The 56,330-nt window shown below is 45.9% G+C and carries 49 protein-coding genes, 1 tRNA gene and 1 pseudogene; 20 read left to right on the top strand and 31 right to left on the bottom strand.

Going from position 1 to position 56,330, the window contains the following annotated elements:
- Positions 1-276: 276 nt before the first annotated feature.
- A tRNA-Ser gene (locus DW830_RS09270) sits at positions 277-365 on the top strand.
- Positions 366-455: 90 nt separating this feature from the next.
- Here DW830_RS09270 and trxB read toward each other — a convergent pair.
- From trxB to DW830_RS09255, 3 genes are all read right to left on the bottom strand, one after another.
- Entirely contained in the window at positions 456-1,388 is a 933-nt protein-coding gene (gene trxB / locus DW830_RS09265; protein WP_119249674.1) for a thioredoxin-disulfide reductase, read from the bottom strand.
- 38 nt (positions 1,389-1,426) lie between these two features.
- Positions 1,427-2,011: a 7-carboxy-7-deazaguanine synthase QueE gene (locus DW830_RS09260; protein ID WP_119249673.1), complete on the bottom strand. Its 585-nt coding sequence runs from the start codon at positions 2,009-2,011 to the stop codon at positions 1,427-1,429.
- Positions 2,012-2,184: 173 nt separating this feature from the next.
- Entirely contained in the window at positions 2,185-2,550 is a 366-nt protein-coding gene (locus DW830_RS09255) for a 6-pyruvoyl trahydropterin synthase family protein (protein ID WP_119249678.1), read from the bottom strand.
- A 214-nt stretch (positions 2,551-2,764) separates the two neighbouring features.
- Here DW830_RS09255 and DW830_RS09250 point away from each other — a divergent pair, with 214 nt between their 5' ends.
- The 10 genes from DW830_RS09250 (at position 2,765) to DW830_RS09205 (ending at position 18,211) form a co-directional block, all read left to right on the top strand.
- Positions 2,765-3,865: an AAA family ATPase gene (locus tag DW830_RS09250; protein ID WP_117664005.1), complete on the top strand. Its 1,101-nt coding sequence runs from the start codon at positions 2,765-2,767 to the stop codon at positions 3,863-3,865.
- A 14-nt stretch (positions 3,866-3,879) separates the two neighbouring features.
- Positions 3,880-4,623 (top strand): 3-deoxy-manno-octulosonate cytidylyltransferase, encoded by a 744-nt coding sequence (gene kdsB, locus DW830_RS09245; protein WP_119249672.1) that lies wholly within the window; start codon positions 3,880-3,882, stop codon positions 4,621-4,623.
- Between the two features lie 217 nt (positions 4,624-4,840).
- On the top strand, positions 4,841-6,232 hold the full coding sequence (tilS, locus tag DW830_RS09240) for a tRNA lysidine(34) synthetase TilS (protein WP_233544464.1): 1,392 nt from the start codon (positions 4,841-4,843) through the stop codon (positions 6,230-6,232).
- A gap of 78 nt (positions 6,233-6,310) precedes the next feature.
- Positions 6,311-8,029, top strand: a complete 1,719-nt coding sequence (locus DW830_RS09235; RefSeq protein ID WP_233544463.1) for a GH25 family lysozyme — start codon at positions 6,311-6,313, stop codon at positions 8,027-8,029.
- A gap of 113 nt (positions 8,030-8,142) precedes the next feature.
- Positions 8,143-9,015, top strand: coding sequence for an RNA polymerase sigma factor RpoD/SigA (locus tag DW830_RS09230; protein WP_089542470.1), 873 nt, complete (start codon positions 8,143-8,145; stop codon positions 9,013-9,015).
- A gap of 8 nt (positions 9,016-9,023) precedes the next feature.
- Entirely contained in the window at positions 9,024-10,478 is a 1,455-nt protein-coding gene (locus DW830_RS09225) for a DUF5686 family protein (protein ID WP_119249671.1), read from the top strand.
- Entirely contained in the window at positions 10,460-11,128 is a 669-nt protein-coding gene (locus DW830_RS09220) for a DUF5686 family protein (RefSeq protein WP_147487244.1), read from the top strand. Before DW830_RS09225 ends, DW830_RS09220 begins: the two co-directional genes overlap by 19 nt.
- Positions 11,129-11,179: 51 nt before the next feature.
- Positions 11,180-14,446 carry a UvrD-helicase domain-containing protein gene (locus DW830_RS09215; protein WP_119249669.1) on the top strand — a complete coding sequence of 1,089 codons (3,267 nt, stop codon included), beginning with the start codon at positions 11,180-11,182 and terminating at the stop codon, positions 14,444-14,446.
- A gap of 41 nt (positions 14,447-14,487) precedes the next feature.
- Positions 14,488-17,424: a PD-(D/E)XK nuclease family protein gene (locus DW830_RS09210; RefSeq protein WP_119249668.1), complete on the top strand. Its 2,937-nt coding sequence runs from the start codon at positions 14,488-14,490 to the stop codon at positions 17,422-17,424.
- Between the two features lie 169 nt (positions 17,425-17,593).
- Positions 17,594-18,211, top strand: coding sequence for a sigma-70 family RNA polymerase sigma factor (locus DW830_RS09205; RefSeq protein WP_119249667.1), 618 nt, complete (start codon positions 17,594-17,596; stop codon positions 18,209-18,211).
- A 126-nt stretch (positions 18,212-18,337) separates the two neighbouring features.
- Here DW830_RS09205 and DW830_RS09200 read toward each other — a convergent pair whose 3' ends face one another.
- Complete coding sequence (locus tag DW830_RS09200) at positions 18,338-18,757, bottom strand: helix-turn-helix domain-containing protein (protein ID WP_119249666.1); 420 nt, start codon at positions 18,755-18,757, stop codon at positions 18,338-18,340.
- Positions 18,758-18,942: 185 nt separating this feature from the next.
- Between DW830_RS09200 and DW830_RS09195 the strand changes: the two genes are divergently transcribed.
- From DW830_RS09195 to DW830_RS09175, 5 genes are all read left to right on the top strand, one after another.
- The gene (locus DW830_RS09195; RefSeq protein ID WP_119249665.1) at positions 18,943-20,850 is read left to right on the top strand and encodes an LTA synthase family protein; all 1,908 of its coding nucleotides are present in this window, start codon (positions 18,943-18,945) and stop codon (positions 20,848-20,850) included.
- A gap of 63 nt (positions 20,851-20,913) precedes the next feature.
- The gene (locus DW830_RS09190) at positions 20,914-21,603 is read left to right on the top strand and encodes a phosphatase PAP2 family protein (protein ID WP_119249664.1); all 690 of its coding nucleotides are present in this window, start codon (positions 20,914-20,916) and stop codon (positions 21,601-21,603) included.
- 45 nt (positions 21,604-21,648) lie between these two features.
- The gene (locus DW830_RS09185; RefSeq protein WP_119249663.1) at positions 21,649-22,041 is read left to right on the top strand and encodes a hypothetical protein; all 393 of its coding nucleotides are present in this window, start codon (positions 21,649-21,651) and stop codon (positions 22,039-22,041) included.
- A gap of 259 nt (positions 22,042-22,300) precedes the next feature.
- The gene (locus DW830_RS09180) at positions 22,301-24,019 is read left to right on the top strand and encodes a glutamine--tRNA ligase/YqeY domain fusion protein (RefSeq protein WP_119249662.1); all 1,719 of its coding nucleotides are present in this window, start codon (positions 22,301-22,303) and stop codon (positions 24,017-24,019) included.
- A gap of 14 nt (positions 24,020-24,033) precedes the next feature.
- Complete coding sequence (locus tag DW830_RS09175; RefSeq protein ID WP_301332274.1) at positions 24,034-24,675, top strand: DedA family protein; 642 nt, start codon at positions 24,034-24,036, stop codon at positions 24,673-24,675.
- A gap of 89 nt (positions 24,676-24,764) precedes the next feature.
- Here the strand turns inward: DW830_RS09175 and DW830_RS09170 are convergent, their stop codons facing one another.
- The 11 genes from DW830_RS09170 to galE all read right to left on the bottom strand — a co-directional run bounded on the left by DW830_RS09170 (position 24,765) and on the right by galE (position 35,418).
- Positions 24,765-25,835, bottom strand: a complete 1,071-nt coding sequence (locus DW830_RS09170) for a mannose-1-phosphate guanylyltransferase (RefSeq protein ID WP_119249660.1) — start codon at positions 25,833-25,835, stop codon at positions 24,765-24,767.
- Between the two features lie 141 nt (positions 25,836-25,976).
- Entirely contained in the window at positions 25,977-27,464 is a 1,488-nt protein-coding gene (locus tag DW830_RS09165) for a xylulokinase (RefSeq protein ID WP_119249659.1), read from the bottom strand.
- A gap of 369 nt (positions 27,465-27,833) precedes the next feature.
- The gene (locus tag DW830_RS09155) at positions 27,834-28,178 is read right to left on the bottom strand and encodes a hypothetical protein (protein WP_119249657.1); all 345 of its coding nucleotides are present in this window, start codon (positions 28,176-28,178) and stop codon (positions 27,834-27,836) included.
- Between the two features lie 189 nt (positions 28,179-28,367).
- Positions 28,368-28,682: a winged helix-turn-helix domain-containing protein gene (locus tag DW830_RS09150; RefSeq protein ID WP_117663552.1), complete on the bottom strand. Its 315-nt coding sequence runs from the start codon at positions 28,680-28,682 to the stop codon at positions 28,368-28,370.
- A 181-nt stretch (positions 28,683-28,863) separates the two neighbouring features.
- On the bottom strand, positions 28,864-30,621 hold the full coding sequence (aspS, locus tag DW830_RS09145; RefSeq protein ID WP_119249656.1) for an aspartate--tRNA ligase: 1,758 nt from the start codon (positions 30,619-30,621) through the stop codon (positions 28,864-28,866).
- 116 nt (positions 30,622-30,737) lie between these two features.
- Positions 30,738-31,241: a hypothetical protein gene (locus DW830_RS09140; protein WP_119249655.1), complete on the bottom strand. Its 504-nt coding sequence runs from the start codon at positions 31,239-31,241 to the stop codon at positions 30,738-30,740.
- A gap of 30 nt (positions 31,242-31,271) precedes the next feature.
- Positions 31,272-31,703, bottom strand: coding sequence for a hypothetical protein (locus tag DW830_RS09135; RefSeq protein ID WP_119249654.1), 432 nt, complete (start codon positions 31,701-31,703; stop codon positions 31,272-31,274).
- Between the two features lie 54 nt (positions 31,704-31,757).
- Entirely contained in the window at positions 31,758-32,303 is a 546-nt protein-coding gene (locus tag DW830_RS09130) for an RNA polymerase sigma factor (protein ID WP_119249653.1), read from the bottom strand.
- Between the two features lie 59 nt (positions 32,304-32,362).
- Positions 32,363-33,916 carry a L,D-transpeptidase family protein gene (locus DW830_RS09125; protein ID WP_233544462.1) on the bottom strand — a complete coding sequence of 518 codons (1,554 nt, stop codon included), beginning with the start codon at positions 33,914-33,916 and terminating at the stop codon, positions 32,363-32,365.
- Positions 33,917-33,950: 34 nt separating this feature from the next.
- A complete protein-coding gene (locus tag DW830_RS09120) occupies positions 33,951-34,268 on the bottom strand; it encodes a T9SS type A sorting domain-containing protein (RefSeq protein ID WP_119249652.1) in 318 nt (105 codons plus the stop codon).
- Between the two features lie 112 nt (positions 34,269-34,380).
- Positions 34,381-35,418, bottom strand: coding sequence for a UDP-glucose 4-epimerase GalE (galE, locus tag DW830_RS09115; protein WP_119249651.1), 1,038 nt, complete (start codon positions 35,416-35,418; stop codon positions 34,381-34,383).
- A gap of 300 nt (positions 35,419-35,718) precedes the next feature.
- Here galE and DW830_RS09110 point away from each other — a divergent pair, with 300 nt between their 5' ends.
- A complete protein-coding gene (locus DW830_RS09110; RefSeq protein WP_119249650.1) occupies positions 35,719-37,707 on the top strand; it encodes a fructose-1,6-bisphosphatase in 1,989 nt (662 codons plus the stop codon).
- A 112-nt stretch (positions 37,708-37,819) separates the two neighbouring features.
- Here DW830_RS09110 and DW830_RS09105 read toward each other — a convergent pair whose 3' ends face one another.
- On the bottom strand, positions 37,820-38,716 hold the full coding sequence (locus DW830_RS09105; RefSeq protein WP_119249649.1) for a YitT family protein: 897 nt from the start codon (positions 38,714-38,716) through the stop codon (positions 37,820-37,822).
- A 265-nt stretch (positions 38,717-38,981) separates the two neighbouring features.
- Here DW830_RS09105 and DW830_RS09100 point away from each other — a divergent pair, with 265 nt between their 5' ends.
- Entirely contained in the window at positions 38,982-39,608 is a 627-nt protein-coding gene (locus DW830_RS09100) for a phosphoribosyltransferase (RefSeq protein WP_119249648.1), read from the top strand.
- A gap of 6 nt (positions 39,609-39,614) precedes the next feature.
- Here the strand turns inward: DW830_RS09100 and DW830_RS16555 are convergent, their stop codons facing one another.
- From DW830_RS16555 to DW830_RS09030, 15 genes and pseudogenes are all read right to left on the bottom strand, one after another.
- Positions 39,615-40,715, bottom strand: coding sequence for a TonB-dependent receptor (locus tag DW830_RS16555; RefSeq protein WP_233544461.1), 1,101 nt, complete (start codon positions 40,713-40,715; stop codon positions 39,615-39,617).
- A gap of 8 nt (positions 40,716-40,723) precedes the next feature.
- Positions 40,724-42,028: a TonB-dependent receptor plug domain-containing protein gene (locus DW830_RS16550; RefSeq protein WP_233544460.1), complete on the bottom strand. Its 1,305-nt coding sequence runs from the start codon at positions 42,026-42,028 to the stop codon at positions 40,724-40,726.
- Between the two features lie 76 nt (positions 42,029-42,104).
- Entirely contained in the window at positions 42,105-43,034 is a 930-nt protein-coding gene (locus DW830_RS09090) for a zinc ribbon domain-containing protein (RefSeq protein WP_119249647.1), read from the bottom strand.
- A 34-nt stretch (positions 43,035-43,068) separates the two neighbouring features.
- Positions 43,069-45,063, bottom strand: a complete 1,995-nt coding sequence (locus DW830_RS09085) for a peptidase U32 family protein (protein WP_199656094.1) — start codon at positions 45,061-45,063, stop codon at positions 43,069-43,071.
- Between the two features lie 98 nt (positions 45,064-45,161).
- On the bottom strand, positions 45,162-46,079 hold the full coding sequence (gene metA, locus DW830_RS09080) for a homoserine O-succinyltransferase (protein WP_119249645.1): 918 nt from the start codon (positions 46,077-46,079) through the stop codon (positions 45,162-45,164).
- Positions 46,080-46,341: 262 nt separating this feature from the next.
- Positions 46,342-46,500 carry a DUF4295 domain-containing protein gene (locus DW830_RS09075; RefSeq protein WP_006849046.1) on the bottom strand — a complete coding sequence of 53 codons (159 nt, stop codon included), beginning with the start codon at positions 46,498-46,500 and terminating at the stop codon, positions 46,342-46,344.
- A 45-nt stretch (positions 46,501-46,545) separates the two neighbouring features.
- Complete coding sequence (gene rpmG, locus DW830_RS09070; RefSeq protein WP_006849045.1) at positions 46,546-46,734, bottom strand: 50S ribosomal protein L33; 189 nt, start codon at positions 46,732-46,734, stop codon at positions 46,546-46,548.
- Between the two features lie 4 nt (positions 46,735-46,738).
- A complete protein-coding gene (rpmB, locus tag DW830_RS09065; RefSeq protein ID WP_006849044.1) occupies positions 46,739-47,002 on the bottom strand; it encodes a 50S ribosomal protein L28 in 264 nt (87 codons plus the stop codon).
- Positions 47,003-47,149: 147 nt separating this feature from the next.
- Complete coding sequence (locus DW830_RS09060) at positions 47,150-47,662, bottom strand: CinA family protein (protein ID WP_119249644.1); 513 nt, start codon at positions 47,660-47,662, stop codon at positions 47,150-47,152.
- Between the two features lie 12 nt (positions 47,663-47,674).
- Positions 47,675-48,709, bottom strand: a complete 1,035-nt coding sequence (gene tsaD / locus DW830_RS09055; RefSeq protein ID WP_119249643.1) for a tRNA (adenosine(37)-N6)-threonylcarbamoyltransferase complex transferase subunit TsaD — start codon at positions 48,707-48,709, stop codon at positions 47,675-47,677.
- A gap of 26 nt (positions 48,710-48,735) precedes the next feature.
- Positions 48,736-49,599: a type I methionyl aminopeptidase gene (map, locus tag DW830_RS09050; protein WP_119249642.1), complete on the bottom strand. Its 864-nt coding sequence runs from the start codon at positions 49,597-49,599 to the stop codon at positions 48,736-48,738.
- 92 nt (positions 49,600-49,691) lie between these two features.
- Entirely contained in the window at positions 49,692-50,324 is a 633-nt protein-coding gene (locus tag DW830_RS09045; RefSeq protein ID WP_119249641.1) for an HAD family hydrolase, read from the bottom strand.
- A 73-nt stretch (positions 50,325-50,397) separates the two neighbouring features.
- Positions 50,398-53,180, bottom strand: a pseudogene (metH, locus tag DW830_RS09040) (methionine synthase).
- A 3-nt stretch (positions 53,181-53,183) separates the two neighbouring features.
- Entirely contained in the window at positions 53,184-53,663 is a 480-nt protein-coding gene (smpB, locus tag DW830_RS09035) for an SsrA-binding protein SmpB (RefSeq protein ID WP_119249640.1), read from the bottom strand.
- An 18-nt stretch (positions 53,664-53,681) separates the two neighbouring features.
- Complete coding sequence (locus tag DW830_RS09030) at positions 53,682-54,185, bottom strand: DMP19 family protein (protein WP_118311087.1); 504 nt, start codon at positions 54,183-54,185, stop codon at positions 53,682-53,684.
- A gap of 229 nt (positions 54,186-54,414) precedes the next feature.
- Here DW830_RS09030 and DW830_RS09025 point away from each other — a divergent pair, with 229 nt between their 5' ends.
- Positions 54,415-55,116 carry an iron-sulfur cluster assembly scaffold protein gene (locus DW830_RS09025; RefSeq protein ID WP_006849036.1) on the top strand — a complete coding sequence of 234 codons (702 nt, stop codon included), beginning with the start codon at positions 54,415-54,417 and terminating at the stop codon, positions 55,114-55,116.
- 15 nt (positions 55,117-55,131) lie between these two features.
- Positions 55,132-56,145, top strand: a complete 1,014-nt coding sequence (locus DW830_RS09020; protein ID WP_117663570.1) for a GGGtGRT protein — start codon at positions 55,132-55,134, stop codon at positions 56,143-56,145.
- Positions 56,146-56,330 lie beyond the last annotated feature (185 nt).

Here is a 56,330-nt window from a genome sequence, read left to right as displayed (position 1 = left end):
TGGGTATAGCATCAGGCAGCAATGCGCCTGTAGGGCAAAAGCTTATATCACTAGGTTTTGAAGCTTTCCTACAGGGCGTTTATTATAATGGCGTCATTACCCAGGGCGATGCCCTGGGCTAGGAGCTTCTGCCCTTTCAGGGCGTATGGCTGATTTAACAACAAATATTTACGTTAGAGGCTTGAGGGTTAATTTAGTTAAAATTTTCGTCCAATATTTTGTCGGTTCATCAAAAAGCAGTACTTTTGCATCGTCGTTGAAACAATATCAGACAAAGGAAGATTGGCAGAGTGACCGAATGCGCTGGACTCGAAATCCGGTATACCCTCTTCCGGGTATCGGGGGTTTGAATCCCTCATCTTCCGCGAAACTTTTCTCCATACAAAAAAATCCGCAGAGAGTTATTCTAAACTCCTGCGGATTTGTTTTTTATCTAACTTTTATAACTTCCGTGATTACAACTGCTGCAAATATCTGTCTGCCTCGATAGCAGCCTTGGCACCAGAGCCGGCTGCAACAATGCCCTGACGATAAACCGGGTCGGCAACATCGCCGGCAGCAAAGATGCCAGGAAGATTGGTGCTCGCAGTACCAGGAACCACCTTGATGAATCCCTGCTCATCCAAATCGATGAAATCCTTGAAGAGATCGGTGTTAGGCTTATGGCCGATAGCCAGGAAGAAACCATCGATGGCAATATCAAACTTCTCCTCGTTGGCCTCACCCATGTGGCGAACCAGATGAGCTCCCTCTACTCCATTCTCTCCAAACAAGCCGAGCGTATTGGTCTCGAAAAGAATTTCGATGTTCTCCTTCTCCTTTACACGCTTCTGCATAATCTCAGAAGCACGGAGATAAGGCTTGCGCACAATCATATACACCTTCTTGGCAAGACCGGAAAGATACATCGCCTCCTCGCAGGCAGTATCACCACCACCTACTACGGCAACCGTACGCTTGCGATAGAAGAAGCCATCGCAGGTAGCACAGGCAGAAACGCCCTGTCCACGATATTTCTCCTCATCAGCCAGACCAAGGTACTTGGCAGAAGCACCAGTAGCGATAATCACGGTATCAGCCTCGATCTCGTTGCCACTCTCATCGGTAAGATGATAAGGGCGGGAAGAGAAATCCACCTTTGAAATGCTTCCGTCACGCAGATCCGCACCGAAGCGGGCAGCCTGCTCCTTCATGTCCATCATCATCTGAGTGCCATCCACGCCATTAGGATAACCTGGGAAGTTCTCTACTTCCGTGGTGATGGTAAGCTGACCGCCTGGCTGCATACCAGAATACAATACAGGATTGAGACCAGCTCTACCTGCATAAATGGCAGCAGTATATCCCGCAGGACCGCTACCTATAATCAAAGTCTTTACTTTTTCCATTATATTATTATTGTTGTTTTATTATGATCTTATGAGATTTATCGGATACCCACAATCTTATGCATCTGGAGTGAAAGCTGCCATTCCGGATGCCGCTTCACATAGTCGATGCAGCCGGAGAGGATAAAGCGGTTGCGGGCATCATTGCCCACATCGCAAGGCTGCAGATACTGATAGGTGGCTTCCAATCCATAATTGCTTACTTCGTGGGCGCCATCAAAGACCAGTTTCAGCTCATCCACCTTCTTCAAGGCAAGTTCGCCGCCCTCCGTGAAGTCCAACTTAGGCGAACAGGTAATCCAGTCGATGCCCTCGGGAACCACGTGGGTGCCGTTGGTTTCCATCGAAAGATAATATCCCTGCTGATGCAGGAGACGGATGAGTTCCGCATCCACCTGCAGGGTTGGTTCGCCACCGGTAAGAACGATGAAGCGGCAATCGCCACCCTTTTCCAGGCACGCAGCCAGGATGTCCTCTGCGCTCATCTCCTTATATCCCTTGAAATCGGTATCACAGAAAGGACATTTCAGATTGCAGCCGCTCATACGAACAAACACGGCTGGCCTGCCCGACCATCTTCCTTCTCCCTGAAGGGAATAGAATATCTCGTTAACTTTATACATTTTTCCTTAATATTAAAAAGCTTTTGCCCTTACAGGGCGCATTGCTGATTGCGACTCTACCCAGGGCGATGCCCTGGGCTAGGAGCTTTTGGGCCTTCAGCCCGTTCTTGAACCACTTGGGGAACCACTTGCAAAAGCACTTGGGGATGTTCAACAAATTACCAGCTCCGATTTTAAGGAACCAGATGCTCGATTCCTCTGATTTTCTCCTCGTCAACCACCACGGCAGTATTGCCGAAGCTCTCCTGCACCGTAGCCTTATAGCACTCTGGGAAGAGATTCACGAGCCATCTTCCGATATTCTCGGCGGTAGGATTGAAATCAAACACCTCATTGAGATTGGCGTGATCCATCTTGCCATGCACCGCTTTCTTGACATGGGTAAAATCTATCACCATGCCATCCTGGTTCAACTCTCGGCCCACAAAAAAGAGTTCTATCTGCCAGTTGTGACCATGCAGACTGCTGCACTTACTCTCGTAACTGAGGGCAAGCGAATGGGCTGCTGATATTTCTAATTTCTTTGAAATGAAGTAAATCATCTGTTATTTCTTGTCTTATTTCTTGTCGTTTAACTTTGCAAAGATACATTAATTCATTTAGAATACAAAATAAAACCGAAAGTTTTTTTCTTTCTTAAAGAATTTATTGCTATCTTTGCACCCATAAAAGGAATGAGGGCGCTTGACGCATCCCATGACGCATCTGATAATAACAAAAAAGACGCATCTGATAATAACAAAAAATAAGATAATGAATACAATTAAGAAAATTGTACTTACAGGTGGTCCTTGCGCAGGTAAAACCACTGCGCTGGTAAAAATAATCGACCACTTCTCTGGCCTTGGATACAAGGTGTTTACGATTCCTGAGGTTCCTACCATGTTCACCCAGGCAGGTATGAACTATCTCACCAAAAACGAGAAGTTCTTCTTCGAGGGAGAAAAAGCTACCTTCCTGACTCAGATCGGACTGGAAGAAAGCTTCACCAAAATGGCGGAAACCATCGACAAGCCGGTCATCATCGTCTGCGACCGTGGCACGATGGATATCTCCACCTATCTGACAGAAGACTTTTGGAACCGCATTATCTCCGAGCAGGGATACACCAACACCCAGTTGCGTGAACGCTACGATGCCGTACTGCATCTGGTTTCTGCCGCAGATGGCGCTGAACAATTCTACACCACAGCCAACAATGCCCAGCGAGTGGAAAAGGCTGACGAAAAGGGATTGCAGATAGCCAGGGAACTGGACAAGAGAATCGTTTCCGCCTGGAAGGGCCATCCACATCTGAGAGTAATCAACAACCACGAGGACTTCAACAACAAGCTGAACCGTGTGCTCAAGGAGATCAGCAATGTGCTGGGTATTCCGCAACCTATCGAGGAGGAGAGAAAGTATATCGTGAAACTGACCGGCGAAGTGCCAAACGCCATCGACAGCGATATCGTTCAGACCTATCTTTCGGGAGAACCAGGCAGTGAGATCCGTCTCCGTCGCCGCGGATTCGAAGGTGGCAAATACGTATATGTTCACACCACCAAGAAGCGCGTAGCCGACAACGAACAGATTGAGACCGAGCGACAGATCAGCGCCAATCTCTACGAGAATATGCTCCAGCAGGCTGACCCTTACCGTGCTACCATCCGCAAGCACCGCAAGAGCTTTATCTGGAAAGGCCAGTACTTCGAGCTGGATTCATTCTCTGAGCCAGTAAAAGACCTGATGATCCTGGAAACCAAAGGCATCGCAAAACGCGAGAGCGTGAAGTTTCCTCCTTTCATCCAGGTGCTCGAAGACATCACCGGCAATACACATTATTACAATTACAACATCGCTCTGAAGCGATAATAAAAAAGAAGCTTATGAAATTTATCGGTATTATTCCAGCAAGATACGCTTCAACGCGTTTCCCTGGCAAGCCTCTTGCCATGCTTGGTGGCAAGCCTGTTATTCAGCATGTATATGAAAAGGTGGCTGCTGTTTTAGAAGAAGCATACGTGGCTACTGACGATGAGCGCATTTTCAATGCTGTGGAAGCTTTTGGCGGTAAGGCGGTAATGACCCGTACTGACCACAAGAGCGGAACCGACCGTATAGAGGAAGCCATCGAGAAGATAGGCGGCGACTGGGATGTCATCGTTAACGTACAGGGCGATGAACCTTTCGTGGCAAAGAGCCAGCTGGAAACCATCTGCCATTGCTTCGATGACCCAACCACCCAGATTGCGACCTTGGGCAAAGCGTTCACATCTATGGAGGCGGTAGAGAATCCAAATAGTCCGAAAATCGCAGTCAGCAACCAGGGCTTCGCTCTCTACTTCTCCCGCAGCGTCATCCCATACGTACGTGGCAAGGAGCGAGAGGAGTGGCTCCAGCATTTCCCTTACCTCAAGCATCTGGGCATCTACGCCTATCGCAAGGAAGTGCTCAGAGAGGTAACCCAGCTACCACAAAGTTCTCTCGAAATTGCAGAAAGCCTGGAACAGCTGCGCTGGTTGCAGAACGGATACAAGATCAAGGTGGGAACCACAGACGTTGAGACCGTGGGAATCGATACCCCGGAAGATCTCCAGCGCGCTGAGGAGTTTCTGAAAGAAGGACATTAAATAATTCTTCCCTTAAAGGAATTACTTTCTACCTTTAAAGGAAAATGTTTCTAGAGTTAGTAAAAATCTTCGTTCAGCGACGTTGAATCTCCATTCAGCGTCGTTGAATGCACGTTCAGCGACGTTGAATGTCGGTTCAACGATTTTGAACGGAACTTTCTTCTAGCCTTAAAAACAATTTCAACCGTACAGGTCGAAAAGATTCAGGAATATAGAAATGAACAAGATAGAAACGATTGTCAGAAACTATATCGTGCGCCACGGAATGGGAAAGCACGACGGCTCTTATATTGTTGCCCTCTCGGGAGGAGCAGACAGTGTGGCTCTGCTCCTGATTCTCAAGAACCTGGGGATGCCCATCCATGCAGCCCACTGCAACTTTCACCTGCGTGGCGAAGAAAGCGAGCGCGACGAACAATTCTGCGTAGATCTCTGCGAGCGTGAAGGCATCTGCCTGCATCGCATCCACTTCGATACCCTCACCTATGCCGAAAAGCACAAGGTGAGTATCGAGATGGCTGCCAGGGATTTGCGCTACCGCTATTTCGCTCAACTCGCCCGAGACATCGAAGCCGACGGCATCTGCGTGGCACATCACAGAGATGACAACGTGGAAACGCTCCTGCTCAATCTGCTGAGAGGTTCGGGGGTGGATGGGCTCGCTGCCATCGCTCCCAAAAACGGAAACATCCTGCGCCCCCTACTCTGCATCAGCCGTCAGGACATCCTGGACTATCTCGCAGAAAAGGGGCAAGACTACATGACCGACTCCACCAACCTGGAAGATGATGCCCTGCGCAACAAGATCCGCCATCACGTGATTCCGCTGTTGGAAACGCTGAACCCTGCTGCCAGGGAGAACATCGCCCAATCGGCTAGATACCTCAGACAGGCTAAGATGATGCTCGATGATGCTGTGGGCGTACCATCGCAGCCAGATGATTCCAGTACATCACAGCCCGATGATTCCGGCAATATCATAACCATCGGCAAGCAACTCGTGATGCAGGCGGCAAGTCCGGAGTTCATGCTCCATCAGCTCATCGGCTGCTATGGTTTTCATGGTGATACCATCGACGGCATCATAGAAAGTATGAACAGCCAGGACGGTGGAATAGGCAAGATTTGGAAAAGCAACGAATACATGCTTTGCATCGACCGCGAAAAGCTGCTCGTTACACCCCTGAAAGAAATGGATAACCTGCAGAAAGAAAGAGCTTTCCGCCTTCCGGAAGAAGGAAATTACAGTCTTGCAGGAAACACGAGAATCAGGATCCGACGCTACCCTCGCACAGCCGACTTTACGCCAAGCAAGGAAAGCCATCGCATCACCCTGGATGCCAATCAGGTAAGTTTCCCGCTCACCTATCGACTCTCCCAACAGGGCGACAGATTCAAACCTTTCGGCATGAAGGGAACGAAGCTGGTAAGCGACTATCTGACAGACCGCAAGCGAAACTATATGGAGAAAATGAGTCAACATGTACTGACCGACAAGACAGGCGAAATCATCTGGCTCATCGGAGAAAGAACATCAGACCACTGCAGAATCACCCCCGACACCCAATCCATCCTGAAGATAGAACTGGAGGTAAATCCAGAAGTCTAATAAAACAACAGATAAAACAAGAACTATAGATATATAGAAGATAAGGGAGAGAAAAGAAATATAGGAGGAATTGAAACAATGACAAACAACAGAAAGAAAGGCATCAGAATAGCTGGTGCCCTATTTATCATTTTACTTTGCGCCCTGGGATTTTGGACTTACCGCTGTCTGAATCCCACAAGAGAACAGGTGCAGGCAGCCAAAGCCAGAATAGAAGCCTACAGCTGCTATGAAATAAGAAGAAACGGCAAAACCATGCTGCGATTCGACGAAGATACCACCACACTGGCAGCAACCTTCATGAACCGCTGGGCACTCGTTCCTTCATGCCAGGGACGACTCGCTGCGTCCAACAATACCGACATCACCCGAAACCGCTATCAGGGACTCGATGCAGACAGTGTGCTGGTAGAGAAAGTGGATTCACTCGACAGTCTCTACAAGGATTCGAAATGGAAAGAAAGCGAGCTGGCATACTATATCCACTCCCACAGCGTAATGGATCTGGGATACAACAGAATCTGCGCCTTCGAAAACCGCGAGAAGGTGTTGAGAGATTCTGCCAAGAAGATGCTCGACTCGCTGCATCATATCCAGGGAAAAACGCCTTCTGACAAGTCAAACCAGAAAGACGGCAAACTGGTATTGGTACACCTTATTAAATATAAGGCATTCTACACCGATGAAAACGGCAAGCCCCGAAGCGAAGACTGCAAGCTCATCCAGACAAATACAGATGAAAGAAAAGGCAGACAGTACTGCCACCTCTTTCAGCTGGCATCAGAAACGACCCCTGACGGTATCTACGGCATTGCCCCCCGCACAGCCATCGGAATCGTAACCCTGCAGGGAGCTACCCACCGAGACACCATCAACTATGAACAGCGCCATGACTCACTGGGGTATTTCTCGGGCAGCTACGACAGTCTCTACCAGGCAGAAGGCTACGGCACCTGGATAGGCCACGACGGTTCCTACTACGAAGGAGAATGGAAGAATGGAGAAAGAAACGGATGGGGATTCAGCATCTCACCCAAGAAGCCTCTGAGAGTGGGCGAATGGAAGAAAGACAAATACAAGGGAGAGCGACTGGTATATACCTCACAGCGAATCTATGGCATCGACATCTCGAAATACCAGCACATCAAGGGCAGAAAGCGATATCAGATAAACTGGAAGAAACTGCGCATCACGCATCTGGGAAACATCAGCAGAAAGACCGTGGCAGGCAACGTAAACTACCCGATCCGCTTCATCTACATCAAGAGCACAGAGGGTAAATCAATCGTGAATCCTTACTATAAGAAAGACTATAGCGCAGCTCGCGCACATGGCTATAAAGTAGGCACTTACCACTTCTTCAGCACCAGGACTCCAGCTGCTGCCCAGGCGAATCATTTCCTCAGACACAGCTGCATCAGGAGAGGAGATTTCCCGCCGGTTCTCGACCTGGAGCCATCGCATAGCCAGATCAGCAAGATGGGAGGTCCGGGCGTTCTCTTCGCAAGAGTAAGAACCTGGTTAAGACTGGTGGAAAGAGCCACGGGCGTAAAACCAATCCTCTACATCAGTCAGATCTTCGTAAACCGGTATCTGCCTGCAGCACCTGACCTGAAACGTGACTATAAAATATGGATTGCCCGCTATGGCGAATACAAGCCAGACATCCACCTGGTATATTGGCAGCTATGCCCGGATGGCCGTGTGGCAGGCATCCACGGAGCCGTAGATATCAATGTATTCAATGGCTATCAAGATGCATTCACAAAATTCTCTCAAAATGAGGTAGTTAGATAAAATATCGAAAAATCAAGTATTTTTAGTTAAATTATGTTGTAGAAAAATACAACCTATCACATTTTTTACTAACTTTGTGGAGTTTAGTAACAAAATTTGGGGGTAGGATCATCATGAGACAACTTAAGATACAAAAGAGCATAACCAATCGAAATAGTGAAGCACTTGATAAATATCTGGTAGAGATCGGCAGAGCGCCAATGATCTCTATAGAGGAAGAGATAGAGCTGGCACAGCAGATAAGAAAGGGAGGTAGAGTTGGCGAAAGAGCTAAGAACAAATTGGTAGAAGCCAACTTGAGATTCGTGGTGTCTGTGGCAAAACAGTATCAGCATCAGGGACTCACACTCACCGATCTTATTGACGAAGGCAACATCGGACTCATCAAGGCTGCAGAACGCTTCGATGAGACCCGCGGATTCAAATTCATCTCCTATGCTGTATGGTGGATTCGCCAGAGCATCCTCCAGGCAATAGCAGAACAGAGCCGCATCGTGAGACTGCCTTTGAACCAGGTGGGTTCGCTCAACAAGGTAAACCAGGAAATCAACCGATTTGAGCAGGAAAACCAGCGCCGCCCTAGCGTAGAGGAACTGTCTGCCCGCACCGGTGTAGATGAAGATAAAATCTCTCAGAGTATGATGGCTAGCGGTCATCATGTAAGCATCGATGCACCATTCGGCGAAGACGATGACAACTCGATGGCAGACGTAATGTCGAGCGGAGATGACAGCCGTACCGACAAGCACGTGGATCATGAGAGTATGGCTCAGGAGCTGAAACAGGTTCTCAACAAATGTCTGAAGGAAAGAGAGCGCAAGATCGTATGCGCCTGCTTCGGTATCGACGAGACCGAGAAGGGGCTGGAAGAAATAGGAGACAAGATGGGATTGACACGCGAAAGAGTTCGACAGATCAGAGAGAAGAGCATCACCAAGCTCAGAGAATCCGGCAAGATTGGTATCCTGATGAAATATCTGGGATAAAGATAAATATGAAGATACAACTGATTCGCATCATAGCGGCTATCATCCTTTTGACTATCAGCTTTCCTCTGGCAACAGATGCCAGAAAAGTGAAGACTAAAGACGCCATCACAGACTCTGTGATGCAGCGTATCTTCTGTTATGCCCAAAAGATAGATACCACGGGAAGAGGAAGCCATTCGAGCTATGCCTACACCAAATTCCAGATGCGTACCAACAAGCGAAACGCCACCCTGGCTCTCGTTCCTACCATGTACGCCATCTCCTACGGAGCAGGCAGAAAGTTCATCAGCGAATTCTACAACCGCATCGAAGTGAATGAGAAGGGAGCACCTGTCATCCACCGACTGCTCAATCTCAGTACCATTCCACACCGCAAAAGTACGATGAGCGCCGCGCTCAACTACATGACGCCGAATGTGTATGGAGAAAACCTCTTTCAGGAGAACATCCTCTCCCCTTTCCATCGTTCCAACAGACGATACTACAAGTACTCCGTCACGCCACTGCTCTATGGTATGGCTCAGGTTTACGCCTACCCACGCATCAAAAACACCCAGCTGGTAGAGACCAGGGCGATCGTCCGCATCCAAAACGGACAGATTCAGATGTGCGACTTCGAGGGAGAATACGATATGACCCGTTTCTACATCTCCGTAACGATGGGCAAGGAAGGCTTCAAGTCGCTGGGACCTGTCAAGTGTGACATGCGCGCCAACTTCAGTTTCATGGGCAATAAGATTACCGGGAAATACACCACCATATATGATCTGCCAAAAGTTCTGGAAGATACTATCAGGAATAGCGCAGATACCGCCATGATGTCAAAAGTACGCCCCATCAAGCTGAATACCGATGAGGAAATGATCTATCGCATCTATTACGGCAGACAGGAAGAGCGAAAAAGGAAAGCCGCAGCACTGGGAGAAAAAAAGAAAGATTTCGCAAAAGATGTGCTCTGGGAAATCGTGGGCGATAACCTGCTGAACAGAATTTCCAGCGACTTCGGCAAAAAGCAACAGGGCTATTTCCGCATCGACCCATTGTTCAATCCATTATATATGGGATATTCGGAATCCAAGGGTGTGGTGTATAAGTTCAAGATCAACGCACAGTATGCCTTCAATGACAACATCAAGCTTTCTGCCGGAATAAAAGGCGGTTACAGTTTCCGCCAGCATCGTTTCTACTACAGAATTCCTGTCAAATTCAGCTACAATACCCGTCACGAGGGTTATCTGCAGCTGGAAATCGGTAACGGCAACCGCATCAATACCAACAAGCTGGCTCGCCAGGCGTTGGGATACATGGATCCGAAAGACAGCATCGGAGGTTTCTCGCCAGCGGAGATACCTTCTCTTCTGCTAGGAAAATCCACCTTTACGGAATTCAAGGATAATTACATGCGACTCACCAACACTGGCGCATCTCCCCACATTGGGCGATGGAACTGGGAATGGTAGCGCACAACCGCATTGCCATCCGTCCGGACTTCTATCAATCCATAGGCTATCCGGATAAATACAAGTCTGTGGCTCCTGCCATCGGAATAGAATGGAGACCGAAAGCAGAGAAAGGCATCGTGCTGAAACTCGACTATGAGCAAGGTTTCAAAAACCTGCTGGGCAGCAACATCGACTACGGAAGAGCAGAGTTTGATGCCCAGACGATACTCTATTCTTCCCGCAGGCAATCGTACTCGATGCGTTTCGGAACAGGTTTCTATACCCGAAGAGGAGCACACTGGGACTTCGTTGATTACACCAACTTCCACGACAATAACATTCCGGGAGGCTGGAACGATGAATGGTCGGGCGATTTCGAACTGCTGTCGTCTTACTGGTATAATGCCAGCAACTATTACCTGCGTGCCAACTTCACCTATGAATCTCCGATGATTCTTGCCGCCTGGCTTCCGCTGATAGGCAGATATGTAGAATCAGAAAGACTCTATACCAGCGGTCTGGTGGTAAAACACCTCTACCCTTATACAGAATGGGGCTATGGTGTAAGCACGCGTCTGATGTCGCTCGGCTTCTTCGCAGCATTCAGACAGGGAAAGTTTGATGGCGTAGGCTGCCGCTTCGGCTTCGAACTCTTCAGAAACTGGTAGAATCCGCTACGGGATATTCCCCAATCAATCAAGAAATAAAAAGAACAATATATGAAATCACAACTCACCGTTTACAAGGCAAGTGCGGGCTCGGGTAAGACCTTTACCCTTGCCCGCGAATACATGACCCTGGTGATAGACAATCCCCACGCCTATCGCACCATCCTGGCTGTAACCTTTACCAACAAGGCTACAGAAGAGATGAAACTGCGTATTCTCGGACAGCTCTATGGCATTGCCCACGAGCTTCCCGAATCAGATCAGTATCTTGTACAGATACATGCAGCACTCCCCCATCTTTCGGAAAAACAGATCAGAAAGAATGCGGAAGAGGCTTTGCGCCTGCTCATCCACAACTACAACTATTTCAGAGTAGAAACCATCGATACCTTCTTTCAGAGTGTCTTGCGAAATCTGGCACGAGAACTCGACCTCACAGCCAACCTGCGTATCGGGCTGAACGATTATCAGGTGGAACAGCAAGCTGTGGATGAACTGATAGAAAGCCTGGAAAGCACCGACAAACTGCTTTTCTGGATCATGGATTACATCAAGGAAAACATCGCAGACGACAAGAGCTGGAATGTGATCGGCCAGATCAAGTCGTTCGGTGAACACATCTTCCGTGATTACTACAAGGAGCACGCCGACGAGCTGTCAAAGCGAATGGAAGAAGAAGGCTTCTTCGAAGCATTCAAAGACAAGATGAAGGATACCCGAAACCAGGCTAAAGAAAAATTCGAAGAAATCGCATCTTCCTTTTTCGATGCGCTGGAAGAGGAAGGATATTCGGCTGATGACCTCAACAACAAGACAAGGGGTATCTGGAGCTACTTCAATAAATTGAGAAATGGAAAATACGGAGACGATGACGTCAGCAACATGACTTTAGATAAATGTATGGATAGTCCGGAAAACTGGGTCAAGAAGTCGGAAGTCAAGAACAATTCTCCACTCTATCAGCATGTGGTGAATACTCTCTATCCAATCCTCCAGTTCTCGGAAGAGCATCGCCACATGCTCGAAAGAATGTACAAGAGCGCCAACCTCACCATCAGACACCTCAACCAGCTGCGCCTCTTGGGCAGCATAGACAAGAAGGTGAGAGAAATGAACCAGGAGGCTAACCGCTTCCTGCTCAGCGACACACAGACATTACTTCACTCACTCATCCAAGGCAGCGACTCACCTTTCATCTTCGAGAAAATCGGTACCCAGCTGAACCACGTGATGATAGACGAGTTTCAGGATACCAGCACCATACAGTGGAAAAACTTCAAGGTGCTGCTGGAAGAAACGATGAGCCGAGAAGATGCAGGCAACCTGATTGTAGGAGATGTAAAACAGAGTATCTACCGCTGGCGTTCGGGCGACTGGCGACTTCTCAACAACATAGAAGATCAGTTTGACAATCCGAAGAAACAACTGGATGTAGAGACCCTTGCCACCAACTATCGCTCAGACCGCAATGTCATCAACTTCAACAATGCCTTCTTCGTTGAAGCTGCCCAGCAGGAATATAACGAACTGGCAGCAACGATACCGGAAACAGCCAAGCAACTGCTTACTGCCTATGCCGATGTAGAACAGGAAGTTCCGGAGAAGAAAAAGATTCAGGGATATGTTGAAGTGCGACTCCTCAAGACACAGGAAGAGGACGATGAAAATGATGCAGAAAATAAAGAAGACCGCATGATGCAACTCTGTCTGCAAACAGTAGATAAGTTGACTGCACGTGGTGTTCCAACCCATCGTATCGCAATTCTCGTGCGCAACAACCGCACCATCCAGGATATCGCAGCATACTTTATGGAGCATTCAGACTATGAGATGGTTTCAGACGAGGCATTCCGTCTCGACGCTTCGCAGGCAGTACAAATACTCATCACAGCCCTGAAGCTGCTGACACACCCTGCCAACGATATTGCCCGCGCCACACTCTTGAAGTTTGCCCATACTTATCTGAATGATGAAAAGGTGGTTGAACTGATCACAGAGAATCGACAGAAATTGCAGGAGATGCCTTTACTCGACCTGACCGAAAAATTGTTCACGGAACTTCACCTTGGCGAGATAGAAGATATGAAAGCGCAAAGTGCCTACGTATGTGCCTTCTACGACAAGTTGAATTCCTTCCTGACAGACAACAGCAGCGACATCGAGGCGTTTCTCCAGGAATGGGAAAACAATCTTCACGAAAAAAGCATTCATAGTGACGGCATCGAGGGTATCCGACTCATCACCATCCACAAGAGTAAGGGACTGGAATTCGACCATGTCATCATGCCATACTGCGACTGGCAACTGGAGAAAGCCAACACCATCTGGTGTACCCCTCAGGAAGCTCCTTACAACGAACTCCCTCTGGTACCTGTAGATTTCAGTGCCAAACAGATGAAAGGAAGTATCTATGAAAATGACTACCATCACGAGCATCTGCAGAACATCGTAGATAATCTGAACCTGCTCTATGTGGCATTCACCAGAGCCAGTCATAATCTCTATGTCTTCGGCAAACGCGCATCTACCGCCTACCGTTCGGGAATCATCGAAAAATCACTGGAAACAGTTGCTGAGAAGCTGAAGCAAAATGCAGAGAAAGAAGCATACGAAATGCTTACCGACGCGGTAAATGTAGAGTTGGAAGGCATCAGTACAGATAGCAAGACCAACGACATCATCTTTAAATATGGCGAACCGGTGGTACCGAAGCAAAAAATAGTAATGGACATGAAAATCAACAGAAATGTCTTTACGATGCCTGCAGAAATGATGCACATAGACATCAATGTTTCGCCTAAGCTGCCAGAATTCAGACAGAGTAACAAGAGCCGCGACCTCATCAAAGGAGATGAACAGGAAGAGCAGCAGAAATTCTATATCAAGATGGGTACAGTACTGCACAGTCTCTTCTCTACCATCCGCACAAGAGATGATATAGAAGGAGCACTGAAACAGCTGGAACTTGATGGAGTTCTCTACGATGAAAACATTTCGCGCGAGAGAGTTGAGAAGATGATTCGCAAACGTCTGGAATCAGACAAGGTAAGCGACTGGTTCTCTGACCGATGGAAGGTTTTCAATGAGTGTTCCATCATCAGCACAGACAAGAACGGGAATATGGTAGAGCACCGCCCAGACCGAGTGATGAAAGATGAGCACGAAACCGTGGTGGTAGATTTCAAATTCGGTAAACCGAAGCCGGAGTACCACGACCAGATAAAAGGCTATATGAAGCTGCTCGAAAGTATGGGACATGCTCATGTCAAGGGATACCTCTGGTATGTTTATCCGAACAAAATAGAAGAAGTATTATAGATGAATAAAAGAAATGCAAAGATAATAAAAAACAATATACAATGAAAGCATTCTTGAAAACAGTAGCCCAGGATATGCTGGCAAAATACGGCACCAACATGAGCGACATCGCTGTGGTTTTTCCAAACAAACGTGCAGCGCTCTTCCTCAATACCTATCTGGCGCAATTGGCCGGCAAGCCGATCTGGACTCCCACATACATCACCATCAGCGACCTCTTCCGCCGACACTCCGACCTGAAGGTTGCTGACCCTATCAAGTCTATCTGCGACTTGCACAAGGTATTCGTAGCATGCACAGGCATTGATGAGACCCTCGACCACTTTTACGGTTGGGGGCAGCTCCTTCTTGCCGATTTTGACGATGTAGATAAGAACATGGTAGATGCCAAACTACTCTTTGCCAATCTGAGTGACATCCACGAACTCGACGATGTTTCTTATCTCACAGACTATCAGAAAGCTATGATCAAGAAATTCTTCAGCAATTTCTCTGATGATCACAATACAGAACTGAAGAAGCGATTCCTGCAGTTATGGTCACATTTCTACGATATCTACGTAGGATTCAACCAGAAACTGGCCAAACAGAAACTGGCTTATGAAGGAGCACTCTATCGCAAGGTAGTAAACGATGAAGATATAGACTTCCATTACAAGAAGTATCTCTTCATCGGTTTCAATATGATGCAGATAGTAGAACAGACACTATGCGACCGACTGCTGAAACAGGGCAAAGCCCTTTTCTACTGGGATTACGACAAGTACTATATGGAGGGACAAAATGAAGCCGGCCACTACATCCGTCAGTATCTGAAGCACTATCCCAACGAACTTGCCAGCTATCCGCAGAAAGACATCTACGACAACATGTCGAAGAACAAGGATATCACCTACACATCCGCACCAACAGAGAACATCCAGGCCAGATACGTAAACGCCTGGCTCAAGGAGCACAACCGCTACAAGATGGGGCGCAATGTAGCCATCGTTCTGAGCGATGAAAACCTCTTGCAGAGTGTGATACATTCACTTCCGGAAGAGGTGAAAAGCGTCAATATCACGATAGGCTATCCTTTGCAGCAAACACCTTTCTACAGTCTCATCCAGCAGCTCATCCAGTTGCAGGGAACAGGTCATCCACAGCATAGCGAGACCTACCGTCTTCATTATGTGCTTACAGCATTGCGCCATCCCTATACGAGATTCATCAGCTCTCGATATGCCGACCTGCTTGAAAAGCTGGAAGAACAGAAACGCTTCTACCCATCGCGCGATTTCCTCAGCATGGATGGAGACGAAGGACTCTCTCTGCTTTTCAGAAACCTGGAAGAGCAGACGGCAGAAGCCACGCAAAGCAGCTACAACAAGCAGCTCATCAGCTACTTGCTTGATATTCTGCGCATGATAGGAACCCAGGCGAAGGATTTGAATGATCCGCTATTTCACGAATCACTCTATCGAACCTACACCCTACTCAACCGCCTGCAGGAACTCATCACATCCGGTGACCTTGAGGTAGATCCCATCACTCTGGAGCGACTGATACAGCAGCTCATCCAGACCACAAGCATACCATTCCATGGCGAGCCGGCAGAAGGAATACAGGTAATGGGTGTACTCGAAACCAGAAACCTCGATTTCGACCATATTCTGGTTCTATCCTGCAACGAAGGCAAAATACCAAAGGGTGTGAACGATTCTTCATTCATCCCTTACTCCCTGCGCAAGGCTTACGGTCTCACCACCGTAGAAAACAAGGTAGCCATCTTTGCCTACTACTTTCACAGTATGCTGCAGCGTGCCCACGACATCACGCTTACCTACAACAATGCTACGGAAGATGGTCAATCGGGCGAGATGAGCAGATTCATGCTCCAGCTGATGGTAGAAAGTCAGCATCCTATCGTTCGGAAGACTCTCATCGCCGGTCAGAAACCCCTTCGCCCGGCATACGACGAAGAGCCAAAGACCGAAGAAGTGATGAAGGTACTTGACGACGTAAGAATGCTCACACCTACTTTTCTCAATACATACCAGAGATGCCAGAAGCAGTTCTATTATAAATATGTAAAGGGATTGCTGGAACCGGATGAAATAGATGAAGACGAAGTAGATAACCGCATCTTCGGAAACATTTTCCATCGGGCAGCAGAACTCTTCTACTATGGCTTTGCCAGCAAGAGCGATATCCAGACAGATGAGAAAGGCAAGCAGCAGCTCATCCGCCCAATCGTCATCACGGCAGACATTCTGGACCAGGCAATGAAGGATAAGATGCTGGTAGATAGACTGGTAGATCAGGCCTTCAGAGAAGAGCTCTTCAAGGTAGGCAACAACGACTATCATCCGAAATACAACGGTCTGCAACTCATCAACAAGGAGGTAATAGCCAGCTATTTGCGACAGCTCATCTCCATAGACAGACGCCAGACACCATTTACCATCATCGGTATGGAATTGGTAGTTTCAGAAACACTGAAAGTCAACACAAGCAGGGGCGAAAAGCAGTTCAAGATTGGTGGTTTCATCGACCGTCTGGATGCCATTTCTCATATATCGAACATCTCGGAACGCATCAGAGTTATCGATTACAAGACGGGAAGAGCACAGACCACACATCCCAAGGATATAGATGAGATGTTCTCGGCAACTCCCCAGGCACTGAGCAAGCATACGGATTATTATCTGCAGGCTTTCCTCTACTCGATGATCATCAAGAACAGCAAAAGATACAATTCTGCACAGGAACCCGTGTCACCAGGCTTGCTGTTTATACAGAATGCAGGCGCAGAAGACTACGACCCAACCCTTAAACTAGGGAGGGAAAAGATAGAAGATATTGCAACGTATGAAGAAGACTTCATGACGCATCTCCGCAGTCTGATAGCCGACATCTACAATCCTGCATTGCCACTGCGCCCTACCAGCGACAAGAAACGCTGCGAGTATTGCCCGTACGCCGGACTATGCAAATAGGTATTGCAGAATGTTAAAATGAGAAATATTTGGGAGCAAAATTTGTTTCTTCAAATATTTCTCTGTATTTTGCAGTAGAGAGAGCACACTGCGCAATCACGCAAGAGTTTCTCTCGGCAGAAAATTGCATCAAAAACATCATTCATGAATTAAAAGACCCAAAGGAGATATGACAGAGAAAGAAATCAATAAGTTGGTAAGCGATAACATCAACTACGTAAAATCGGTAGCCAACCACTATCGTGGTAATGGTGTTGACTTCGATGACTTGGTTAGCGAAGGAACTTTGGCGATGCTCACGGCAGCTCAAAAATACGATGCCGAACGCGGTTCGCAGTTTGTGGCTTATGCATCCCCTTTCATTCGCAAGGCGATGCAGCAGACAATCGACAAGCAGGCAGCACTCTATCGTGTACCAAAGGATCAGAAGAAGCATGCTCCACGCAATGCTACAAAAGCTGTTTCCATCGATGCCCCTATCAGTGAGGGAAACAAGTACACCCTACTCGACATCCTTATCAACAAAGATGCCCAGCCAGCAGACGACAATACAGCCTTCACCCAGATGCTCAACGACTTGGAACGTTGCGTTGGAGAACTGGAAGAACGCGACCGCATAGTCATTTCTAAGTTCTATGGTATAGGAATGGCACATGAAACACTGGCAGAAATAGCAGAAGACCTGCAGCTGAAGCGAGAGCGTGTGCGCCAGATCAGAGACAAGGCGATACGCCAGATATCAAAGAATACAACCAGTAAGGTGCTCAAGCATTTTCTTAGGAAATAAAGTCAGATGATTATCTCTCTTAAATTCCAGAGAATATAGATTGTAATACAAAATAAAAATGGCTGTACAAGAAATTGTCCTGTACAGCCATTTTTATATGAGCGGTATTGCTTCAATAAGACGCAGTTACTTTGGCTGTGAATGTTCGAGGCGATACTGACGTGGAGTTATGCCCAAACGCTTGTAAAAGTTTGCATAGAAACTTTGACGAGTGCTGAATCCAGCCATCTCACTGATATCTTCCACGCTCATCTTTGCGTAGCGCTTATCTGTGAGAAGCGACATTGCATCGTTTACACGATAATCATTAACTAACTCTGAATAATTCTTGTGGAATCGAGTTGCACACACTGCCGAAATATAACGAGAGTTCGTGCTCAGGTCCTCAGCCAACTTCTTAGAGTTGTACTCAGGATCCTTGTATTTTCTCTCCGTTACAATCAGACGGATAATCTCATCACGGAGGCGGTCTTTAGTCTCCTCACTCAGCAAGGTTTGATATCTCGCTGACTTCTCTTTTTTGGGTTGAATGTTATACTTAGCCATAATGCGTAATAAATTAATACAACAAAGGTACGGCAAAAATATCAAACTACCAAATTTTTTGGCACTTTTTTGAAAAAAACTATAAAAATAATTGTCTATCTCGAAAATTATTCCTAATTTTGCATACAGATACATTATTAATATAGAAATTTTAAACATTAAATATTGAAAAGTTCAACGTTCGTATGAAGCAAATTATATGGTTTGTTAAGACTTATGCTACGTTTGTAGTATTGTTTGTTTTGCAGAAGCCGCTGTTCCTCTTTTTGGAAAAGGGTTCTGCCACACAACCTGTCGACAATATCTTCACGGAGTTGCCTGCTGTTATCTGGCATGGACTTCCACTCGATTTATCGATGGCAGGATACTTATCTGTGATTCCAGGTTTACTTTCCATTGCCGTGGTATGGCTGAAAAGAGACCTGGTTAAACCAATTATGAACATCTACTTCATAATTGCCTCACTCTTCATCACTTGCAGCTTCCTGCTTAACACAAGTCTTTATCCATACTGGAAGTATCCATTGGATAGTACTCCACTCTTCTACTTCTTCACTTCACCGGCTGATGCCATCGCCAGTGTAAGCATCTGGCAAGTGATTCTTTCAATTGTCATATTGATTGTTCTGACCATTGGAGTTTGGTTCACATTGCGAATGCGAGGCGAGAAACGCCAGCAATACAGTCGCTACGGCTACGGATATGGAAGACTCGGAAGTGGTAAAAGAAATCGATTCGATGACTTCGACCGCCATCGTGGTCGTACATCCATCATACTCCTCCTGCTCACAGGCTTACTCTTCTTGCCTATCAGAGGTGGCATCACCGTTTCTACGATGAACACGGGACAGGCATACTACAGCCAGAACGCATTTCTGAACCACTCAGCCGTGAATCCGCTGTTCAGCCTCATGGAATCGATTACTCACCAGGAGGACTTCGCCTCACAGTATCGCTTCATGAAGGATAAAGAGGCTGACAAGATATTCGCGACGATGACAAGTACAAGCGACGAGAACACCTACCCTTTGCTCAATGAGGCAACCTTCAAAAAGGGAACTCCTGATATTCTCATTGTCATTATGGAAAGTTTTGCCAGCGACATCATGCCGTCCATGGGTTCATACAAGGATGTAGCCGTATGCCTGGATTCCATCGCCCAGCAGAGTATTCTATTTACAAGATTCTATGCCAACAGTTTCCGCACGGACAGAGGTTTGGTTTCCATATTGAGCGGCTATCCTGCACAGCCCACAACCAGCATCATGCGCTATCCACGCAAGACTAGCCAGTTGCCATCCATAGCCCGCAACCTGGCGAAATACAAGAATTACAAGACCACCTATTATTATGGTGGAGATGCAGATTTCTGCAATATGCGCTCCTATCTTGTTTCTCAGGGTTATCAGCATATCATTTCTGATGCCAACTTCCCGATAGAAGACAAGCTGAGCAAATGGGGTGTACCAGACCATATTCTGGCAGCCAAAATGATAGAAGACATCAAGGCACAGCAGAATGAGAAGCATCCTATGCTGAGGATATTGCAAACTTCCAGCAGCCACGAGCCTTTCGAGGTGCCTTATCACAGATTGAAAGACAAGCGTCTAAATGCTTTCGCCTACACCGACAGCGTAATGGGTGCTATCGTCAGGGAATACCGCAAACTGCCTAGATGGAAGAATACGCTTATCGTGTTTGTACCAGACCATGTAGGAGGATATAAGGAACAGCTGAACGACCACGACCGTAGCCGTTACCAGATTCCACTCATCCTGGCAGGTGGAGCCATCTCGCGCCCTATGAAAGTGGGCATCATCGGTTCACAGCATGACATTGCAGCCACCCTGCTCGGTCAGTTGGGAGTAGAGCACAGGGAATTCACTTTCAGTAAGAACATGATGAGTGATGCCACACCTAAATTCGCATTCTTTGCGGTGAACGATGCATTTGGCATTGTTTCAGAAGAGAACTCGCTCATCTACGACAACAGAGCCAAGCGAATCGTATATGACAAAGGCGATAAAGGCTTTAATCTGAAGCGAGGTCAAGCCTATCTCCAGAAGCTATACGATGACTTAGCTAAAAAATAGGCAAAATATTGAATGATAGTAAAAACGAGAATATAAATATCAACAAAAATAGTTAATGCAACTATGCTAGATCTCATTCATTATATGGAACAGATAGACACAGCAATATTGCTATTTTTCAATGGCATGCACTGCGAACTATTCGATTACTTTATGGTTTTGGTGAGCAACCGATTCACATGGGTTCCATTTTATGCAGCGTTCATCTTCGTGATGATTAAGAATTTCCACTGGAAGGTAACGATAGTCACTATTCTAGCAGTAGCGCTCCTTGTATTGCTCTGTGACCAGACTGCATCAGGCTTACTCAAGCCATTGGTAGGACGTCTCCGCCCAAGCAACCCGGCCAACTCCATCTCCTATATGGTACACGTGGTTAATGGATACCGGGGCGGCAGATACGGATTTCCTTCCTCCCACTCCGCCAACTCGTGGGGAGTAGCCATATTCGCCATGTATCTGGTAAGAAACAGAAAGCTGAGTATATTCCTGGCGTTCTGGGCTGCACTGGTAACATATTCCCGTGCCTATCTGGGAGTACATTATCCTGGAGACTTGCTGGTAGGATTTCTTATAGGCTTCGTTATGGCATCGATTGTATATTATGCTTATAACCGTTGGGCAAGATTATACACTCAGGAGTTTCTGAACGGCAAGAAAAAAATCCAGTATAATTATCTCCCCATATCAGTAGGACTGGTCAGTATAGCAACAATGTTTGCTACAAGTCTGATCATGCTTTTCACATCCTAAAGAAAGTAATATTTTCAAAACATCAATAATTTAAAGATCAAGATTATGAAGAAACTTACATTGATGGCTATTGCCATGGGTATGCTTGCCTTCACAGCATGCACAGAAAAGAAACCAGCTGCTGCCCCTGCTACTCAGGTAGAAGAGGTGGTTACAGACTCAGCATTCCAGCAGGCTGTTGCTGGTGAATACAAGAGTGCAGACGGAAAGCGTATCATTACTGTCAACGCAGACTTCACAGTAAAGACCACAGGTCTTGACAAGGACTACTTCAAGTGGGATATGGATGTCAAGCCACAGGGTCCATCTGCCAACATCAACCTCATCCGCAAGGGTCTCGATTCAGAGGTAAAAGACATGGTATCTGTTGATACAGAAGAAGGAACTCTCATCGTTAAGAACGAGACTTACAGAAAGGCAGTAGAAGAGAAGAAGTAATTCTTCCATCTGATACATATTCATCATAAGCTGAGCGCCTCCACACCACGTGGGGGCGCTTTCTTTGTATGTGGGGACGCTTTCTTTAACTGTTATTCACTATATTTTCCCCCTCAGAAAACATATTTTCTTACTTTCCTACATTTCTTCTTAAATTTCGAGCCTAAGAATTTCCGTACTTATAATAAAATTTGTATCTTTGCACCATCAAACGAGAAAAATACTGGTTTTAGAAAATAATAAAGTAATTCTATAGAATATGGCAATTAATGAAGAAAACAAAATCGAGGAGAAAACAAAGAGCATCTCTTTCGTAGAACAGTTGGTAGAGGAAGACCTCAAGGAAGGTAAGAACGCTGGTCGCATCCAGACCCGTTTCCCACCAGAGCCTAACGGCTACCTTCACATCGGTCATGCCAAGGCCATCTGCATGGACTTCGGTGTAGCCGAAAAATACAAGGGTGTCTGCAACCTCAGATTTGATGACACCAACCCAAGTAAGGAAAACAACGAATACGTAGAAAATATCCTCCAAGACATCCAGTGGCTCGGATTTAAGTGGGGCAACATCTATTATGCTTCAGACTACTTTGAGAAGTTGTGGGAGTTTGCTGTATGGATGATCAAGAAGGGACATGCTTATATCGACGAGCAGACTGCAGAGGAAATTGCAGCTCAGAAGGGTACTCCTACTACCCCTGGTACTGCCAGCCCATACCGCGACCGTCCGATAGAGGAAAGCCTTGCCCTCTTTGAGCAAATGAACACTCCTGAGGCTGTAGAAGGAAGTATGGTACTCCGTGCGAAGCTTGACATGGCTAATCCAAACATGCACTTCCGCGACCCAATCATGTACCGCATCATCCAGACTCCTCACCACCGTACAGGTACCAAGTGGCACGCTTATCCAATGTACGACTTCGCACACGGACAGAGCGACTATTTCGAGGGTGTTACCCACTCTATCTGTACCTTAGAGTTTGTTCCTCACCGTCCACTTTACGACAAGTTCGTTGACTTCCTGAAGGAGATGGATGGCAGCGATGACGTATTGAACGATAACCGTCCTCGCCAGATTGAATTCAACCGCTTGAACCTCACTTATACAGTAATGAGTAAGCGTAAGCTCCATACTCTGGTAGATGAGCATCTGGTAAATGGATGGGATGATCCTCGTATGCCTACACTTTGCGGTATGCGTCGCCGCGGTTATTCACCAGAGAGTATCCGTATGTTCATCGACAGCATCGGTTATACCAAGTTCGATGCCCTCAATGATATGGCTCTTCTGGAGGCTTCAGTTCGTGAGGACTTGAACAAGAAGGCTTGCCGTGTAAGTGCTGTAATCGACCCAGTGAAACTCGTCATCACCAACTATCCTGAGGGTGAGAGCGAGGAGATGGAGGCAATCAATAACCCAGAGAACGAGGCAGATGGCTCACATACCATCACCTTCTCAAAGAATCTCTGGATTGAGCGTGCCGACTTCATGGAGGATGCTCCGAAGAAGTTCTTCCGTATGACTCCTGGAAAGGAAGTTCGCTTGAAGAATGCCTATATTGTGAAGTGTACAGGCTGCACCAAGGACGAGAACGGTGTCATCACAGAGATTCAGGCAGAATACGACCCTATCAGCAAGAGCGGCATGGAAGGTGCCAACCGCAAGGTAAAAGGTACTCTTCACTGGGTATCTGCCGACCACTGCGTAAAGGCAGAAGTACGCGAGTACGACCGTCTCTTCGCCATCGAAAACCCATCTGCAGACGATCGCGACTTCCGTGAATTGCTCAACCCAGAGAGCTACCACGATTTCAAGGAGTGCTATGTAGAGGAGTATGCAGCAACCAAGAAGCCGGGAGAGTATCTCCAGTTCCAGCGCATCGGTTACTTCATGGCAGACCTCGACACAACAGATGAGAAGCCAGTATTCAACAAGACAGTGGGATTGAAGGATACCTGGGCAAAGCAGAATAAGTAATATAATTAATAATTATGAATACAGCAGATCTTTTTCTTTGGATTCTGGATAACTTGAATTACTGGGTGGTTGCACTGTTTATGGCAATCGAAAGCTCTTTCATTCCTTTCCCATCTGAGGTGGTTGTTCCACCTGCAGCTTGGAAAGCTATGGATCCAAACAGCGGAATGTCGTTTATTCTGGTCATCGTGTTTGCTACCATCGGTGCAGACCTTGGTGCCCTCATCAACTACTATTTGGCTAAATGGGTAGGTCGCCCTATCATCTATCGTTTTGCAGACAGCCGAATCGGTCACATGTGCCTGATTGACCGCAAGAAGGTGGAAGTAGCTGAGGAGTATTTCCGCAAGCATGGTGCTGCCTCTACCATTTTCGGAAGATTGGTGCCAGCCGTTCGCCAGCTCATCAGTATTCCTGCAGGATTGGCAGGAATGCACGTGGGTAAGTTCCTGCTCTACACCACTATCGGTGCAGGTGTATGGAACACCGTATTGGCAGCCATCGGTTGGGGTATCTACGAATACACTGATTATAAGACAACTCATGACGTTTATCAGCAGGCAGTACAATATAGCCACGAGATTGGTTATGTCATCTTGGCATTGGCTGTAGTCATCGTAGCCTTTATTGCCTATAAGGGTATCAAGAAGAAATAAACTTCTTTCAGAAGCACATATATACAAAAAACTCTCCATTGAGGTTCAACCTTCAATGGAGAGTTTTTTGTATATATAGATATCAATCATTACTTCTCACTACCTGAGAAAATCTTGATTCGCTGTTCCTCAGACAATTTGCAGATAAGCAGCGTTCCGTCTTCCTCTGCAACAATATAGCCATCCAAGCCCTGGATAACAACCTTCTTCTCATTCATGGTATGAACGATATTGTTCTTAGACTCCACCATCTGGATATTATCACCTATCAGCGCATTGCCATACATATCCTTATGGCTCTGTGCCAGGAGGCTTCCCCATGTACCGAGGTCACTCCATCCAAAGTCGGCAGGCATCACAAAGATTTCCTCCGCTTTCTCCATGATGGCATAGTCAACAGAGATATTCTCGCATTCAGGATAACGCAGATCGATTTCAGCCTGCTCCTTGTCTGTACCATAAATACTGCGCATGCTCTCGAAAATCTTGGCAATGCTTGGCTGGTAAACACGGAAGGCATTGACGATGGTTGCGGCACTCATCACGAAGATGCCGGCATTCCAGAAGAAACTCTTGTCTTGAATATATTGAGTAGCAGTCTCCAAATTTGGCTTCTCCTTGAAATGGTCAACACGGAAGACTTCCTTGTTACGAGCAGAAGGGGTACGAAGATCAGCCTGAATATAGCCATAACCAGTCTCTGGGCGAATAGGCTTCATTCCCAAAGTAACGATGCTGTCAGTCTCACCAGTAAACTTCAAGGCAGATGTTATCACTCTTCTGAATTCGTTGGCATTGGTAACGATATGATCAGAAGGAGACACAACAATATTAGCATGAGGATCCTTTTCCTTGATTCGCCAACTGATATAGGCGATGCAAGGAGCTGTGTTTCTTCTGCATGGTTCCTGCAGAATATTACCCTCAGGAATCTCAGGCAACTGCTCGTGAACCAAGGCTGCATACTTTTTATTGGTTACTACCCAAACATTCTCCGGGTCACAAACACCCTCAAAACGATCGAATGTAAGCTGTAAAAGTGTACGACCAGTTCCTAAGACATCAATAAACTGCTTAGGCTTGTCCACGGTACTCATAGGCCAGAATCTACTGCCTACTCCACCTGCCATGATTACTAAATGATTATTTTTATGAGCCATATTTATACTTTTTATATAATATTTCGCAAAAGTAATAAAAATAATTGGTATAAACAAATAAAAGATGGAAAATTATTCCATCCTTTACCATATTTTGGGAAAAACTCGTTTTTTCGAACACTTCCCGTATCAATACAAAAACTAGAGCTTACCAAGTTCAGCCTTCCAGTCAGCATAAGCCTCAAGATAAGCACTGCGATTTGCCTCATCAGGCTCAATTACCGCCAATTTCTTAAGAGATGCAAACGCCTCATCGTGATCCTTATAGATACCTGCACCGATACCAGCTCCCTTGGCAGCACCAGCACTACCATCGGTCTCGTAAAGTTCGATGGTTGCACCACTCACACCTGCCAGGGTATCCCGGAACAGAGGACTGAGGAACATGTTTGCCTTTCCAGCATGAACCTTCTTGACATCCATACCCATCTGCTGCATAATCTCCATACCATAGCAGAAACTGAATACGATACCTTCCTGTGCAGCTCTTACGACATGGGCACGATTATGCTTGGTAAAACTCAATCCACGGATAGAACAGCCCACTTCACGATTTTCCAATACGCGCTCTGCTCCATTTCCAAAAGGAATAATCTTCACACCGTCGCTGCCAATAGGCACACCGGCTGCCATATCATTCATATCTGCATAACTTACATCAGGCGTGATGTTACGATGTACCCAAGCATTCAGGATACCAGTACCATTTATACAGAGCAACACTCCCAAGCGGTCAAGTTCCGTTGTATAGTTGACATGTGCAAAGGTATTGACACGACTCTTTGGATCGTAATTGACTTCACCGAGCACACCATAGACAACTCCGGAAGTACCTGCGGTGCTGGCAATCTCACCAGGATTGAACACGTTCAGGCTGACAGCATTATTAGGCTGGTCACCTGCACGATAAGAGATAGGAGTTCCCTCCTTCAGGCCAAGTTCCTCGGCAGCAGCCTTGCAGACTACGCTCTGAACAGAGAAGGTAGGAACAATATCTGCGAGCATACTCTCATCGAATCCGAAATAATCAAGCAGGAACTTGGCTGGTTTCTTTGCCTTGAAGTCCCACATCATACCTTCAGAAAGTCCGCTGATAGTAGTCTGAGCCTCACCGGATAGTTTCATTGCCAGATAATCACCAGGGAGCATAATCTTATCTATCTTATCGAAAAGTTCAGGTTCATTCTCCTTGACCCACGCCAGTTTGGAAGCGGTAAAGTTACCTGGAGAATTGAGCAGATTACGCAAGCAGAGATCCTCACCTAAATCGTGGAACGCTTTCTCGCCGTAAGGAACTGCACGGGAATCGCACCAGATGATAGATGGACGCAGAACCTGCTGGTTCTTATCCACACAAACCAGACCATGCATCTGATAGGAAATACCGATAGCAAGAATATCCTCACCTTTGGCACCACACTCCACCATAATCTTCTTGAGAGCCAACTTGGCATTGTCCCACCACATTTGCGGATCCTGTTCAGCCCATCCTGTCTTTACTGCCATGATAGGTGCTTCATGATCAGGATAGAATGCAGAAGCAACAATCTCACCACTATCCACATCTGTAAGAGATGCCTTTACAGAACTTGATCCAACATCAAAACCTAATAAATATCTTCTAGCCATTTGTCCGTTATTTAAAATTGTTTGTTATTACTAAATCTAAAGTATAGAAATGCATTTGATAGAAATGCTCTTTCCATTACTCATCATACAAATATAATACGAACAAACAGATAGATTCCCCCCAATAAAAAAGCAATCAAATAAATTGGTGCCCAACAGGTGTGTTCCACTCGCACATCAGCTGTTGTGCAAGCGCATATCAGCTGTTATGCAAGCGCACAACAGCTGTTGTGCGGTTTGAAAAGCCTACGAACCCGAAAACAAGAATTAATTCTTCAGACAACTTCCATTGCTTCTTCAGACAACTTCTATTGCTCCTTTCGATAACTTACATAGCTTCGTTAGACCACGCAACTAACCTTATTTCTATCAATTAACAAAGAGATCAAGCTCCTGCGATTGCTTGCTGTTCTCGCTGTCATCATCCTCTTTCTGTATAGAGGCAGAAGAGAAATCAAGCATCAGCTGCTGCATAGCCGAACTCTTATAGTTGATACGATAAACTCCATATCCCTTGCCTTTCTCTATGATAGAACTTGGATTCTTGGAATTCTTAATAAGATACTGAGAAACAAAACCATACACATATTTATAATCTAGAGGGGTAAAAATCGAATTACAAGAATTATAAACATGACGGACAATCTTCTCCAACTTGAGACCTTGACTGCCGGCTTGTACCAAAACGCTGAATATTTCTTGTTCTAATTTCATATAAATAATGCTAGATGGTTATGGTGAAAAGAAATTTAAATAAAGACAGAGAAGAGTGAATAGGAAGAAGAGCAAACAGGAAGAAGAGAGAACAGCAAAAAGAGTGACCAGAAAGAAGAGCAAATAAAAAACAGAAAAGCCGCAGTTTCTTCCACTAAGTTAAGAAACTGCGGCTCTTAAGGTTCTTATTTAAGCGAGAGCTACCTTGTTGTCCTCTTCCTTAATCTTACCCTCTTTGAAGAGCCATCCGATACCAAGGATAGCATCCTCAACACTAATCTTTGCCTGCTTTGCAATCTCCTCCAAAGAGAGAGACTGTTCTGCTGCAGCCAATGCCTGGTAAACATCACCAGCACGGAAACCTGCGTTCTCAGCAGTCAAATAGATAACTTCCTTCTTAGCTGTAGAAGTCTTCTTTGTAGCTGTAGCAGTCTTAGCTGCTGTAGCCTTCTTAGTAGCTGTCTTCTTGGCAGCTGTCTTAGTTGTTGCTTTCTTTTCTACCATGTCTTTAGTAATAATTTGTTCTGAGAAATGTTTGTTTCGTAAGCATTTCCTTAATTATTCTGATGCAAAATTAAAAAAAATAATTTAAATTTTAGCATTTTAAAGCAGAAAAGTGCTTGTACACAAGTGGTTGCACCGCATTTTTTGACTTACATCAAGATAAATACGGTGCAATTAATCATTAATCCTTCAAATCAAGCTTAATCTCCAGCTCATCAAGCTGCTTTGGATCCAGCTCTGAAGGAGCATCAAGCATCACGTCGCGACCTGAATTATTCTTAGGGAATGCGATGCAGTCGCGGATGCTGTCGAGACCAGCCATAATGCTCACGAAGCGGTCAAGACCGAAAGCAAGACCTGCGTGAGGTGGTGCTCCATACTTGAAGGCGTTCATAAGGAAGCCAAACTGAGCCTCAGCACGTTCTGGTGTGAAACCGAGGACCTCGAACATCTTCTCCTGCAACTGAGTATCGTGGATACGGAGAGAACCTCCACCCACCTCAATACCATTGCAGACAAAGTCGTATGCCTTGGCACGAACCTGCTCAGGATGCTCATCGAGCAATGGGATATCATCAGGATTTGGCATAGTGAATGGATGGTGTGTTGCCATCAGGCGCTGCTCCTCATCACTCCACTCGAAGAGAGGGAAGTCAACAATCCAGAGACACTTGAACACGTTCTTGTCACGCAAGCCCAGACGGTCACCCATCTCAAGACGGAGAGAGCAAAGCTGAACACGAGTCTTATTGGCATTATCGCCACTCAGAATCAAAACGAGGTCGCCATCCTTGGCACCCATCACAGTCTTGATTTCAGCAAGCTCCTCTGGAGAGTAGAACTTATCGATGCTACTCTTCACGGTACCATCAGCATTATACTTGATATATACCAAACCCTTGGCACCAACCTGTGGACGCTTTAAGAAGTCGGTCAACTCGTTCAACTGCTTGCGGCTATAGTCAGCGCAACCAGGAACACAGATACCACCAATATACTTAGCCTCATCGAATACAGAGAAGTTACCCTTGCCTGTGAAAGCATCCTTCAACTCTACAAACTCCATACCGAAGCGAAGGTCTGGCTTATCGCTACCGAAACGGCGCATAGCCTCATGCCATGTCATCTGCTCCAGCTTAGGAAGCTCTACACCACGAATCTCCTTGAAGAGATGGCGAGCCATTTCCTCGAAAAGATCGATAACATCATCCTGATCTACGAAGCTCATCTCGCAGTCGATCTGAGTAAACTCAGGCTGACGGTCTGCACGGAGGTCCTCGTCACGGAAGCACTTTGCAATCTGGAAATAGCGGTCGAAACCTGCTACCATCAGGAGCTGCTTCAGAGTCTGAGGGCTCTGTGGAAGAGCATAGAACTGACCAGGATTCATACGAGAAGGAACAACGAAGTCGCGGGCACCTTCTGGTGTACTACCGATGAGGATAGGAGTTTCAACCTCCATGAAGTTCTGTGAATCGAGGAAGTTGCGAATCAAGATACACATACGATGACGCAACTCCATATTCTTGCGAACCGCAGGACGGCGCAAATCGAGATAGCGATACTTCATGCGAATATCATCACCGCCATCAGTATTATCTTCGATAGTGAAAGGAGGAGTCTGACTCTGAGAGAGCACATTCAGCTCCTTTACCAGGATTTCAATATCACCTGTATCCATTTTAGGATTCTTGCTCTGCCGCTCACTAACTGTACCCTTGATCTGGATGCAATATTCACGACCCAGCTTATTGGCAGCATCACACAAGGCCTTATCATCCGCCTCGTTGAAAACCAACTGTGTGATACCATAACGGTCGCGCAAGTCAACGAATGTCATACCACCCATCTTTCTTGAGCGCTGTACCCATCCGGCAAGTGTAACTTCCTTGCCAGCATCAGAGAGACGAAGCTCTCCACAAGTTTGTGTTCTGTACATACCTTATTATATTATATATTTTTGTTTCTGATGTGCAAAGTTACTATAATTTGGGGAAACAACAAAATAAAATCGCAAAAATGTTACTATAAATAACACCTTTGCGACTTTATACATTATCTTTTCACATGCTTAGGGTGATTTTGGTGCCACTGTCTGGCTCTCTTGAACGCCTGACGATGGAACATCTCTTCTGCCTTAATGATCTTAAGCACCTTGCTGGCAGGCAGGATATACATAAACCGATTATGATATTCCTGCTGCAACTGCTTCATCTCGATATCCAACTCGTCTTGGCGGCGGATAGCCTCAGCACAACCTTTCTCGTCTGCCGGATTAACGAAATGATACCTACGCATCTCTTCAAAACAAGAACGCATCTTCTTCATCATCTGGCGGTAAACCGGGAAGAACTTACTTGCTTCCTGCGGAGTGAGGCTCGCATGGATTGTGATATACTGCTCCAATTCTGCCTCAAAACGCTTCGGGTCAAATGGCGGACGCTGCCTTTGAGAATTCTCGGCATGACAAGAGATTCCCATCATCGTCATCGCAATAACTGCCATTATAACCAAGATCAGACGTCTTGTTATATGCTTACTGTTATTATCTTGTTTCATTTATACGTGTTTTTTTAAATAGATTCAACATTAGTTCTCTGCCACAAGCTGTGCATAGAAGTCCTGAGTGTCCATCATTGTATAATCAGCCATCTGCTCAAAGGCAGCATCCTCCCCGTCTGTGACGTGTGAACTCTCAATGGCAGGAGTTTCGTTGTGCGCCAATGCATGATGCTTTCTCCCTGCCTGCTGAAGCTGGTAAAGCACACCGCCACCCAACATAGCAGTCACGGCTAAGACTGCAGCAATCTTTCTGAGAGGCAAACGCCTCCAGAGGCTTAAATGCATGAACTTAGCCTTATTCTCCTGACGGTTCTTATCCGTTTCTTCAGGAGAATCAAATTCCTGCATAGGAATCTTTGCCATCATTTGTTCTGCGAAGTTATCGAAATAACCTTCAGGAACCTTGAAATGGTTTTCCTTGCCGAAAATATCATTTATTTTTTTCTCTTCGTTCATCATATTGCAAATTCCTTTGTTCTTTTACTTTTATAGACGATTTACATCGCAGAAGGTTTAATCAAACAGATGCAAATATTCTGTTATTTTTTTCACTGCCAGATGATAAGAAGCTTTCAGGGCACCTTCACTGGTATTGAGAATCTGACTAATCTCAGAATACTTCATTTCCTCAAAATATTTAAGATTAAATACCGTTCTCTGCACTTCAGGCAACCTTGCCACCGCTTCCTGTAACCTGGCCTGCACTTCATCACCATCAAAATATTCGTCGCTCATCAACCTGGATGCCACGGAAGCATCTTCATCGGCACTTACCTTATCTGCCAGTTTTTGTTTTCTCAGGAAATCAAGTGATTCATTGATAGCAATGCGATAAAGCCAAGTAGAAAGCGAAGACTTTCCCTGAAAATTCTGCAGATTACTCCAAACCTTGATGAATACATTCTGAAGGACATCATTAGCATCTTCATGACTGAGCACGATACGACGCACCTTCCAGTATAGTTTTTCACTATACTGCTTAACCAGCACTGCGAATCCTTCTCGCCGGGTGCGTGGTTCCCGAAGCATCTCTACCAGTTCTGTATCACTAAGTATCATGAAGTTTACTAAATTAATAAAACTAATTCTTTAATTCTTATTATAAGCCTACTTTCCGGCTATAGATATTTTTTTAATTGCTCGAATATCACACCATCAAATCCATAGACATCGGGATAGCTTACCACCCCCTTGGCAAATGGATAAAGCGTGTAATACGTGATGAAGAGAGGAATCTGCGGTTCCACCTTTACAGACCCGACCACTAATTTCTTAATCTTCAGAGAATCGGCAGTCATCGAATAGTTGATTCGCCGGATAAGCTTTTCGTTTTTCTCATGAAGCAGGAATTTAGCCAGTTCGAAAGGCTTCTCTACCCTTATACATCCATGCGAAACGCCTCTGTCTTCACGGCTGAAAACAGCCTGGCTTGATGTGTCGTGCAGATAGACAGAGAAGTTATTATCGAAACGGAAAATGATTCTTCCCAAAGAATTTCCCTTTCCACCACGCTGAACCACACCATATTTACCGGAAAGCAACATGGCTCTTGTAACCTGAGCCGGATCTACCTCCTTGCCCGTTGACCGATCCGAGATATAGTAATTGCGCGCATTGAAGTAAGCCGGATTCCCTGCATGATGCACCATATCCTTGATCATGATGCTGCGAGGCACAAACCACTTCGGATTCAGATCCATCCGCTTGATATAACTGTTCAGTATCGGAGTTTTGGTCTTGGTAGAGCCACATCCAATCTTCATCGCAAGCGTATCCTGCTCATCTATGGCATAAAGATGAAAAGATGGTATATTAACCAGCACATACTTCTTATGTCTGGCAGGACTGTCTGCCTCCCTCCACCGGCATCTCTCCATGTTCACAAGAATCTTCATTCTCTGATTTCTGTCAAGACCTTCCGACTTCAATTTTTCCTGCAACGTATAATAAAAAGGAGACTTTGGCTGAACATCCTTCAAGAATGTCACCAATCTGCTTTTCTCAGTTTCTTCGCCATCAACCTCCACCCTACTTCTCAACTGCTGAAGAGCAAGATGAAAAAAAGCATCACTGGCATGCTGCATCTTCACATCAAAAAGGCCACGGTATCTCACAGGCCGCCTGATGGAATCGTATGGATTGGGATCGATGCTGTCCAGACGATTCAAGATGAATGAAGGATTGACGAATCCAAACCTCTGACCGCCTACATATCTCAAATACGACTTGGTAAGCCTGTATTCCAGACGAGCCATCACATGGTTGATATCCTCGTTGCCTTCTCCCAGATTCAAGTTGTGGAGTCTTTCCAGATCTTGCGTAATCTGATTCACATAAAAATGCTTAGTCTTGAATCCCATTTCATCCACCTTCTGCAGATAGGTCAGCAGCGTATCTGCACGATGATCTATTCCATGACGATCAACCCAAAGGAATTCTCCATGATTGCGATAATATCTCTTGGTATGCAAGTCGGCAACAGTAGAACCCGAATCATTGTTCATCAAGCTGTCCATCAATCCCCTTACCTTTTTAGAATTGATTGCATAATTTGGGTTCACCAGCTCCTGATAGTATTCCAACGTCAAGTTCTGATTTTCGTTGGGTTCATGCTGCTTACACGACAGAATGACCCAACAGAGCAGGAATGGCAAAATTCTAAGTATTTTCACGAAACGTAATATGAATGATAAAAGAAGTCTACAGTTAACGTCTAACCAGGATCTTTCTCGTAAAGGAGGTTCCTACCTTGATGATATAGACACCATCAGAGAGAGAAAGGTTAAAGCGCTTGTCCTGTCCCTCTACCCTGAAAGACTTCACTGCGACACCAGCCAGATTGTAGATGGTAACAATCTGGTTGTTGGCTCCGGTGATATGCATCACGCCTCCGGAATAAGTCAAGGAAATCTTCTGCACTTCCATGTCTATCATTTCCTCAGCACCTGTCCGTGCCGAAGAAACCATGGGCACAGCAAACATCATGCATGACATCATCAATATGGTAAGTATATTTTTCTTCATTCTCCTGCTCTTTTACGTTAAAAAATACTTTCCTGCAAAGATATAAAAAAAGAAGGAACCTTCCATCATTCCAGATGCCAAGTTCCTTCTTTTTATATATATTTAACCGTAATTACATAATTCCGTCGGCACGGAGCTTCTGCTGCCACTTCCAGGCAGAAGCCAAGACATCTTCAAGCTTAGCCTCAGCCTTCCAGCCCAAAACTTCGTTAGCCTTGGTGCAATCGCCCCAGATCTTCTCGATATCGCCCTCACGACGTGGACCGTACTTCCAGTTCAACTTCACGCCAGTAGCCTTCTCGAATGTCTCTACGATTTCGAGAGTAGAGTTACCATTACCTGTACCAACATTGAAATACTCAATTGGTTCAGTTTCCTTGTCGAGTACACGAGCCATAGCGCAAACGTGAGCCTTGGCGAGGTCAACTACATAGATGTAGTCGCGGATGCAGGTTCCATCAGGAGTATCATAATCGTTACCGAAGATGGTGAGCTCCTTGCGAATACCCATAGCAGTCTGAGTTACGTAAGGAATCAGGTTGTTTGGCACACCGTTTGGCAACTCACCAATTTCTGCAGATGGATGAGCACCGATTGGGTTGAAGTATCTCAAGACAATGCTCTTGATGTTAGCACCGCTATGGATATAGTCTGCGATGATCTGCTCGTTCACCTCCTTGGTATTACCATAAGGAGAAGTAGCCTTCTGATGAGGAGCCTCCTCTGTTACAGGCAAGTTCTCTGGCTTAGGCTGACCGTAAACGGTGCAAGAAGAAGAGAAGATAATACCCTTAACGTTATATTTTGGCATCAACTCAAGCAAGTTGATGAGCGAAACCAGGTTGTTGCGGTAGTACAACAAAGGCTTCAGTACACTCTCACCTACAGCCTTGCTGGCAGCAAAGTGAATGATACCCTCGATAGCAGGATACTTCTGGAACACAGCCTCTGTAGCTGCCTTGTCACGAAGATCAACCTGTTCGAAAGCTGGACGAATACCCGTAATCTTCTCGATACCGTCAAGAACCTCAATCTTTGAATTTGAAAGGTCATCTACGATTACTACGTTGTAGCCTGCCTGCTGCAGCTCTACAGTTGTGTGGCTACCGATAAAACCAGTGCCGCCAGTTACCAAAATTGTCTGTTTCATATTGCTAGTTTATTGAATAATTGATATTATCTTATTTTATATGAAAGTGAGGATTAAAGCCCGGTAGAAAGCGATGCCAGTGCCAGCCTTATCATCCTACACGTTTGCAAAAGTAATGCAAAAAAGTGAAACTACAAAATATTTCCGAAAAAATATGCCGAAAGATTTTTTATTTTCAAGAATAAGCTGTAACTTTGCATCTGAAATATAACTTATCAACAGAAATGTTGTTTCAGCAGTAAACATTAGATTTATCAATTATTGACGCAAACAATGACGCAAACATTAAGGATTACGAATATGAAACAGTATGATATCAATCACGACATGCGGTACCTGCAGTTACTCGCACAGTCGTTTCCATCCATAGCTGAGGCTAGCACGGAGATTATCAATCTGCAAGCTATTCTCAATCTGCCGAAAGGCACAGAGCATTTCCTCGCAGATATTCACGGTGAGTATGAGGCTTTTCTGCATGTTCTCAAGAATGCTTCAGGCAATATCAAGCGTAAGGTGAACGAACTCTTCGGCAACACCCTGCGTGAACAGGACAAGCGTGAACTCTGCACCCTGATTTACTATCCGGAACAGAAACTGGAGCAGGTAAAGCAAAGGGAAGCAGATATCGACGACTGGTATCACATCACCCTTCACCAGCTGGTGGCTGTTTGCCGTGATGTGTCAAGCAAGTACACCCGTTCCAAGGTGCGCAAATCACTGCCATGCGATTTCTCCTATATTATACAGGAGCTTTTGCACGAGCATACGGAAGATCACGACAAGGCTGCATACGTGAACGTCATCGTAGATACCATCATCTCAACAGGCCGTGCTGACGATTTCATTGTAGCCATTGCCAATGTGATACAAAGACTCGCCATCGACCAGCTTCATATACTCGGTGACATATACGATCGCGGACCAGGAGCACACATCATTCTCGACAAGATGCGCCACTATCATAGCTTGGATATCCAATGGGGCAACCACGATGTACTCTGGATGGGAGCCGCAGCCGGTAATGATGCCTGTATCTGCAATGTCATCCGACTGTCGCTGCGCTATGCCAACCTCGCCACGCTGGAGGAGGGTTACGGCATCAACCTCATTCCATTGGCAACCTTTGCTATGGATACCTACGGCGATGATCCATGCGAGGAATTCATGCCAAAGATGACGGGTGGTGCAGCCGAAATGGATGACAAGACCAAGCGTCTCACATCTCTGATGCACAAGGCTATTGCCGTGATACAATTCAAGATAGAAGGTCAGCTCATCGCCAAGCATCCTGAATGGAAAATGGACGACAGGCGTCTCTTTGAGCATGTAAACTACGAAAAGGGAACCGTAGAGATTGATGGCAAGGAATACGAAATGTCCACATGCCACTTCCCTACCATCGATACGGAGAATCCGAACAAGCTCAGCGAGGAAGAAGAAATCCTGATGCAGAAGCTGCACCATTCGTTTATGGTATGCGAGAAACTGCACAAGCATATCAGAACCATGCTGCAGCATGGCTGCATGTATGCCATCTTCAACAATAACCTGCTCTTCCATGCATCCTGCCCACTCAACGAAGACGGAACATTGAAAGAGGTAGAGATTTATCCTGGAAAAAAGTATAGCGGCAAGGAGCTGATGCATCATACAGGAATGCAGATTCGCACGGCATTCCAGCAGGATTCCGACCCTGACGAGAAACAGTATGCCATAGATTATTTCCTCTATCTCTGGTGCGGTCCAGACAGTCCACTCTTCGACAAGAGCAAGATGGCAACCTTCGAGCGATATTTTATCGCCGACAAGGAGACCCACAAAGAGGAAAAGGGCTACTACTTCAAACTGCGTGATGACGAGAAGGTAATAGACCATATCATGGATGCCTTCGGGCTGAAGGGAGAAAATCGCCATATCATCAACGGGCACGTTCCGGTACGAACCTTAAAGGGAGAGAATCCTATCAAGGCAAACGGAAAGCTGATGGTGATTGATGGTGGTTTCTCCAAAGCTTACCATAACGAGACGGGTATAGCAGGTTACACCCTGGTTTATCACTCTCGCGGTTTCCAACTGGTACAGCACGAACCTTTCACAAGTGCCGAGGATGCCATCACACGCGGTACCGACATCAAGAGTACCACCCAGATTGTAGAAATGAGCAATCGAAGAATGCTCGTGGCAGATACAGATATCGGTCAGGATTTACGCAAGCAGATAGAAGATCTCCAGGAACTTCTCTATGCTTACCGACATGGCTACATCAAGGAAACAGAAAGAAAGAAGTAAAAACAAACAGGACGGTATCAGCAAGTACCTGCCCCCAAAAAATAATGTTCGCAAGTATGAGAATACTCATTGCATACTTGCGAACATAACTTTCATCTGAATACTTTAAAACTTATTTTTTAGACAAGGAAATCTTCTTGCTCACCTTAAATCTATCAAAGCCCTCACCGTACACACCGATTACAGAACTCTGACTCACAAATGCAGTAGGATCAATCTCATCAATCAGGCGGAATATCTTTTGCGATTCACTCTGTCTAGCCAGCACAAAGAGCATGTGAACATCCTTGCCGCTATAGCAACCATGACCATCCATTACCGTACATCCACGTTCGGCTGTCGTATTGATGGCAGCACTCAGCTCCAGATACCTGTCAGAAATGATAAAGAACTGTACCGAACGGCGCATGGCGTTGACAACATGATCAACAGTAAGCGAAACAACAAACAGGCACACATAACCATAAATCACCATTTCCCAGGAGCGAAGCACAAGATAAGAACTGGTAATGATGAGCAAGTCGCAAATCATAATGGCATGTCCCAGAGAAATGTTATAGTACTTATTGATCATTGCAGCCACCGTATCACTGCCTCCAGTAGAACCATTACATCCAAGCCCCAATCCAGCACTGCTTCCCATGAAGAAGGCACCGATAACTGTTGCCATAAAAGGCTGATCGTGAAGCAAAGGCGTCATACCTACCGTATGAATCTCTATGAAGCGAGTCACCGCTGCAAAGATAGCTACACCATAAATCGTCTTGGCACAGAATTTCCAACCCAGGATACGGAATGCAATCAACAGCAAAAATACGTTGAGCGCCAGATAAGTGACCGAAGCAGGAATGCCAAATCCCCAGCAGAAGATAGAGGCGATACCGCCTACTCCACCCATCGTGATATGGTTAGGGAGGAGAAATAAATTGAGTCCGATACTACCTTCTACCATTGCCAGACCGATAATGATGTAGTCGCGCAACTCGTGCATTTTTGTTTTTCTCGTCATTTGTTGTATTTTTAAAAAATCATGATTATTCATACCATAAACGTGAAGCCTATCAGGTTTCGGGGTGCAAAGTTACTAGAAATCTTGTTAAAATCAAAGTAGAATCTGCTAAAAAATAGCCTAAAATGAAAAAAAAAGCTATTTTGTGCCGATATTTCAAAAAATATTCATACTTTTGTACTGATCTTTACTGATCCATAAAGACAACGGAATCAATATCTATTCAAGAAAACTATAAAGAAGAACGATTATAAACATCTTGTCTATGGCAGAAAAAAGCATTAACATCGCATCATGGCCTTGCCTCAGCAATGGCCTTCACTACAATTGGCTAGTAGATTACGCTGCTTTCAGCGCATTCGGCACCTTCGAGCTTTCAGCAGAAGAATGGGAAAAGCGCGACCTCATCGTCAACTTCAAGGGTAACTCGGAACTCACTACCGAGATAGACCATCAGCAAGCTGTCGATAAGGCCATCGACTTGGTGTCTTCTTTCCTAAAGGCGGTATTCACTGAAAAAGAGGGAGCCACAAACTCACACTCTACTCTTTCACTACTCACTCTGGTCTGCCTACCAGCCTCAACCCGAAAGCATACTGAGCGCAGATTCCGCAAGTTCAGCGAACAGGTATGTGCGGCAACAGGTATGCAGAATGCCTACAACGCATTCAGCTTCACAACGACAAAGGATGAGGATGGAGATGAAGTGGATACACTTCATATAGACGAAACTTTCTTCCAGGGAAAACAAGTGATCCTCTTCGATGACATTATCGCATCTGGAGGATCAATTGTTCGATTTGCTGAAAAACTAGAAAAATCGGGGGCTAAAGTCATTGCCGCACTCGCTCTGGGAAAGAAAATCCCAGACGGATACGACAATAACGAATAGCGATTACTAGAAATGGAATCTCACATCCACACCACATTGGAAAGGATTGCCTCGCTGGGCAAAATATTCTTTCGTGCCTGTAGCTGAATTATCTACCGCAAAGGTATTATAATTGGTGTCTGTGAGATTTCTACCCCAGAAACTTACATTGAAAGCCTTGAAATTCAAATCAATATGTGCTCCCAAAACCGCATACAGCTTTTGGGAGTAAGTATTTGCATTGTCCCAATAGGTCTTGCCTTGTGCATTCACGTTTGCACCGAGGGTCAGCCAGTCGGTAAGACGATAGTCTGCCATCGCAGCCATTGTATGCTGTGGCACATAAGGAACGTATTTGCCCTTATAGTCCACGGCATCCTCGCCTTCTCCATCCACATACTTATCAAACTTGCTGCGAGTATAACCATAACTCATAGCCCAATCAAATTTACCATCGAAAAGCTGTCCTGTCAAAGCTGCTTCAATACCACAGCTGTGACTCTTTCCGGCATTCACCATCATACGTCCGAAGCCATAATTGCCCGCCATGACAGAGAGCTGCTGGTTGGTTACCTTCATATAGAAAGCACTCAAGTCGATGTGCAGCATGTGATCGAAGAGATTCAGATGAGCACCTGCCTCATAATTCCAGGAAGTCTCCGGCTTGTAGGCGATGGTCTTATCAATACGCTGATAATCCTCCTCGGTATGCGGAATATGATAATCCCCACGCATTGCCTGATTACGATTGGCATTCAGTTCGGTCTGTAGCACATCGCTGAACATCTGGATATTATATCCACCTGCACGATAGCCCTTGCTTACAGTGGCATACACATTACTGCCCAGCTCATCAATCTTCAGATTAAGTCCGAATTTCGGTAAAAGCTGGCCATAATCGTCACTCACCTCATGATCCAGCGAAGAATCCAAGACATAGGTAGCCTTCTTTCCCATTACATTGGCACTCATCTGCATATAGGCACTGGCATCATAATGGATGGCAGTATGCATCAAGTCATAGCGCAAGCCCAAGGTGGCAGTAAGGCGATCCGTGATATTGAAGTTGCTCTCATGAAAGAATCCCAGGTTCCACTGGGGTGTATGATACAAACCCGGTGCACCCATATTCACATTCATGGATACGCCTCCAGCCTCTCTATAGCTGCAGCTGCAGCCTTGGCAACCATTTCCGGCATACCCTTTTCCATCATCTTCTGTGCCATCACATTGAGCATCGCATTATACATCTGCTGCTGGATAGCATTGCCGATAGGCTGGGTCATACCCTCATTGAAGAAGACCGGTCCATTGGTCTTCAGCCACTGATAAGAGAAGAAGCCACCCGCGGTCCAATTCCAGAAACCACCCACAGCGCGATTACTCTTCAAGGTAAATTCCTGGGTAAGCGAGTTCTGAAGCTGCTCCTGCAGGATGCTCATATAATCGGTAGGAAGATAATCCTGATCCATATTCATCTTATCCTTCAGATACTGATAGCTCGTGGTAGAAGCAAAGCTATAATCTGCCCCTGTATGATTTACGGTAACACCCGAGATAAAGGAATGACGCAAATAGGTTCCGTCGAAGGTGGTGGAAGGAAGCGCAGCCTTGCCTGTCTCCAAATCCAGCTTGCCATAAGGGAAACCATTCTGGTCAACATACTGATAGTTGGCGAGAAGATCTACGTTCCATCCTCTGTTAAGCTTTGCCTTCAGCACTATCTTTCCTCCAGCCTCATTATATTTGTCGGCTCTGCTGCCGGTATTCGTATTTCTGAAGAATCCCTTCTGTGCATCATTGAAAGCTGCTACAGTAAACGCCAGATGGTCATTGATACGATGATAATGAGCCAGCTCTACATTGCGATAATATCGGGAGCCATAACCCAACTTCAAATCTGTGCCCTCATATTCAAACGGATTGCGGGAATAGATACGCACCAGTCCGCCCTCTGTGTTCTGACCATAGAGAGTAGCCTGAGGTCCACGCAAGACATCAATACGGGAAGTCTGATAATGATGAAGATTGAAGGCAGACTTGCTCAATACCGGAATGCCATCCAGATAGATACCTACCGCAGGACTGTTCACTCTGCTGCCAATGCCACGCACATACATAGCACTGGAAAGACGGCTGCCATAGTTAGGCATCACAAAATTAGGGATATAACTAGAAAGCTCGCGCAAATCGCGGGTGCCTAGTTTCTGTATCTGAAATCCACCAACAGAAGTACTGCTGAGTGATTGCTGGCGAAGGCGAAAGTTCTCTTTCGGTTGTGAAACCACAACCACCTCGTCTATATCAAAAACCTTGCTGCTATCAGTGAATACTTTGAAATCAGTATTATCAACTTTGTTATTATCAAGGGACAAGACATTGCTTGTGCCAGCCCACAAGGAGATTGGCGCAACAGAAGAAGCCAGCGCCAATGCAATCATTTTCCTATTAATTATATCTTTTTTCATAACGGGTGCAAAGGTACTGCTTTTTCCTGGCACCCAGAATCCTTATTTATTAGGAATTCCCCCTGCGATAGGCTTTGATGGCAAACCAAATGTATGCCACCAGCAGGATATAGCCTATATAATATAAGGTAGAAACACTGAAAATGATATAATCAAGCGCACATACACCTGCCAGACCGCCCAGATACAACAGGGCTTCTCCAAACGGAAGACGATGATAAACTTCATCGACACATGCCAGTCCTACAATGAGAATACTCCATACCAAGGCAAGAAATACTCCCAACACCTTAGGTACTGCAAAAGGATTCAATGACGGATGGAAATAGAACTGTCGCCACATCTCTGGTTCAAAAGTCTGAATCCAGGCATAAAAGGCTGCCGAGATAGATACCAGAAGCACAAGAGCAAGAGGATACGGCGAATCAATATCATTGAAATGCACAATCTTGGCATTGCTATGAAATACCTTTCTTACCAGATAAGCCAATGTGATGACTACAATGACCACGAGAAAAATAAGCAAGTGGACATTACTGAAAGTCATGATGAATTCAGAGATAGGATCATCCGGTACTACCTGAGGAAGCAATCTCGATTCCCTACTCCATCCAAACCTGTTATCTTCAGTAGCAAGCTGCACCCATACAGAATCTATGCTGTCTTGTGGCACCATACGGATATCTGTCACAACCAGAAGCTGGTTCTTCTTGACAGAGAATGAATCTACCGAAAGACCACTCACTAATTCTTCAGGCTGCTGTCGCATCAAGTGGATAGAATCCTTAAACACCATAAAGTTATATTTGTTGGTGTAATGGTGGGTGGTAGAGAATGAGATAGAATCCAACTGACGATCACTGTACTCCAGCATGGCTGCATGCTGCTGATGGGAGTTATGACGATGATAGCAGCTGTTGAGCATCAAACAGATGCCCAACATACATACCATCATTTTTATCATCAGTTTTATTCTCATTCTTCATTTTGGGGTTGCGAACCCCGTTTCGTTATTATTTTGTGCTATAGACATTCATCTGGCACTGCGCACAGTTGAATTCCAAGCGGAATCTTCTGCCATCACCCAGCTCCAGGAACAGAGGCTCCTTCCATTGCGGCTTCTTGCCTCCTCGTTTTACACAATAGCCCAAAGAGTAGCGGATGCAATGGCGGCACTGCATGATGAGCGATTCTCCCTTAGGCTGCTCTAGCTCAAATGCAGTTGAATTAAACGTCATGCCATGAGTCTTGTAGAAATGCTCAGCACTGCGGTTAGCGATATTATACAGATAAGGCCACTTAGCATAATCTGGCTGCCAGACAAACTTCCACGTATCCATCTTATGCTCACCCACCTGATTCAACTGATAAGGTGCGGAGAATAATTCTTCCATCACGCCTTTCGCCAAGGATCTATCTACAATATTCTGAATACCTTCTGTCGCACTCTCAATCAAAGCTCTACGAACCTCAGACAACACACTGTTTGGAATGAAATAATTCTCAAGATCTCCTGCCAGAACAACTTCATCACACTCAAATATCGTATTACCCATCTTGCTCAACTGCTGTCTGATGTTATCACCCTGCGGACGCCTTGCCAATTCCAGCGGCGCATCAAACTCATAAGAATACTCGTCAATCTTGTAGGCGAGATGCTTCTCCACAAAACCTTCCGTAGTCATTGTGAGCAATTGAGGAACATGAACCGAAGCACCTATCTCTATATAAACCTGCTGAAGGGCACCGGATTCAGAATACTGAGGCGTAATTCTGATGTGGAGAGGAATCTTGCGGCTCGCAGTTTTCTTTGATAGAATGTTCTCAAAAGCCTGGTCATTATTACGATAGAGAGCCATGCCTGGGCGCAGATGCTCCGGCATACGGAGCGGATAGAGTCGGTTACCTTCCACACGGTTTACGCGGAATCCCTCCAGCTCTTTCTTGTCATTGATAAAGCAGAGACCATCACCATTGGCAAAACTTGCCACTGTCGCCACGTTGAAGGAAACATTACCTCTTATCTCCTTGACCTTACCAACATACTCGCCCATCGCCTTCGGTGTATCAAAAGAAGCGATGTCAGGCTGTCGCCCATTGAGGAAATAGTTGGTAAATCCTCTGTTGAATGTCTTTTTCAAGTTAGGCTGGAAAGTATGGATAGCACGACCGAATGATGCTCTACAATACTTATCCGGATTGGCAGCTACCACCTCATCGAGTTTCCGACTATAGGCAGCCACAACATTCTTCACATAGTTTACATCCTTCAGGCGTCCTTCAATCTTGAAAGAAGTTGCACCCGCATCAGCAAGTTCCTGCAGATGATCTATCTGGCAGAGATCCTTCAATGACAGCAGATGACGCTCATGCTCTATTTCATTCTCATTGGAATCTATGAGATTGAATTTCATTCTGCAGAACTGAGCACACTCACCACGGTTTGCAGAACGACCGAAACACTTTTCCGAAGCGTAGCATACACCCGAATAGCTGACACAAAGCGCACCATGCACAAAGACCTCCAACTGCGTAGAAGGATTTTTCCTGTGGATTTCCCTAATTTCATCAAGAGAAAGTTCACGGGCAAGGACCACTCTATCGAATCCTAGCGTTGACAGCCAGGCAACCTTGTCGGCAGAACGGGCATCACACTGCGTGCTGGAATGCAACTCACGATGCCAGAGATGATTGGCTCTTACATCCCAGAGAACACCCATATCCTGCAACAGGAGTGCATCCACTCCGATACGGTCCAACTCGCCAATCATCATCAGCGTATCTTCCATCTCGTTTTCATAGATGATAGTATTCACCGTCACGTGAACCTTGGCACGAAACTGATGGGCATAATCACAGAGTTTCTTAATATCCTCCAGTGAGTTGCCAGCAGCAGCGCGGGCTCCAAAACGGGGTGCACCTATATACACCGCATCGGCACCATGATCGATAGCTGCAATTCCACACTCCAGATTCTTGGCTGGGGCAAGAAGTTCCAGCTCCGTCAAGTGTATCTCTTTTTTCTTCTTAGCTTCAATATCATTCATTTCCTAAACTATCTTAGTTCTTTTTACAACTCCAAACTTATTGGATATCATCAATAACCTTATTGAATATCATCAATATTATAAGGAGTTTCCTGATAAACGTAATAGTTGATCCAGTTACTGTAGAACAGGTTGGCATGGGCACGCCATGTTACCAAAGGAGCCTCATTCGGATCATCATGGAAGTAATAGTTCTCAGGCAATTCTACGTCGTCTCGCTTGCCCATGTCTCTTTTATACTCCTTATCGAGCGTGTTAGGCGCATATTCCAGATGACCAGTTACGAAGAATTCGCGTCCATCCCTCGCCATTACGATACTCACGCCACTCTCTACAGATTCTGCGATAATATCCAGTCCCGGCACTTTTTCGATGTCTTCCCTGCGCACCTCTGTATGGCGGCTGTGTGGCATATTGAAGATGTCATCAAAGCCACGGAAGATAGGGAGTGACGGATCAAGCGGTTTCTGAGGAAAGATACCAAACTTCTTTTTATCAAGCTTATATTTTGGAACACCATAAAAGTGATAGAGTCCAGCCTGCGCACCCCAGCAGATATACAGCGTAGAGGTAACGTGGGTACGTGCCCAATTGAATATCTCCTGGATTTCCGGCCAATACTCCACCTCCTCATATTCCATCGTCTCGATAGGAGCACCCGTCACTATCATACCGTCAAACTTCTGCTTTGACAGTTCCGCAAAGTCCTTATAGAACATCATCATATGCTCTATCGGCGTATTCTTTGGAGTATGGCTCTTCAACTTCATGAAGTAAACCTCCAACTGCAGAGGCGTATTGGAGAGCAATCTCACCAAATCAGTTTCTGTCGTGATCTTCAGCGGCATCAGGTTGAGCACACAAATCTTCAGCGGTCTGATTTCCTGACTGTGCGCACGACTCTCATCCATCACGAAAATATTCTCATGCTTCAGCAGCTCAATAGCTGGAAGTTTATCCGGTAATCTTAACGGCATCTTATCTTGTTCCTTTCTTCTTAAAAAACATTATATATATCCCCTTTTCTGCAAAAACGGATATTTCACTTATTCTGTGCAAAGTTACGTTTTTATTTTGAAATAGCAAAAGAAAAAAGAAAGAAATATATACTCATACGCAAAAAACAGCTTCAGTAACAAAAACATAAAAGGCCGCATACCCTTTGAAAGGGTATTGCGACCTTATTGTATTTATGCGAGTCTCCAAGAGAACGCTAGTCTGAATGCTTATGCAATCAGATTAGTCCTTGAAGAAATCCTTAACAGCCTCGTTTGGTACCATCTTCTCATCGAAAACGTAAGCACCAGTCTTAGGGCTCTTAACCATCTTGATAACCTTTGTGTATGCGCGACCATCCATGTTACCTTCGTGGAGGGTAGCGACCGCTTTCTTTGCCATAGTCTATTAAAATTGATAAAATTGTTTATAAACTTGTAAGCGAGCTTACTTAATCTCCTTGTGAAGAGTCATCTTCTTAAGGATTGGGTTGTACTTCATCAACTCAAGACGCTCAGGAGTGTTCTTACGATTCTTTGTAGTCACGTAACGGCTTGTACCTGGCATACCACTGTTCTTATGCTCAGTGCACTCGAGGATAACTTGTACTCTATTACCTTTTGCTTTCTTTGCCATGATATTATTCTCCTATAACTTTAATGTCCTTCCAATCTACGTAGCCCTTCTTTACTGCCTGATTCAAAGCAGCATCGAGACCTACCTTGTTAATAAGACGAAGACCAGCAGCACTGATCTTGAGGCTGATCCAGCAACCCTCTTCTACATAGTAGAATTTCTTGCTGAAGAGGTTAACGTCAAAGCTTCTCTTTGTACGGTGCTTTGAGTGAGACACATTGCAACCTAACTGTGCCTTCTTACCTGTGATTTGACAAATTTTAGACATTTCTATCTTTAATTTTGTAATTCGTTAATTGATACCTATTCCAAACAGAGTGCAAAATTACAAAATAATTCGGTAATAACAAAATAATCCCTAAAAGAACGCTGTCTTTTAAGGATTATTAATACTTTATGGCTCTAAATTAGCATTTTATGCCTCTTTTTTCAAATCTTCAGTATGTTCTTTCAGGAAATCGAGCATACCCTTAAGCGCTGTATTTGTGGCAATTGCAAGATTGATATCGCGACCGAAATCCTCTGTGAGTTTCACCACACGAACATCATCCTTGCTACCAAATCCTACGAAGATTGTACCCACTGGCGCAGATGGAGTACCACCTGTAGGTCCCGATACACCTGTTGCCGAAATAGCGAAATCAACATTCAGGGCTTTGATGGCACCAAGCACCATCTCCTTGGCTACTTCCTCGCAGAAGGCCGTCTTCTCCTCCAGAAGCTCATGGCTTACTCCGAGAAGATTCTCTTTTACCTCATTGGTATAACTTACCACACCGCCCTTGAAGTAATTGCTGGCACCTGGCACAGAGATGAGCGCTTCGGCGATACGACCGCCTGTGCAGCTCTCAGCTGTGCCCACTGTCTTGTCACTGTTATAGAGCATCTCCTGGATGCTCTTGCTTAATATCTTTGTTTCAAATTCCATAAGAATTCTTATTTATTTAAATGTTACTTTACTATATGCAGGCAGATCGATGGTGGCAAAATCGCCATCAAGATACTTGAATGTACCTACACAACCAATCATAGCCGCATTGTCTGTGGTATAGCTGAACTTTGGTATGTAGATGGTCCAGCCAAAACGCTTGGCATGATCATGGAAAGCATTCCGGAGACCATTGTTGGCACTCACACCACCAGCCACAGCCACATGCTTGATTCCTGTCTGCTTCACTGCCATACGCAATTTCTTCATCAGGATATCCACGATGGTGAACTCAATGCTCGCAGCCAGGTCAAACTTGTTCTTCTCCACAAAATCAGGATCAGCAGCTACCCACTTGCGCAAACTGTAGAGGAAACTGGTCTTGAAGCCAGAGAAGCTATAGTTCAGTCCAGGGATATGTGGCTCAGCAAAGCTGAAAGCCTTCGGATTACCCTGGCGGGCATACTTATCTACAACAGGACCACCTGGGTAGCCCCACTCCAACACCTTGGCACACTTATCTATCGCCTCACCGGCAGCATCATCGATAGTCTGACCGAAAACCTCCATATCGTTGTAGGCATTCACCTTCACAATCTGCGAGTTTCCACCGCTCACAAGGAGACAGATAAATGGGAATGGAGGTGCACTCTGGTCATCATCGCTTCCCTTGATGAAATGAGCCATCACATGACCCTGCAAGTGATTGACATCAATCATCGGGATGTTGAGCGAACGGGCAAAGCCCTTGGCAAAACTCACACCCACGAGCAGAGAACCCATCAGACCCGGTCCACGGGTGAAGGCAACGGCAGACAGATCTTCCTTCCTGATGCCCGCACGAGCGATAGCCTGATCTACCACAGGCACCACATTCTGCTGATGAGCACGGGAAGCAAGCTCAGGCACCACGCCACCATAGGCACGGTGCACTTCCTGCGAAGCAGTCACGTTGCTCAGCAGCACTCCATTCTTGAGCACTGCGGCAGAGGTATCGTCGCAACTGCTCTCTATACCTAATATATATATATCCTTTTTTTCTTCCATAATTACTAAGGCTAAGCCCATATATATTAATGTGTAAGAATCTCCACACCCGTCTCAGTCATCACGAGTGTATGCTCCCATTGAGCAGATGGCTTCTCGTCACCGGTAATAACCTCCCATCCGTATGGATCTTCGGCATCGATGAACACCTGCCAGGTTCCCATATTGATCATTGGCTCGATAGTAAACACCATACCAGGCACGAGCAACATACCAGTTCCTCTATGACCATAATGAAGAACCTCAGGCTCTTCATGGAACTGACAGCCTACTCCATGACCACAAAGGTCACGGACAACACCATAACCATACTTCTTGCAATGCTTTTCGATGGCATGACCGATATCGCCCACAAAAGAGTAAGGCTTAGCCGCCTCCATACCAATCTCAAGACACTCCTTGGCAACACGAACCAACTGTTCCTTTTCCGGAGTTGTCTTGCCGCCAACGATGAACATACGGCTGGCATCCGCATAGTAACCATCCACGATGGTAGTCATATCCACATTGACGATATCACCCTCTTCGAGCACATCCTCTTCCTTAGGAATACCATGACATACCACTTCATTGATGGATGTACATACACTCTTAGGGTAGCCCTCATAGTTGAGGCAGGCAGGAATCGCATTATGATCCTTGCAATATTGCATACAGAGGTCATCGATCTGCTGAGTATTGATACCCGGACGGATCATCTCGGCAACAGCATCGAGACAACCTGTATTCACGACACCACTCTTGCGGATACCTTCTATTTGTTCTGGAGTCTTAATCAAGTCGCGGGTAGGCACAAGCTTACCCTTATTTTCCCAAAACATCACCTGCTTATCAAGCTCTGTAATAGGCTGACCAGGCAGACAATGCCATCTTTTCTTCTTAACCATTATCTAATTATTTAATATTTGCGACTGCAAAAGTACATTATTTCTTGCAGAATGCAAAATAAAATGGCAATTATTTGCAGTTGGGCTGCAAATAATCACCATAAATCATACTTCAAATAATCGTAGATTTTATCGCACCAGTCTTCTCCGTTCTGCGGACAATAAGTAAAGAGCCCTACCTCAGAAGCCGCACAGCAGTTACGGGCGCCATCATCAATAAAGAGACATTCCTCCGGCAACGCCTTTTCCTGAGCCATCACGTAACGGAAGAAATTCTCGTCCGGCTTCATATATTTCACCTCATAGCTGCGATACATGGCATCGAAATAATCACCGATAGGATGACCGTCGCCAGAGAATTCCTCACTATCCGTCCAAGCCGATACGTATGGATTGGTATTGCTGAGCAAGACCACGCGATATCCCTGCTTCTTGAGATTTCTGATGGTCATCAACTTGCGGGCAGGCACCTCCTTCATATAGCCCAGCCAGCAATGCTGCAGCTCCTCAAAGCTCACCTCTCGACCCACCTTCTCGCTTACCTGACGGCGATACTCCTCCTCGGAAAGCTTTCCTTCTTCCAGATCGCCATTCAAGCCCGACTGCTTATAAGGATCCATCTTCTCGGCAAACTCCTTCATACCTAACTCAACAAAGCGTTTGCCTGCCTCATTCTCGTCGAGGGTGATTACGACACCACCCATATCAAAAATAACCGTCTTGATCATATTATCCTTATTACTAATACCTTATATATTCTATTATAAAACATTTTTGCTACATTATCAACAAACGCTTAGTTTAAAACAGCTCAAGCTTGTTCTTTCGTGCTTCTTCCAGCGAGGCAATCTTCGCCTGCTGTTCATGATACTCATTGCGCAAGCGTTCGTATCGCTCATCAAGTTCAGCAATAAACTTAGGGCATTCTGTCTCGTTGAGGAAGCGGGCACAGATACCGGCATTCAGCGAAGCATCCTTCACCCAGATAACCGGTCCATCATACACCGGTGCGATTTTCAATGCCACATGCAGTTCGCTCGTGGTAGCGCCTCCCACCATGATCGGGATACGCAAGCCTGCCTTCTGCATCTCCTGGGCTGTGTGAACCATCTCTTCCAGTGATGGCGTAATCAGGCCGCTCAAGCCGATGGCATCCACCTTCTCTTCTATCGCCTTCTTCACAATCTGCTCGGCAGGTACCATCACGCCCAGGTCGATGATATCATAGTTGTTGCACGACATCACCACGCACACGATATTCTTACCGATATCATGCACATCTCCCTTTACGGTCGCCATCAGAATCTTTCCGGCAGAAGTACTTCCACCCTGTTTCTCTGCTTCGATATGAGGCTGGAGGATGGAAACGGCAGCCTTCATGGTTCGTGCCGTCTTCACCACCTGCGGCAGGAACATCTCGCCCTTACCGAAGAGTTCACCTACCAGGTTCATACCATCCATCAGCGGACCTTCTATGACGTTCACGGCATGCGGATACTTCTGCAATGCCTCGTCTATATCAGGTTGCAGGAACTCGGTGATACCCTTCTGCAGGGCATACTTCAACCTTTCCTCCACAGTCTGCTTGCGCCACTCTGGTGCAGCAGGCTTCGGAGCTGGCGCACCGCCCGCCTTGGCAGCTGCTTTTGCTGCATCAGCCTTCGCCTTGATTTCGGCAGCCAGTTCGATGAGGTCATCGGCAGCGCCCTTTCTGCGGTTCAACACCACATCCTCGATGAGTTCGAGCTGTTCTTTAGGTATTTTATGATAATCCATTCTTGCCTTGGCATTTACGATACCAAAGTCCATGCCCACCTTCTGGGCATGATGCAGGAATACACAATGAATTGCTTCGCGGATATACGTATTACCACGGAACGAGAACGAGAGGTTGCTGACTCCACCACTGACATGTGCTCCAGGCAGATTCTGATGAATCCACTCGGTGGCACGAATGAATTCCACGGCATAATTATCGTGCTCCTCCATACCCGTAGCGATGGCAAGCACATTCGGGTCAAAGATGATGTCGAGCGGATTCATCCCCAGTTTATCTACCAGGAGGTGATAGGCACGCCCGGCAATCTCGATACGTCGCTCATAGGTAGTGGCCTGTCCCACTTCATCGAAGCACATCACCACGACGGCGGCGCCATAACGCATCACATCACGTGCATGAGAGAGGAACACCTCTTCGCCCTCCTTCAGGGAGATGGAATTCACGATACACTTACCCTGACAGCACTTCAGTCCGGCAAGAATCACATTCCACTTCGAGGAGTCAATCATCACAGGCACCTTGCAGTCTCAGGTTCTGCCGCTATCATATTGAGGAAGTTCACCATTTCCGCCTTGGCATCCAGCAGTCCGTCATCCATGTTTACATCCACCACGGCTGCACCATCTGCCACCTGCTTACGGGCGATGCCGATGGCTTCCTCATAACCTTTTTCATTAATCAATCGCAGGAACTTCCTGCTACCAGCCACGTTACAGCGTTCGCCTACATTCACAAAGCGACTGGCATCTACTGGCAGATGAACGGAGTCATCTACCTGCAGCAAGTCTAAGCCCGAGAGCCACATATACTGAGGCTTCTCTACTACCTGATGTGGTTTCTTACCCTCGGCACATCGGGCATAGTGAGCGATGAATTCCGGACTGGTTCCACAGCAGCCGCCGATGATATTGACGATGCCTTCATCGATAAACTCGGCTATCTGCGGAGCCATCGACTCTGCAGTCTCGTCATATTGTCCCATCTCGTTAGGCAATCCGGCATTAGGATGGGCACTAATATAATAAGGTGCAACCTTTGCCAGATGCTCGATGAACGGTTTCATCTGAGGGGCACCGAAGGCACAGTTCATACCTACCGAGAAAATAGGATAAGGAGAGAGCGAAGCCAGGAAAGCATCCACGGTCTGACCGCTCAGAGTTCTGCCAGCCAGATCACTCACCGTAAGACTGATCATAATAGGCAGTTCTACCCCATGCTTCTTCATCATAGTGATGGCAGCGTCGATCATCGCCTTGCAGTTGAGCGTATCGAAGATGGTTTCGATAAGGATGACATCCGCTCCACCTTCGATGAGACCATCCACCTGTTCGCAGACATCGGTGAAAAGTTCATCGTACGTAATCTCCCGGGCGGCAGGATTACTGACGTCCGGACTCATGGAACAAGTTTTATTGGTAGGTCCCACATCTCCTGCTACGAAGCGTGGTTTATCGGGGGTAGAAAACTTATCGCATTCGATACGCGCCAGGCGAGCACCCTCGAAAGCCATCTCCCTGGCACAGTCTTCCAGGTGATAATCCGCCTGCGAGATGCGCTGACACGAGAAGGTGTTCGCCGTGATGATATCGGCGCCCGCCTCCAGGTAACGCCGGTAAATATCAGAGATAACATCAGGGCGAGTGATGTTGAGCATATCGTTGTTGCCCTTCATCATTCCCGGCACATCGCGGAAACGCTCGCCACGGAAGTCATCCTCGGTTAAATTATATTTCTGAATCTCGGTACCCATGGCACCGTCGAGAATCAGAATCTTCTCCTTAGCAATCTCTCTTATATTTTTCATTGTCTAAAAGTGCTTGATAGCTCTATCCATCTCTCTTCTATCCTCTTTCTCCTTCAGGGTCTGACGCTTGTCATACTCCTTCTTACCCTTGCAGAGGGCGATATCCACCTTGGCACGTCCATTGTCGTCAATGAAGACAAGTGTTGGCACGATGGTAAAGCCCGGCTGCTTGCTATCCTCTTCCAATCGGCGCAGTTCGCGCTTGGTGAGAAGGAGCTTGCGGTCGCGGCGAGCCTCATGATTGGCAAAAGAGCCATAGAAATAAGGCGAGATATTCATACCCTTCACCCACAGTTCACCCTGATAGAAATCGCAGTAGCAATCTACCAGGGATGCCTTACCGCCACGGATCGACTTGATCTCGGTACCGGTAAGTACGATACCAGCGGTATAAGTATCAACAAAGAAGTACTCAAACGAGGCCTTCTTGTTGCGTATCTGTATCGGACTCTTCTTACGGAGTTCCTGATCTTTCTTGTTCATAATCCTAATACCTTAATATTATATAATAGTGACGAAGTTTTCGATGTGCTCATCAATATAGAAAGCCACCTTGCTGGTCCACTCCTCTTCGTTCTCCACAAATTCATCATCGAAATCATCAAACTCAGGGAATTTCTCATAAAGCGCCATGAAGTCTTCATCGCTCATATCCCCCTCGATGTCTTCATGATGACTCTTATAGAGGAAATGACTTTTCTTGATAAGCTTTGAAAGCTCCACGAGCCCCCAGTTACGGAACGCCTTGTCAGTAGGATTCTTCCAGAGGAAGGCACCATAGCCGTTATGGATGAGCTGGATCATACCACCATCCATCATCTCCTCGTGCAGGGTATCCCACGCCAGGAGCGTAATCTGGTCGCTATTCAGCTCAGCCATGGTCTCAGCAGTGAGTTCGCCACCAATTGCCTCGCGGATTGCATCCACGAAAGCCTTCACAAATTCATCCATGCCTGCCTCCGCTGCCTGCTGAAGCACGGCGTCCTGTATCTTAACTTCAATCATAATCTTCAAAATTGCTATTTTCAGTTTGCAAAGATACATCAAAATAGGGACAAACCCAAGAAAAAATCTAAATATTAGGTTAAAGAGTTAAAAAGAATACTCATTTTTGGGTATTTTACAGATATTTTTTGTACTTTTGTGGTCGGAATTGAGGTTATCAAGCCAATGTTTCAGCAAAATAAGAAGAATTTATACTTATATATATTCATTAATATAAAATTTAGCGAATATGATCTATTCTAAAGAAGTAGACAACATGTGCGTTGTCGCTAAGGGTCCTAACCACGGACCAGCTCCAATTCCTGAAGAGGGAAAATGGATTCAGGCAAAAGAGATCAAGGACATCTCTGGTTATACTCACGGTGTGGGTTGGTGTGCTCCTCAGCAGGGTGCTTGTAAGCTCTCTTTGAACATCAAGGAAGGCGTTATTCAGGAGGCTCTCGTTGAGACTATCGGTTGTACTGGTATGACTCACTCAGCTGCTATGGCTTCTGAGATTCTTCCAGGCAAGACTATCCTTGAGGCTTTGAACACTGACCTCGTTTGCGATGCTATCAATACAGCAATGCGCGAGCTCTTCCTCCAGATTGTTTACGGTCGTAGCCAGAGCGCTTTCTCTGAGGGCGGTCTTGTTATCGGTGCAGGTCTTGAGGACTTGGGTAAGGGTCTTCGTTCACAGACTGGTACTCTCTATGGTACTGTAGCTAAGGGTACACGTTACCTTGAGTTGACAGAGGGTTACATCACAAAGCAGTTCTTGGATAAGGACAGCCAGGTTTGTGGTTACGAGTATGTTCACCTCGGCAAGATGATGGAGGCTATCAAGAACGGTATGGACGCTAACGAGGCTGTCAAGAAGTTCACAGGTAGCTACGGTCGTACAACTGCTGAGCAGGGTGTTGTTAAAGCAATTGATCCACGTAAAGAATAATAAGGAGATACAGATATGATTAGAAAAGTAAGTTACGAAAGTCAGGAACGTCGCGAGAAGCAGGTTCTTGCTGCTCTTAATGCTAACGGTATTCAGAGCTTGGAAGAGGCTAATCAAATCTGCGAGGACGCAGGTGTTGACCCTTATCAGATGTGTGAAGATACTCAGCGTATCTGCTTCGAGAACGCTAAGTGGGCGTATGTAGCTGGTGCTGCTATCGCTATCAAGAACGGTGCTAAGACTGCTGCTGACGCAGCTGAGGCTATCGGTATCGGTTTGCAGGCTTTCTGCATCCCTGGTTCTGTAGCTGACGACCGTAAGGTTGGTCTCGGTCACGGTAACTTGGCTGCTCGTTTGCTCCGTGAGGAGACTCAGTGCTTCGCTTTCTTGGCTGGTCACGAGTCTTTCGCTGCTGCTGAGGGTGCTATCAAGATTGCTGAGATGGCTAACAAGGTTCGCAAGAACCCATTGCGCGTTATCTTGAACGGTCTTGGTAAGGATGCAGCTCAGATCATCAGCCGCATCAACGGTTTCACATACGTTCAGACAAAGTTTGATTACTACACTGGTGAGTTGAAGGTTGTTAACCGCATCGCTTACAGCGACGGTCCACGTGCTAAGGTTAACTGCTACGGCGCTGACGACGTTCGCGAGGGTGTTGCTATCAACTGGAGCGAGGATGTAGATGTATCTATCACTGGTAACTCTACAAACCCTACACGTTTCCAGCACCCAGTTGCTGGTACATACAAGAAGGAGCGTGTGGCTGCTGGTAAGCCATACTTCTCAGTAGCTTCTGGTGGTGGTACAGGTCGTACATTGCACCCAGATAACATGGCTGCTGGTCCTGCTTCTTACGGTATGACTGATACTATGGGTCGTATGCACTCAGACGCTCAGTTTGCAGGTTCTTCTTCAGTTCCTGCTCACGTAGAGATGATGGGCTTCCTCGGTATGGGTAACAACCCTATGGTAGGTGCTACTGTTGCTATCGCTGTAGCTATCGACCTCGCTATCAACAAGAAGTAATTTCTTTGAGATAACAAAACAATAAGTATAAATGATCCCTGTAACTTGCTATAAGTTACAGGGATTTTTTATATTCATCCTAAAATCCGCAACTATCATCCAATACACGATTAAGGGTAGATTTATGAGTCGTTAGTAGCAGCTTTCAGTAAAAAGCAACAGCACAACATCAATATGTAGCCACC

The organism is Prevotella sp. AM34-19LB (assembly GCF_003468525.1).
Classification (GTDB): Bacteria; Bacteroidota; Bacteroidia; order Bacteroidales; family Bacteroidaceae; genus Prevotella.
This window is presented reverse-complemented; position numbering and strand designations above follow the sequence as displayed.

Excerpts from the sequence above, each read along its gene's own strand:
- trxB (WP_119249674.1), bottom strand. The coding sequence starts at position 1,388 with ATGGAAAAAGTAAAGACTTTGATTATAGGTAGCGGTCCTGCGGGATAT.
- DW830_RS09260 (WP_119249673.1), bottom strand. The coding sequence starts at position 2,011 with ATGTATAAAGTTAACGAGATATTCTATTCCCTTCAGGGAGAAGGAAGA.
- DW830_RS09250 (WP_117664005.1), top strand. The coding sequence starts at position 2,765 with ATGAATACAATTAAGAAAATTGTACTTACAGGTGGTCCTTGCGCAGGT.
- kdsB (WP_119249672.1), top strand. The coding sequence starts at position 3,880 with ATGAAATTTATCGGTATTATTCCAGCAAGATACGCTTCAACGCGTTTC.
- tilS (WP_233544464.1), top strand. The coding sequence starts at position 4,841 with ATGAACAAGATAGAAACGATTGTCAGAAACTATATCGTGCGCCACGGA.
- DW830_RS09235 (WP_233544463.1), top strand. The coding sequence starts at position 6,311 with ATGACAAACAACAGAAAGAAAGGCATCAGAATAGCTGGTGCCCTATTT.
- DW830_RS09230 (WP_089542470.1), top strand. The coding sequence starts at position 8,143 with ATGAGACAACTTAAGATACAAAAGAGCATAACCAATCGAAATAGTGAA.
- DW830_RS09225 (WP_119249671.1), top strand. The coding sequence starts at position 9,024 with ATGAAGATACAACTGATTCGCATCATAGCGGCTATCATCCTTTTGACT.
- DW830_RS09220 (WP_147487244.1), top strand. The coding sequence starts at position 10,460 with ATGGAACTGGGAATGGTAGCGCACAACCGCATTGCCATCCGTCCGGAC.
- DW830_RS09215 (WP_119249669.1), top strand. The coding sequence starts at position 11,180 with ATGAAATCACAACTCACCGTTTACAAGGCAAGTGCGGGCTCGGGTAAG.
- DW830_RS09210 (WP_119249668.1), top strand. The coding sequence starts at position 14,488 with ATGAAAGCATTCTTGAAAACAGTAGCCCAGGATATGCTGGCAAAATAC.
- DW830_RS09205 (WP_119249667.1), top strand. The coding sequence starts at position 17,594 with ATGACAGAGAAAGAAATCAATAAGTTGGTAAGCGATAACATCAACTAC.
- DW830_RS09200 (WP_119249666.1), bottom strand. The coding sequence starts at position 18,757 with ATGGCTAAGTATAACATTCAACCCAAAAAAGAGAAGTCAGCGAGATAT.
- DW830_RS09195 (WP_119249665.1), top strand. The coding sequence starts at position 18,943 with ATGAAGCAAATTATATGGTTTGTTAAGACTTATGCTACGTTTGTAGTA.
- DW830_RS09190 (WP_119249664.1), top strand. The coding sequence starts at position 20,914 with ATGCTAGATCTCATTCATTATATGGAACAGATAGACACAGCAATATTG.
- DW830_RS09185 (WP_119249663.1), top strand. The coding sequence starts at position 21,649 with ATGAAGAAACTTACATTGATGGCTATTGCCATGGGTATGCTTGCCTTC.
- DW830_RS09180 (WP_119249662.1), top strand. The coding sequence starts at position 22,301 with ATGGCAATTAATGAAGAAAACAAAATCGAGGAGAAAACAAAGAGCATC.
- DW830_RS09175 (WP_301332274.1), top strand. The coding sequence starts at position 24,034 with ATGAATACAGCAGATCTTTTTCTTTGGATTCTGGATAACTTGAATTAC.
- DW830_RS09170 (WP_119249660.1), bottom strand. The coding sequence starts at position 25,835 with ATGGCTCATAAAAATAATCATTTAGTAATCATGGCAGGTGGAGTAGGC.
- DW830_RS09165 (WP_119249659.1), bottom strand. The coding sequence starts at position 27,464 with ATGGCTAGAAGATATTTATTAGGTTTTGATGTTGGATCAAGTTCTGTA.
- DW830_RS09155 (WP_119249657.1), bottom strand. The coding sequence starts at position 28,178 with ATGAAATTAGAACAAGAAATATTCAGCGTTTTGGTACAAGCCGGCAGT.
- DW830_RS09150 (WP_117663552.1), bottom strand. The coding sequence starts at position 28,682 with ATGGTAGAAAAGAAAGCAACAACTAAGACAGCTGCCAAGAAGACAGCT.
- aspS (WP_119249656.1), bottom strand. The coding sequence starts at position 30,621 with ATGTACAGAACACAAACTTGTGGAGAGCTTCGTCTCTCTGATGCTGGC.
- DW830_RS09140 (WP_119249655.1), bottom strand. The coding sequence starts at position 31,241 with ATGAAACAAGATAATAACAGTAAGCATATAACAAGACGTCTGATCTTG.
- DW830_RS09135 (WP_119249654.1), bottom strand. The coding sequence starts at position 31,703 with ATGATGAACGAAGAGAAAAAAATAAATGATATTTTCGGCAAGGAAAAC.
- DW830_RS09130 (WP_119249653.1), bottom strand. The coding sequence starts at position 32,303 with ATGATACTTAGTGATACAGAACTGGTAGAGATGCTTCGGGAACCACGC.
- DW830_RS09120 (WP_119249652.1), bottom strand. The coding sequence starts at position 34,268 with ATGAAGAAAAATATACTTACCATATTGATGATGTCATGCATGATGTTT.
- galE (WP_119249651.1), bottom strand. The coding sequence starts at position 35,418 with ATGAAACAGACAATTTTGGTAACTGGCGGCACTGGTTTTATCGGTAGC.
- DW830_RS09110 (WP_119249650.1), top strand. The coding sequence starts at position 35,719 with ATGAAACAGTATGATATCAATCACGACATGCGGTACCTGCAGTTACTC.
- DW830_RS09105 (WP_119249649.1), bottom strand. The coding sequence starts at position 38,716 with ATGACGAGAAAAACAAAAATGCACGAGTTGCGCGACTACATCATTATC.
- DW830_RS09100 (WP_119249648.1), top strand. The coding sequence starts at position 38,982 with ATGGCAGAAAAAAGCATTAACATCGCATCATGGCCTTGCCTCAGCAAT.
- DW830_RS16555 (WP_233544461.1), bottom strand. The coding sequence starts at position 40,715 with ATGGGTGCACCGGGTTTGTATCATACACCCCAGTGGAACCTGGGATTC.
- DW830_RS16550 (WP_233544460.1), bottom strand. The coding sequence starts at position 42,028 with ATGATTGCATTGGCGCTGGCTTCTTCTGTTGCGCCAATCTCCTTGTGG.
- DW830_RS09090 (WP_119249647.1), bottom strand. The coding sequence starts at position 43,034 with ATGAGAATAAAACTGATGATAAAAATGATGGTATGTATGTTGGGCATC.
- metA (WP_119249645.1), bottom strand. The coding sequence starts at position 46,079 with ATGCCGTTAAGATTACCGGATAAACTTCCAGCTATTGAGCTGCTGAAG.
- DW830_RS09075 (WP_006849046.1), bottom strand. The coding sequence starts at position 46,500 with ATGGCAAAGAAAGCGGTCGCTACCCTCCACGAAGGTAACATGGATGGT.
- rpmG (WP_006849045.1), bottom strand. The coding sequence starts at position 46,734 with ATGGCAAAGAAAGCAAAAGGTAATAGAGTACAAGTTATCCTCGAGTGC.
- rpmB (WP_006849044.1), bottom strand. The coding sequence starts at position 47,002 with ATGTCTAAAATTTGTCAAATCACAGGTAAGAAGGCACAGTTAGGTTGC.
- DW830_RS09060 (WP_119249644.1), bottom strand. The coding sequence starts at position 47,662 with ATGGAATTTGAAACAAAGATATTAAGCAAGAGCATCCAGGAGATGCTC.
- tsaD (WP_119249643.1), bottom strand. The coding sequence starts at position 48,709 with ATGGAAGAAAAAAAGGATATATATATATTAGGTATAGAGAGCAGTTGC.
- DW830_RS09045 (WP_119249641.1), bottom strand. The coding sequence starts at position 50,324 with ATGATCAAGACGGTTATTTTTGATATGGGTGGTGTCGTAATCACCCTC.
- smpB (WP_119249640.1), bottom strand. The coding sequence starts at position 53,663 with ATGAACAAGAAAGATCAGGAACTCCGTAAGAAGAGTCCGATACAGATA.
- DW830_RS09030 (WP_118311087.1), bottom strand. The coding sequence starts at position 54,185 with ATGATTGAAGTTAAGATACAGGACGCCGTGCTTCAGCAGGCAGCGGAG.
- DW830_RS09025 (WP_006849036.1), top strand. The coding sequence starts at position 54,415 with ATGATCTATTCTAAAGAAGTAGACAACATGTGCGTTGTCGCTAAGGGT.
- DW830_RS09020 (WP_117663570.1), top strand. The coding sequence starts at position 55,132 with ATGATTAGAAAAGTAAGTTACGAAAGTCAGGAACGTCGCGAGAAGCAG.